This window comes from Anabaena sp. WFMT (genome assembly GCF_051781005.1).
GTDB lineage: Bacteria > Cyanobacteriota > Cyanobacteriia > Cyanobacteriales > Nostocaceae > Anabaena.
Genome location: NZ_JBPWOA010000016.1, coordinates 1 through 57,671 on the forward strand (window position 1 = coordinate 1; position 57,671 = coordinate 57,671).

The 57,671-nt window shown below is 39.7% G+C and carries 52 protein-coding genes and 2 pseudogenes; 20 read left to right on the forward strand and 34 right to left on the reverse strand.

Annotation, left to right across the window (positions count from 1 at the left end; translation table 11 throughout):
* Window positions 1-5: 5 nt before the first annotated feature.
* Both ACSQ6I_RS07595 and ACSQ6I_RS07600 read right to left on the reverse strand, forming a co-directional pair.
* Window positions 6-436: pseudogene (locus tag ACSQ6I_RS07595) on the reverse strand (DUF29 family protein).
* A 99-nt stretch (window positions 437-535) separates the two neighbouring features.
* On the reverse strand, window positions 536-922 hold the full coding sequence (locus ACSQ6I_RS07600) for a hypothetical protein (RefSeq protein ID WP_438889746.1): 387 nt from the start codon (window positions 920-922) through the stop codon (window positions 536-538).
* Window positions 923-1,145: 223 nt separating this feature from the next.
* Here ACSQ6I_RS07600 and htpG point away from each other — a divergent pair, with 223 nt between their 5' ends.
* Complete coding sequence (htpG, locus tag ACSQ6I_RS07605) at window positions 1,146-3,116, forward strand: molecular chaperone HtpG (protein WP_438889747.1); 1,971 nt, start codon at window positions 1,146-1,148, stop codon at window positions 3,114-3,116.
* A gap of 112 nt (window positions 3,117-3,228) precedes the next feature.
* On the opposite strand, the gene ACSQ6I_RS07610 is transcribed toward htpG, so the two are convergent.
* Window positions 3,229-4,083 (reverse strand): M48 family metallopeptidase, encoded by an 855-nt coding sequence (locus ACSQ6I_RS07610; protein WP_438889748.1) that lies wholly within the window; start codon window positions 4,081-4,083, stop codon window positions 3,229-3,231.
* A 299-nt stretch (window positions 4,084-4,382) separates the two neighbouring features.
* Here ACSQ6I_RS07610 and ACSQ6I_RS07615 point away from each other — a divergent pair, with 299 nt between their 5' ends.
* Entirely contained in the window at window positions 4,383-4,916 is a 534-nt protein-coding gene (locus ACSQ6I_RS07615; RefSeq protein WP_438889750.1) for a DUF4330 domain-containing protein, read from the forward strand.
* A gap of 127 nt (window positions 4,917-5,043) precedes the next feature.
* On the opposite strand, the gene ACSQ6I_RS07620 is transcribed toward ACSQ6I_RS07615, so the two are convergent.
* Window positions 5,044-5,940, reverse strand: a complete 897-nt coding sequence (locus tag ACSQ6I_RS07620; protein ID WP_438889751.1) for an alpha/beta fold hydrolase — start codon at window positions 5,938-5,940, stop codon at window positions 5,044-5,046.
* Between the two features lie 512 nt (window positions 5,941-6,452).
* Between ACSQ6I_RS07620 and ACSQ6I_RS07625 the strand changes: the two genes are divergently transcribed.
* Both ACSQ6I_RS07625 and ACSQ6I_RS07630 read left to right on the forward strand, forming a co-directional pair.
* The gene (locus tag ACSQ6I_RS07625) at window positions 6,453-7,064 is read left to right on the forward strand and encodes a hypothetical protein (RefSeq protein ID WP_438889752.1); all 612 of its coding nucleotides are present in this window, start codon (window positions 6,453-6,455) and stop codon (window positions 7,062-7,064) included.
* A gap of 272 nt (window positions 7,065-7,336) precedes the next feature.
* The gene (locus ACSQ6I_RS07630; RefSeq protein WP_438889753.1) at window positions 7,337-8,092 is read left to right on the forward strand and encodes an armadillo-type fold-containing protein; all 756 of its coding nucleotides are present in this window, start codon (window positions 7,337-7,339) and stop codon (window positions 8,090-8,092) included.
* A gap of 484 nt (window positions 8,093-8,576) precedes the next feature.
* Here the strand turns inward: ACSQ6I_RS07630 and ftsE are convergent, their stop codons facing one another.
* From ftsE to ACSQ6I_RS07650, 4 genes and pseudogenes are all read right to left on the reverse strand, one after another.
* A complete protein-coding gene (gene ftsE / locus ACSQ6I_RS07635; RefSeq protein ID WP_438889754.1) occupies window positions 8,577-9,323 on the reverse strand; it encodes a cell division ATP-binding protein FtsE in 747 nt (248 codons plus the stop codon).
* A gap of 47 nt (window positions 9,324-9,370) precedes the next feature.
* Window positions 9,371-10,135: a WecB/TagA/CpsF family glycosyltransferase gene (locus tag ACSQ6I_RS07640; RefSeq protein ID WP_438889755.1), complete on the reverse strand. Its 765-nt coding sequence runs from the start codon at window positions 10,133-10,135 to the stop codon at window positions 9,371-9,373.
* 459 nt (window positions 10,136-10,594) lie between these two features.
* Window positions 10,595-10,969 (reverse strand): DUF2237 family protein, encoded by a 375-nt coding sequence (locus ACSQ6I_RS07645; RefSeq protein ID WP_438889756.1) that lies wholly within the window; start codon window positions 10,967-10,969, stop codon window positions 10,595-10,597.
* 30 nt (window positions 10,970-10,999) lie between these two features.
* Window positions 11,000-13,131 (reverse strand): annotated as a pseudogene (locus ACSQ6I_RS07650) (ATP-binding protein).
* Window positions 13,132-13,875: 744 nt separating this feature from the next.
* Between ACSQ6I_RS07650 and ACSQ6I_RS07655 the strand changes: the two are divergent.
* The 4 genes from ACSQ6I_RS07655 to ACSQ6I_RS07670 all read left to right on the forward strand — a co-directional run bounded on the left by ACSQ6I_RS07655 (window position 13,876) and on the right by ACSQ6I_RS07670 (window position 17,376).
* Complete coding sequence (locus ACSQ6I_RS07655) at window positions 13,876-14,595, forward strand: response regulator (protein WP_438889757.1); 720 nt, start codon at window positions 13,876-13,878, stop codon at window positions 14,593-14,595.
* A gap of 50 nt (window positions 14,596-14,645) precedes the next feature.
* Window positions 14,646-16,319, forward strand: coding sequence for a SpoIIE family protein phosphatase (locus ACSQ6I_RS07660; protein ID WP_438889976.1), 1,674 nt, complete (start codon window positions 14,646-14,648; stop codon window positions 16,317-16,319).
* Between the two features lie 3 nt (window positions 16,320-16,322).
* The gene (locus tag ACSQ6I_RS07665) at window positions 16,323-16,742 is read left to right on the forward strand and encodes an ATP-binding protein (protein WP_438889758.1); all 420 of its coding nucleotides are present in this window, start codon (window positions 16,323-16,325) and stop codon (window positions 16,740-16,742) included.
* A gap of 169 nt (window positions 16,743-16,911) precedes the next feature.
* Entirely contained in the window at window positions 16,912-17,376 is a 465-nt protein-coding gene (locus ACSQ6I_RS07670) for a hypothetical protein (RefSeq protein WP_438889759.1), read from the forward strand.
* 7 nt (window positions 17,377-17,383) lie between these two features.
* Here the strand turns inward: ACSQ6I_RS07670 and ACSQ6I_RS07675 are convergent, their stop codons facing one another.
* Complete coding sequence (locus ACSQ6I_RS07675) at window positions 17,384-17,800, reverse strand: nuclear transport factor 2 family protein (protein ID WP_438889760.1); 417 nt, start codon at window positions 17,798-17,800, stop codon at window positions 17,384-17,386.
* 158 nt (window positions 17,801-17,958) lie between these two features.
* Window positions 17,959-18,480: an orange carotenoid protein N-terminal domain-containing protein gene (locus ACSQ6I_RS07680; protein WP_438889762.1), complete on the reverse strand. Its 522-nt coding sequence runs from the start codon at window positions 18,478-18,480 to the stop codon at window positions 17,959-17,961.
* 294 nt (window positions 18,481-18,774) lie between these two features.
* On the opposite strand from ACSQ6I_RS07680, the gene queG reads away from it, so the two are divergent.
* Together queG and ACSQ6I_RS07690 are read left to right on the forward strand one after the other, a co-directional pair.
* The gene (queG, locus tag ACSQ6I_RS07685; protein ID WP_438889763.1) at window positions 18,775-19,746 is read left to right on the forward strand and encodes a tRNA epoxyqueuosine(34) reductase QueG; all 972 of its coding nucleotides are present in this window, start codon (window positions 18,775-18,777) and stop codon (window positions 19,744-19,746) included.
* Complete coding sequence (locus ACSQ6I_RS07690) at window positions 19,721-20,356, forward strand: HAD-IA family hydrolase (protein WP_438889764.1); 636 nt, start codon at window positions 19,721-19,723, stop codon at window positions 20,354-20,356. Before queG ends, ACSQ6I_RS07690 begins: the two co-directional genes overlap by 26 nt.
* 65 nt (window positions 20,357-20,421) lie before the next feature.
* Here the strand turns inward: ACSQ6I_RS07690 and ACSQ6I_RS07695 are convergent, their stop codons facing one another.
* On the reverse strand, window positions 20,422-20,799 hold the full coding sequence (locus tag ACSQ6I_RS07695; RefSeq protein WP_438889765.1) for a hypothetical protein: 378 nt from the start codon (window positions 20,797-20,799) through the stop codon (window positions 20,422-20,424).
* Between the two features lie 335 nt (window positions 20,800-21,134).
* Here ACSQ6I_RS07695 and ACSQ6I_RS07700 point away from each other — a divergent pair, with 335 nt between their 5' ends.
* Entirely contained in the window at window positions 21,135-21,668 is a 534-nt protein-coding gene (locus ACSQ6I_RS07700) for an orange carotenoid protein N-terminal domain-containing protein (RefSeq protein WP_438889767.1), read from the forward strand.
* A gap of 110 nt (window positions 21,669-21,778) precedes the next feature.
* On the opposite strand, the gene arfB is transcribed toward ACSQ6I_RS07700, so the two are convergent.
* From arfB to ACSQ6I_RS07725, 5 genes are all read right to left on the reverse strand, one after another.
* Complete coding sequence (gene arfB, locus ACSQ6I_RS07705; RefSeq protein WP_438889769.1) at window positions 21,779-22,192, reverse strand: alternative ribosome rescue aminoacyl-tRNA hydrolase ArfB; 414 nt, start codon at window positions 22,190-22,192, stop codon at window positions 21,779-21,781.
* Between the two features lie 39 nt (window positions 22,193-22,231).
* Window positions 22,232-22,999 carry an ABC transporter ATP-binding protein gene (locus ACSQ6I_RS07710; RefSeq protein WP_438889771.1) on the reverse strand — a complete coding sequence of 256 codons (768 nt, stop codon included), beginning with the start codon at window positions 22,997-22,999 and terminating at the stop codon, window positions 22,232-22,234.
* A gap of 62 nt (window positions 23,000-23,061) precedes the next feature.
* A complete protein-coding gene (locus ACSQ6I_RS07715; protein ID WP_438889773.1) occupies window positions 23,062-24,279 on the reverse strand; it encodes an ABC transporter permease in 1,218 nt (405 codons plus the stop codon).
* Window positions 24,276-25,748, reverse strand: coding sequence for an efflux RND transporter periplasmic adaptor subunit (locus ACSQ6I_RS07720; protein WP_438889775.1), 1,473 nt, complete (start codon window positions 25,746-25,748; stop codon window positions 24,276-24,278). The genes ACSQ6I_RS07715 and ACSQ6I_RS07720 overlap by 4 nt, the downstream gene beginning before the upstream one ends.
* A gap of 282 nt (window positions 25,749-26,030) precedes the next feature.
* A complete protein-coding gene (locus ACSQ6I_RS07725) occupies window positions 26,031-26,618 on the reverse strand; it encodes a TetR/AcrR family transcriptional regulator (protein ID WP_438889776.1) in 588 nt (195 codons plus the stop codon).
* Between the two features lie 670 nt (window positions 26,619-27,288).
* On the opposite strand from ACSQ6I_RS07725, the gene ACSQ6I_RS07730 reads away from it, so the two are divergent.
* Window positions 27,289-28,302, forward strand: a complete 1,014-nt coding sequence (locus ACSQ6I_RS07730) for an IS701 family transposase (RefSeq protein WP_438889777.1) — start codon at window positions 27,289-27,291, stop codon at window positions 28,300-28,302.
* 23 nt (window positions 28,303-28,325) lie between these two features.
* Here the strand turns inward: ACSQ6I_RS07730 and ACSQ6I_RS07735 are convergent, their stop codons facing one another.
* From ACSQ6I_RS07735 to ACSQ6I_RS07760, 6 genes are all read right to left on the reverse strand, one after another.
* Window positions 28,326-28,640: an HNH endonuclease gene (locus ACSQ6I_RS07735; protein ID WP_438889778.1), complete on the reverse strand. Its 315-nt coding sequence runs from the start codon at window positions 28,638-28,640 to the stop codon at window positions 28,326-28,328.
* Window positions 28,637-28,999 carry a hypothetical protein gene (locus tag ACSQ6I_RS07740; protein ID WP_438889779.1) on the reverse strand — a complete coding sequence of 121 codons (363 nt, stop codon included), beginning with the start codon at window positions 28,997-28,999 and terminating at the stop codon, window positions 28,637-28,639. Before ACSQ6I_RS07740 ends, ACSQ6I_RS07735 begins: the two co-directional genes overlap by 4 nt.
* Window positions 29,000-29,081: 82 nt before the next feature.
* Window positions 29,082-30,434 (reverse strand): TolC family protein, encoded by a 1,353-nt coding sequence (locus ACSQ6I_RS07745; RefSeq protein ID WP_438889780.1) that lies wholly within the window; start codon window positions 30,432-30,434, stop codon window positions 29,082-29,084.
* A 12-nt stretch (window positions 30,435-30,446) separates the two neighbouring features.
* Complete coding sequence (locus ACSQ6I_RS07750; protein ID WP_438889781.1) at window positions 30,447-31,118, reverse strand: ABC transporter ATP-binding protein; 672 nt, start codon at window positions 31,116-31,118, stop codon at window positions 30,447-30,449.
* Window positions 31,119-31,220: 102 nt separating this feature from the next.
* A complete protein-coding gene (locus tag ACSQ6I_RS07755) occupies window positions 31,221-32,498 on the reverse strand; it encodes an ABC transporter permease (protein WP_438889782.1) in 1,278 nt (425 codons plus the stop codon).
* 90 nt (window positions 32,499-32,588) lie between these two features.
* Window positions 32,589-34,154, reverse strand: a complete 1,566-nt coding sequence (locus ACSQ6I_RS07760) for an efflux RND transporter periplasmic adaptor subunit (protein ID WP_438889783.1) — start codon at window positions 34,152-34,154, stop codon at window positions 32,589-32,591.
* A gap of 727 nt (window positions 34,155-34,881) precedes the next feature.
* Here ACSQ6I_RS07760 and ACSQ6I_RS07765 point away from each other — a divergent pair.
* Complete coding sequence (locus ACSQ6I_RS07765) at window positions 34,882-35,763, forward strand: tetratricopeptide repeat protein (RefSeq protein ID WP_438889784.1); 882 nt, start codon at window positions 34,882-34,884, stop codon at window positions 35,761-35,763.
* Window positions 35,764-36,260: 497 nt separating this feature from the next.
* Here the strand turns inward: ACSQ6I_RS07765 and ACSQ6I_RS07770 are convergent, their stop codons facing one another.
* Window positions 36,261-36,665 carry a response regulator gene (locus ACSQ6I_RS07770; RefSeq protein ID WP_438889785.1) on the reverse strand — a complete coding sequence of 135 codons (405 nt, stop codon included), beginning with the start codon at window positions 36,663-36,665 and terminating at the stop codon, window positions 36,261-36,263.
* Between the two features lie 238 nt (window positions 36,666-36,903).
* On the opposite strand from ACSQ6I_RS07770, the gene gyrA reads away from it, so the two are divergent.
* Entirely contained in the window at window positions 36,904-39,423 is a 2,520-nt protein-coding gene (gene gyrA / locus ACSQ6I_RS07775) for a DNA gyrase subunit A (protein ID WP_438889786.1), read from the forward strand.
* A 232-nt stretch (window positions 39,424-39,655) separates the two neighbouring features.
* A complete protein-coding gene (locus ACSQ6I_RS07780; RefSeq protein WP_323309843.1) occupies window positions 39,656-39,835 on the forward strand; it encodes a chlorophyll a/b-binding protein in 180 nt (59 codons plus the stop codon).
* Between the two features lie 121 nt (window positions 39,836-39,956).
* Here ACSQ6I_RS07780 and rpoD read toward each other — a convergent pair whose 3' ends face one another.
* Both rpoD and gyrB read right to left on the reverse strand, forming a co-directional pair.
* Window positions 39,957-41,135 carry an RNA polymerase sigma factor RpoD gene (rpoD, locus tag ACSQ6I_RS07785; protein WP_015214789.1) on the reverse strand — a complete coding sequence of 393 codons (1,179 nt, stop codon included), beginning with the start codon at window positions 41,133-41,135 and terminating at the stop codon, window positions 39,957-39,959.
* Between the two features lie 1,373 nt (window positions 41,136-42,508).
* On the reverse strand, window positions 42,509-44,449 hold the full coding sequence (gyrB, locus tag ACSQ6I_RS07790) for a DNA topoisomerase (ATP-hydrolyzing) subunit B (RefSeq protein ID WP_438889787.1): 1,941 nt from the start codon (window positions 44,447-44,449) through the stop codon (window positions 42,509-42,511).
* A 177-nt stretch (window positions 44,450-44,626) separates the two neighbouring features.
* Here gyrB and miaA point away from each other — a divergent pair, with 177 nt between their 5' ends.
* Window positions 44,627-45,517 carry a tRNA (adenosine(37)-N6)-dimethylallyltransferase MiaA gene (gene miaA, locus ACSQ6I_RS07795; protein WP_438889788.1) on the forward strand — a complete coding sequence of 297 codons (891 nt, stop codon included), beginning with the start codon at window positions 44,627-44,629 and terminating at the stop codon, window positions 45,515-45,517.
* Between the two features lie 359 nt (window positions 45,518-45,876).
* Here the strand turns inward: miaA and ACSQ6I_RS07800 are convergent, their stop codons facing one another.
* Together ACSQ6I_RS07800 and ACSQ6I_RS07805 are read right to left on the reverse strand one after the other, a co-directional pair.
* Window positions 45,877-46,278 carry a helix-turn-helix domain-containing protein gene (locus ACSQ6I_RS07800; protein WP_438889789.1) on the reverse strand — a complete coding sequence of 134 codons (402 nt, stop codon included), beginning with the start codon at window positions 46,276-46,278 and terminating at the stop codon, window positions 45,877-45,879.
* Window positions 46,262-46,561 (reverse strand): type II toxin-antitoxin system HigB family toxin, encoded by a 300-nt coding sequence (locus tag ACSQ6I_RS07805; protein ID WP_438889790.1) that lies wholly within the window; start codon window positions 46,559-46,561, stop codon window positions 46,262-46,264. Before ACSQ6I_RS07805 ends, ACSQ6I_RS07800 begins: the two co-directional genes overlap by 17 nt.
* 821 nt (window positions 46,562-47,382) lie before the next feature.
* Between ACSQ6I_RS07805 and ACSQ6I_RS07810 the strand changes: the two genes are divergently transcribed.
* Entirely contained in the window at window positions 47,383-48,006 is a 624-nt protein-coding gene (locus tag ACSQ6I_RS07810; RefSeq protein WP_438889791.1) for a TMEM165/GDT1 family protein, read from the forward strand.
* Between the two features lie 61 nt (window positions 48,007-48,067).
* Here the strand turns inward: ACSQ6I_RS07810 and ACSQ6I_RS07815 are convergent, their stop codons facing one another.
* On the reverse strand, window positions 48,068-48,961 hold the full coding sequence (locus ACSQ6I_RS07815; protein ID WP_438889792.1) for a tetratricopeptide repeat protein: 894 nt from the start codon (window positions 48,959-48,961) through the stop codon (window positions 48,068-48,070).
* 379 nt (window positions 48,962-49,340) lie between these two features.
* On the opposite strand from ACSQ6I_RS07815, the gene ACSQ6I_RS07820 reads away from it, so the two are divergent.
* Window positions 49,341-50,378 carry a hypothetical protein gene (locus ACSQ6I_RS07820; RefSeq protein ID WP_438889793.1) on the forward strand — a complete coding sequence of 346 codons (1,038 nt, stop codon included), beginning with the start codon at window positions 49,341-49,343 and terminating at the stop codon, window positions 50,376-50,378.
* 89 nt (window positions 50,379-50,467) lie between these two features.
* On the opposite strand, the gene ACSQ6I_RS07825 is transcribed toward ACSQ6I_RS07820, so the two are convergent.
* The 3 genes from ACSQ6I_RS07825 to ACSQ6I_RS07835 all read right to left on the reverse strand — a co-directional run bounded on the left by ACSQ6I_RS07825 (window position 50,468) and on the right by ACSQ6I_RS07835 (window position 54,187).
* Entirely contained in the window at window positions 50,468-51,637 is a 1,170-nt protein-coding gene (locus ACSQ6I_RS07825; protein WP_438889794.1) for a homocysteine biosynthesis protein, read from the reverse strand.
* Between the two features lie 131 nt (window positions 51,638-51,768).
* Window positions 51,769-53,301 carry an NAD(P)H-hydrate dehydratase gene (locus ACSQ6I_RS07830; protein WP_438889795.1) on the reverse strand — a complete coding sequence of 511 codons (1,533 nt, stop codon included), beginning with the start codon at window positions 53,299-53,301 and terminating at the stop codon, window positions 51,769-51,771.
* Between the two features lie 76 nt (window positions 53,302-53,377).
* Window positions 53,378-54,187, reverse strand: coding sequence for a hypothetical protein (locus tag ACSQ6I_RS07835; RefSeq protein WP_438889796.1), 810 nt, complete (start codon window positions 54,185-54,187; stop codon window positions 53,378-53,380).
* A gap of 272 nt (window positions 54,188-54,459) precedes the next feature.
* Here ACSQ6I_RS07835 and mnmA point away from each other — a divergent pair, with 272 nt between their 5' ends.
* Both mnmA and ACSQ6I_RS07845 read left to right on the forward strand, forming a co-directional pair.
* Window positions 54,460-55,512, forward strand: coding sequence for a tRNA 2-thiouridine(34) synthase MnmA (gene mnmA, locus ACSQ6I_RS07840; protein WP_438889797.1), 1,053 nt, complete (start codon window positions 54,460-54,462; stop codon window positions 55,510-55,512).
* A 148-nt stretch (window positions 55,513-55,660) separates the two neighbouring features.
* Complete coding sequence (locus ACSQ6I_RS07845) at window positions 55,661-56,263, forward strand: Uma2 family endonuclease (RefSeq protein WP_438889798.1); 603 nt, start codon at window positions 55,661-55,663, stop codon at window positions 56,261-56,263.
* Between the two features lie 82 nt (window positions 56,264-56,345).
* Here the strand turns inward: ACSQ6I_RS07845 and ACSQ6I_RS07850 are convergent, their stop codons facing one another.
* From ACSQ6I_RS07850 to ACSQ6I_RS07860, 3 genes are read right to left on the reverse strand one after another with little or no spacing between them, the layout of a single operon-like run.
* Window positions 56,346-56,768 carry a hypothetical protein gene (locus tag ACSQ6I_RS07850; protein WP_438889799.1) on the reverse strand — a complete coding sequence of 141 codons (423 nt, stop codon included), beginning with the start codon at window positions 56,766-56,768 and terminating at the stop codon, window positions 56,346-56,348.
* Window positions 56,761-57,207 carry a Panacea domain-containing protein gene (locus ACSQ6I_RS07855; RefSeq protein ID WP_438889800.1) on the reverse strand — a complete coding sequence of 149 codons (447 nt, stop codon included), beginning with the start codon at window positions 57,205-57,207 and terminating at the stop codon, window positions 56,761-56,763. The genes ACSQ6I_RS07850 and ACSQ6I_RS07855 overlap by 8 nt, the downstream gene beginning before the upstream one ends.
* Before the next feature lie 2 nt (window positions 57,208-57,209).
* Entirely contained in the window at window positions 57,210-57,455 is a 246-nt protein-coding gene (locus tag ACSQ6I_RS07860; protein WP_438889801.1) for a hypothetical protein, read from the reverse strand.
* Between the last annotated feature and the right edge of the window lie 216 nt (window positions 57,456-57,671).

A 57,671-nucleotide genomic window follows, 5' to 3' on the forward strand; every position in this document is an offset into this window, starting at 1 on the left:
CTGGTCTATATGGTATTTTCTAAGATTAAAGCAATAGCCTGTTCTAATATCATTTCTTTATCTACCATTGCTGCTAATTCTTCTGTTTGGTATCTTCCCTCAAATGCTTCTTTTGCTGCACCATTCAATGACAATTCATAGGCATCTTCTAGGGTTTCTCGCAATTCTTCAGTTGTAAAGTACATTCCCCTGATTTACGACGTTTGTTTGTGCGTTGAATTTCTTTCACTGCATTAGCGATAGACAAATCCCATGATCTAGTTGTACGTTTTTCCGCTGCTTGCTTAATTAGATGGAGAAGAATAATTTTGCCAAAACTAAAAATTTTATTCAGCTTATCATCTTTGCTCATTTCGGTCATCTCTTCAACTAGCAGCAACGCACCAGGAATATTGCCATTAATCAGTAATTGTTGAAGTTCTAGTAATTCTTCCATAACTCAAACCTCCTGAATTAAATCGCTCAAATTGATTATAAAATTAAAAACAATCAGTCTGAGAATTAGGGTTTAGCATTGCTAAACTCCTACTGTGCCTCACATGGTGATGTTGTTATTTTGAGTACCACCTGTACCAGCTTGTGAAATGTTAATCTGTTTACCAATAATGTTAATTGTGCCACCTGCTTTCACTGTTTGATACTTGTCCGCAAATGTGGCATTTTCTTCTACATCAGCAGTAGTCACCAACTCGGCAAAAATCGGATCATCAGGAATTTGTTTGAGGACTTCTGGAGTGAGATTTAATGCTTCTGGATTACCTGCTGCTAATGCTGTGGCTGTTTCTGGGGAATGGTTGCGGATTTTAGCCAGTGCTTCACCAACCTTTTTTGTTAAACTCTCACTAAATGTCTCACCAGATTTTTCTAAGGCTTTGGTTAAAAATATAGTAGCAATGGCAACTGCTAAAGTTGTAGGTTCCATAGAGTTATTACTAATCGAATATCCTTATTTCAACATAATTACTTAAAACCAGCAACTACATTTGCTACAAGTTGTCACTTAAAATTTCTTCCCAGTCACCATTCCCGGTGATGGTAGTGTAATCCGAATCATTATTAAGAGGTATTCCTTACCTCCAAAAAGACATATATCGTCGAAAATTGATTGTCAGAATGATATCTGCAAGTAAAACAGACGGATAACTATGCTAGAACAAGGCACTATCAGTATACATACTGAGAATATTTTCCCAATTATCAAGAAGTCGCTATATTCAGATCATCAAATCTTCTTGCGGGAACTCGTATCCAACGCAGTAGATGCTATCCAAAAATTAAAAATGGTAGCCCGCGCTGGGGAGTATAGTGGCGAAATTGGCGAAGACGAAATTGCGATCGCTATTGACAAAGATAACAAAACTCTCTCCATCAGCGATACTGGTATCGGTATGACGGCTGAGGAAGTAAAAAAATACATTAACCAAGTCGCTTTCTCCAGTGCGGAAGAATTTATCCACAAGTATGAAGGTAAATCAGATCAACCGATTATCGGTCACTTTGGTTTAGGTTTCTATTCTTCCTTCATGGTGGCAAAAAAAGTAGAAATTGATACTCTCTCTTACAAAGAAGGTTCTCAAGCGGTTCACTGGACTTGTGACGGTTCTCCAGCCTTTACCTTATCAGAGTCAAACCGCACCACTCGCGGGACTACGATTACCCTCACTCTCGAAGGTGAAGAAGAGGAATTTTTAGAAGCAGCCAGAATTAGAAATCTGGTGAAAACTTACTGCGACTTCATGCCAGTTCCCATTAAATTGGAAGGTGAAGTATTAAATAAACAAAAAGCAGCTTGGCGAGAATCTCCCAGTAATTTGACGGATGAAGATTATCTAGAATTTTATCGCTATCTCTATCCTTTCCAAGAAGAACCTCTGTTATGGGTGCATTTGAATACTGATTATCCGTTTATGATGAACGGGATTATGTATTTCCCCAAAATGCGTCCTGATGTGGATGTGACGAAGGGACAAATCAAGTTATTCTGCAATCAAGTGTTTGTTAGTGATAACTGTGAAGAGATTATTCCCCAGTTTTTGATGCCCATGCGGGGTGTAATTGATAGCACTGACATACCTTTGAACGTTTCTCGTAGTGCCTTGCAGGGCGATCGCACTGTGAAGAGAATCGGTGACTACATAGCCAAGAAAGTAGGCGATCGTCTCAAAGAACTATACCGCGATAACCGCGAACAATACATCAGTGCTTGGAAAGACTTAGGAACCTTCGTTAAATTTGGCGTTCTCAACGACGATAAATTTAAAAAACAAGTCGAAGACATCCTCATCTTCCGCAGCACCGCCACATTAGAAACCAAAACTGCCGAATCCCCCACAGTTGAAGTACAATCTTCAGAAAGTGATGTGTGGCAAGATGTCAACCCATCTAACACTAACAGCAGCACACCTTACACCACCATCAAAGAATATCTAGAACGCAACAAAGAACGCAACGAAAACCGCGTTTTTTACAGCACCGATGAAGCGAGTCAAGCCACATACATCGCACTACACAAAAATCAAGGTTTAGAAGTCCTATTTATGGACTCCTTTATTGATACCCACTTTATTAACTTCCTAGAAAGAGAATATCAAGATGTCAAATTTACACGGGTAGATTCTGACTTAGATAATACTTTGTTGGATAATAAAGATGGGGAAATAGTTGATCCCACCACTAACAAAACTAAGAGTGAGTCAATCAAAGAATTATTTGAGAAAGCACTCAATAAACCCAAACTTAATATCCGCACCGAAGCTTTAAAATCAGATAATCCTCAAGGAACACCACCCGCAATGGTGTTGTTACCAGAAATTCTCCGTCGTATGCGAGAAATGACCGCAATGATGCAACAGCAAAATGCTGATTTTCCTGAAGATCATATTTTGTTAGTAAATACTGCACATCCCTTGATTCAAAACCTGACACATCTCAGCCAAGGTAGTATTATTCAAGGTGATGGTGAGTCACCTACAGATCAATTGGTGAAAATGATTTGTCAACACGTTTATGATTTAGCGTTGATGTCTCAAAAAGGCTTTGACGCTGAAGGAATGAAATCCTTTGTTGAACGTTCAAATGACGTACTCACCAAACTAACCGAACAAGCGAGTAAGTAGAAAATATCCCAATTTGGTAGAGACGTTATATGGAATGTCTCTATTGATGCCAAGGAATAATGGTGGGTTACGCTACGCTAACCCACCCTACAATTTTTCACTACTTTATTTTTTATCGTAAAAAAGCTCGGATATTAGCCTTATAAGCTGTACTGTCCAAGCCATAATTTCCACCGCTCGGTCGGGTATTAATTTGATTTTGGAGAGCCTTAACGCGATCGCTTGCTCCAGGGTGTGTACTCAAAAATGTGGGAACCGAACTTCTTCCCTGTAGCTTTTTCATAAACGAAACCATCGCTAACTGAGAATAACCAGCCCGCGTTAAACTTGCTAGTCCTCTTTTATCAGCATCATATTCATCTTGACGACTACGAGGACGATTGAGAGCTAAATCGACACCTATACCTACTGCTTGACTGCGACTTAAGCCGGTTGCTGTAGCCACACCACTAGCGATCGCTCTTTGTCGCATCTGCTTAACTAGGTGTTGACCCTCAATATGACCCATTTCATGACCGATAACACTAGCTAGTTCTGCTTCATTGTCCGCAGTTTCTAGCAACCCTGTATTCACATAAACGAAACCACCCACAGTGGCGAAAGCATTCACCGCTTTATCCTCAACCACTTGAAAAGTATAAGGGATATTAGGGCGATCGCTATTAGCTGCTAAACGTCTACCAATCTGCTCTACATAGCTATTAAGCTGTTGATTACGAGAAATTCTGACTTCTTGGCGCAATTGATCATTCATCTGCTTACCAAGCTCAACTTCCTGACGAGCAGACATATTAGACAACTGAAATACTTGCACACCTTGCAATAACAGCGGTAAAAAATCGAAAGCTTTGCTTGGTAGAGGTGTACTCAAGCACAGGCTCAAAGCAACACTTAAGGAAATCAACGGGTAAAACCAAGGTCTTCTCCCTAAACGGTATTTTACCAAAAATCCATTCCAGTTAATCATAATCCTGTGAAAATAGAGTTGTGTGAGAACTTAAAATAGAGGACGTATTTACAGACAGCTAAGTTGCATTCTCAACTCAATATCCCTAATCTAAACAACCGTATAGACATCAGCATAGCAAGCCGGAAAACTCTCAAAGTCTAAGCTATGATTAAGAATCAGAAGTTCTCAAGTGCTTTCTTAGTCAGCTTTCTACTCCCACTGCTCGGAACTGTCTCAGTCATGATAGACTGTCGCATGACTTCACTGTCCAGCCGCTTTGATTTATTACTTCACTTTTTAATCGCAAAAAACTTGTTATGCCTATTTTAGATTCCAAAGGTCGCTTATTCGGCAAAATCAACTTACTCGATTTAGGTGCTGGGCTGGTAATATTACTAGTTATAATTGGCATCTTTATATATCCCGGAACTTCCGGTTCTGTAGCTCAAGTCGGTACAAAAACACTACCTATTGAAGTAGATTTAGTAATTCGTGGTTTAAATGTCCGTGAGCCTGAGCAGTTATTTAAGCAAGGATTTAACAAGGGTGGTAAAACCAATGTGATTATTCGTAATCAACCCTACGGTGAAATTGGCATTAAATCCATTCAAGAACTACCAAGAACAATCACTGTTCCCCAACCAGATGGTTCTGTTAAAGAATTGCCAGATCCAAGAGCCAATAATTTTAGTAGAGATTTTCTTTTGACCTTAGAAGGTAAAGCTCAAGTTACCGATGGTGGTCCAGTATTAGGTAATAGTAAAGTTAAAATTGGGATGCCTTTTGAATTAGAAGGTTTTAATTACAACTTTAATGCTTCCGTTATTGATATTCGCTTAAATGATAAATAGCATTTTGGTAATGGGTAATTGGTAATTGGTAATTGGTAATTGGTAATTGGTAAATAAATTTCTTTTTCTGCTTCCCAATCCCCAATCCCCAATCCCCAATCCCCAATCCCCAATCCCCAGTCCCCAATCACCCATTCAGCAAAGTTAAAAATTTACGAATTAATCCTATCGTCACCGCAGGTAATTCTAATTGCGGTGTTAACCCTACATTTTCTAAAGGTTGAAAATACCGGATAGCTTGGGGATTGATTTCTGCAAAGCGACGACCAATTTCTGGTCCTGTAAATTGTGATTTTTGTCCCCAAATAATAGCAGTGGGAGTTTTTAGCTGTTGAATGTAAAGAGACAAATCAAAGCACAAGTCTCCACGCACAAAAGATAGTGCTGCATATTCAGCATTTGGTTGTTGTGCAGATTGTAAATAAGCGTCCACAATCTCTTGATAAACTCGATTACTTTCGGCAAATTGTCTTTGCTCTAAAAAGCTGCGAATACCTGCATCTGTGGCAATTCCAGTACTATACAGCAAACGGTCAACCACAGGAACGCTGACTAATTGGGCAAAAAAGCTGCGGGAGTAATCTTGTCCAAAATCTGAAAGTCCAGAGGGTGTGACCAAAATTAACGACTTAAATAGATCAGGATGAGCGATCGCTACTCGAATTATAAACGCTGCCGTCAGAGAAGAAGCGATCGCTCTCACTGGCCCCGTACAGGTCTGTTCAATCAACTCCTGAATCGTCGTCAAATAATCCTCAATTTTGTAACTGCGTTGCGGATGCTCAGAACGACCCCAACCAATTAAATCTGGTGCAATCACCCGATATTCAGTCGCAAAAGCAGGAAACACCTTCGACCACTCATAAGCAGAAGACCCACCACCAAAACCATGCAGAAATAGCAAAGTTTCCCTGTCAGATTTTTCACTTTTATCCTGCCAAGGTGATCCAGTTGCTGTATAGTACACCATCCTACCTAGTGAGGTATTTATGGAGTATTGCTCAAAACCTAGTGGTTCTAACATAAGTATTACGTGTTTATTTTTGTATCTAATGAACATTCACAGCACTAAGATAACTCCAAAGTGCTAACTGATTTTGGCAAACGCCCCACTCCTATTTATTATCAGCCAACTCAGAACACCATAACTTCTGACTATCGTTAGATTAAGCAAATGTAAAATCCGACAATGGCTTATAAAGATTTAGTATTGTTTTTTTGATAATTTTACAAACAATTATGCTAAAACCACTATGCAATAACGCTTTTTGATGGTGTTTAGCATGACAACTAAATCAATACCTACGTGAATTTTCATGGTAATCTATCGGATAAATCACAGATAGTTGCAAAACTCAACTACATTACTTTCAGTAGTACTGAGTAATGAGTACTGAGTAACCTCATATCACGAAACAGGGGGATGGTTACTAATCTGGTCGAAGTTATTGAAGTATTGACTTTGATTGTGTATGTAGAAATAAGAACTTTTTTATTGACGTGATTAATTTCTAGATAATGGTAAAGCGGGGTGTCATGTTAAATCAAGCTACTCTTCAATCAGACCAAATACAAACAATTGAAAACATTGAAAACACACAATTTCAACCTAGTCGATGTGGTGTAAAAAATGAAATTGTAACTTTAGTTTGGCAGGATATAGTCGAAGAAGAGCAAGATGAAGATATCTATGCTGAAAAGGTAACTCTACCTAAATGTATGCGTTTGGATTTGGATGAGTTAAATTTTTTTGAAATAATAGATAATCAATTTAAGCAACACGGCCTCATTTTTCACAATTCCTTAGCCATACATCCATCAAATCCAGCATTTCCCAGCCAATCAGGTCTGAAAGTTTTAATGGGATCTCCCAAAAGCGGATTTTTAGAAGTTAATTTCTTAAATCCTGTAAACTGGGTTAGTGCTTTAGTTACTAGCTCACAGAGATTAGTCCTAGAGGCATACGACCAGAATGATATATTGCTCACCAAATCAGTTCTACCCACGGCTAATCTGATCAATTCCGGCTCTGAAATTCCCCCAAATACTATGCTCTCCGTAATAGCAAATGACATCAAGAAAGTTAAATTCTGCTCCTTTGATGGTAACTTCACCCTGGATGAATTTAGGTTTTGTTTTTCAACCTGACTGAAGAGCTACTAATTTTTAAAATGTCTCTTTGTCGGGACTGCTATCGGCAAGTACGGCAATGTTTGGGCTGAATAATGGTATATTAATAACTATCGTTCTAACACACTCTACAAATTGGAGATAATTAATTTTTTTTGTATTCCCTTAATCAGGTCACAAGCAAAAACTTCTGATTTGCACACATTAATCAAATATAATTCTTGTGGGGGTTTTGTCTAGGACGTAAATTACCCAAATTAAGTAATTTTATAATCAAGAAGGTAAAAACTGTGGCACAGGCTTCGTCTTTTTGGCGGCAATTAATAAATCAGCTTCCAGAAATCAAGACAGGAAGCCAAAAGCAACGAAATTTAAAACGTTTCTCTGAACCTGGAAGCATACTGGGGTTCTTGACAATCATCGTTGCTATGCTGTTTTGGAACTGGAAACTACTGTTAGCACTTGTATCTGGTATTGCGGTAATGAGTTTGGTTTACTCAATACCGAAATGGAACTGGCAACTAAGTTGGTTAGAAATACGCAGGTTTTTAAACACTGCCAATAGTCGGTTAGCTTTAGCAGTCGCTAGTGGTGGTATTGCTACTGTCATTACTTACATGACTGCGGTAATCTGGGTTGATTCTCCAAGTCATTGGATAGCTGCTAGTGTTATTGTTCAAGGTGTTGGGACACTACTAACTCTAATTTTGTTAGTGTGGCAAATCTTCAGCCTTCAAGGCAATCAAGAAGAAGAATATCTTGATCAGTTGTTGAATAACTTAACGGAATCTAACTCATTGAAGCGTTTAATTGCTGTGCATCAACTAACTAAATTCATCAATCGTAAACAGGTTGATGCTTCTATCAAGCAAGATGTTGTCAAATGCTTACGACTTCTATTAAGTAAAGAAGAAGAACCAGAAATTCAAGAAGCAGCTTTGAATAGTTTACAAACTTTGGATGGATTACAAGTTCTACTACCTAGTAGTGCTAAATCTCTTGCACCTGTATCTACAAAAGTTAAACAAGAGGTAATTCATAATTAGGGTTTGTTGATAGCGTGGCGTATGACTTCTACGTCGTCACGCAAGCTATAGCCATATAAGTACCAAGACAGAATTAATGACATATTGGTTATTGACTAATTCTTTACCAGTCAAGGATTTCAGCCCCAATTTTTGTGTAATTAATTTTGTCCAATTACTTAAACCTAAAACCTTAATAAATCAATATTTTCAAGACTATTCCAGGTTGATAATGTGCAAGAAATAAGCGCTGATACGATGAAAACTCAAGCACTTTTTTCGGTTCTAGATGATTCTATCTTCTTCCTTCTTCTTCTTTCTGACTCCTGACTCCTGACTCCTGACTCCTGACTCCTGACTCCTGACTACTGACTCCTGACTACTGACTCCTGACTACTGACTCCTGACTACTGACTCCTGACTACTGACTCCTGACTACTGACTCCTGACTACTGACTCCTGACTACTGACTCCTGATTCCTGACTCCTAACTCCTGACTCCTGACTACTTTCTAAACAGTCTGCCATTTTTGACCTGTACCACTGGATGATTACACCGTCTGACCAGTTGTTCATCATGGGTAGTCACAATTACTGTTGCCCCAAAGGTATTTAACTTCTGAAGAATCTTGATAACTTGCCAGGAATTATCAGGATCAAGGTTTCCAGTTGGTTCATCTGCCAGCAACAATGGTGGAGTAGCAATAATTGCGCGGGCAATACTTACGCGCTGTTGTTCTCCCCCAGAAAGTTGATCAGGAAAGCGGTCAGCTTTAGACAATAAACCTACTAATTTTAAAGTAGGTTCTAAACGCCGTTGAATTTCTTTACGAGTATAGCCTTGAGCTTGCAGCACAAAAATTATATTCTCTGAAACTGTGCGCTGAGGAATTAATTTGTAGTCTTGAAAGACAATTCCAATCCGACGACGGAAGAATGATAAGCGATCGCCCTGCAAGTTGGCTACATTCAAATCATCAACGATTACCTCGCCCTGTGTGGGTAATTCCTGACCATAAAGCAGTTTCAGAAAAGTCGATTTACCAGAGCCACTAGGGCCTGTAATAAACAAAAATTCTCCCTTTTTGATATTTATACTCACATCCAGCAGGGCATGATAGCCGTTGGCATAAGTCTTGGAAACAGAGCGCAATTCCACCATTGTCTCAGCTTGACTAGCCTGCCGTTGAATGTCTTTTCCTTCCCTGTCAACAGACGCATCCGTCTTTTCTGGAGTTTTTAATATTGACATCCCTCACTCTGCCTCATACAGTTATCAGCTTCTATTCCGATCACCAATTAACACTCAGCACCATTAACATTTTTGACAATCAACCGATAAACACAGGCTTTCAGTACAAACTCAGGCAAAGCCAACATTCGTCGCCAACGCCAAGGTTCTTGATACAAACGATAGAGCCATTCTAAATTGTTATTTGCCAACCAACGGGGAGCGCGAGTTTTTGTTCCTGACCAGATATCGAAACTACCACCAACTCCTATCCAAATGGCTTGGGGACACCAATGACGGTTTTTGGCAATCCATAATTCTTGACGTGGCACTCCCAAGCCAACAAAAATAACTTGTGGCTCCAATTGAGTTAAAGTTTGCTGTAATATTTCTTCTTCTTCTGGTGAATGATAGCCGGAGTGAGTCCCTACTATATTCAAACCTGGAACTTGCTGCTGCCAAAACTCTGCTGCTGTTGCAGCTACCCCTGGCGCTCCTCCATAGAAAAACACCTTAGGAGCTGTTTTTAGCTGGCCAAGTTCTTGTAAAAGGTTTTCTGATAATTCAATTCCTGGACAGCGTTGTACTTCTTGCCTTAACAAACATTGTAAATAGAGAACAACTCCTGCTCCATCTGGAATCACTAGATCAGCATTTTGAATTACCCCTGCTAGGGATAAATTTCGCTCTGCCTGCATAGTCATTTCTGCATTGAGCGTTACCACATGAGTCCCTCTGCCTTGTTCTAGGCATTCTAGCAACCAGTTGGGATAATTTTTCATTACATGAACTGGTAAACCCAATACTGAAAACTTTAGAGGCGATTTATACATAGTCTATTCTTAATTAGACCCACACCAAATTATTATTGAAGCTTAGTCTATCAAATTTTTTCCCAGGTGGATTATATATATCAGCTTACTTTTAGCCCATCTCTGGGTTGACTATTCACAGGAATTAGAAAATCTACTTTGATGAGACAGTACTGATAATAAATTTGACGATAATTTTGATATTTCTATTACCTCCAATACCTGAAACAGGCGTTGCTGAATTGAAATATGAAATTGGGAAATTTAACCTTTGCAACCTTGATTCTTTGCGCCTACTCTTTGCTACGCAACGCTACCGCGAACGAGATCGCGAAGCGCGATTGCGCCTTTGCGTGAGATATATTTATATCTTCATTTAGCAATGCCCTGAAACAGAATATCGCAGGTAAAAGAAGTATAAAATTTAAGAACTAAAGCCATATACGAACTTTCAAGCCTTTTGCCTGCTGTAAATAACAACTAATGACCAATGTTGAGGGCGTATTTTTGCAAATCTTCTAAATTACAGACTTCTAAAGCTCTAGCATGGGTGGCTTCTAAAACTACAGGTGGTGCAACGCCAGCTGCTAGGGCTTCTTGCCAACGTGCGGCACATAAGCACCAGCGATCGCCTGCCTTCAATCCAGGAAAGTTAAAATGAGGAACAGGTGTACTTAAGTCATTGCCCTGTGATTTGGTGAATGCGAGAAATTCCGTTGTGACTTGGGCGCAAACAACGTGCATCCCAAAATCCTGGCTTCCTGTACTACAAAAGCCGTCTCGATAATAGCCAGTAATTGGAGAATTACAGCAAACTTCTAAGGTTGTGCCTAGTACATTTTGCGCTTCTGCCATAAAAATCTCTCTTTCAAAAAAAAACAACTGTTAACTCTGCGATAAATTCATGACTTGTGCGATCGCTTTCACTAAATCTTCCCGCACTATCGGCTTTGGCAGATGCAACTGAAATCCTGCGGCTATAGCTTGGCGTTGATCATATTCTCCAGCATAAGCGGTTAAGGCGATAGCTGGCATTTTTCCGCCTTGTTCAGCCCTCCAACTTCTCACTTGACGTATCAGCATATAGCCATCTATTTCTGGCATACTAACATCACTAATTAACACATCTACCTGTGATTGTGATAGCACTTCTATTGCTTGCAATCCTGAAGATACCGCCATCACTTCAGCCCCATCTTGTTCTAAAACAAACGCCACAAAATCGAGAGAATCAACATCATCATCAACAACTAAAACCTTTATACCATTCAGCGACAAAGAGTTTAAAGTTAAAATAGAAGAATTATTATGTTCATCCATCATCCTGGAACTATCATCTTTAATCAACGGCAATCTGACAGTAAATTTTGCCCCCTGACCTATACCTGGGCTTTCTGCAGAAACAATCCCACCATGCATTTCCACTATATTCCGCACAATTGCCAGACCTAAACCTAATCCACCAAATTTTCTAGTAGAACTGCTATCTGCTTGCCGGAAGTAATCAAATACATAGGGCAAAAACTCATAACTAATTCCCTTACCTGTATCACTAACAGTAATTTGAGCATAGTCATCAACCCGCCCTAATTGCACTTCTACCATTCCTCCCCGGTCTGTAAATTTAACAGCATTAGAAAGCAAATTCCAAGTAACTTGTTGCAAGCGAGTAGGATCACCTATCACTTTTCCAATATTCTCTGGCAATACTGTTTTTATCTGAATAGATTTAGTGTCTGCGGCTAAACGGATTGTCTCTATAGTTGACAAAATTGTAGATTCTAAGTTAACTTTTGCCGTATTTAGCACCAGTTTACCCTGTAAAATTCTAGAAACATCAAGTAAATCTTCAATCAGTTGAACCTGTAATTTGGCATTGCGCTCAATAGTTGCTAAGGCTTGAGATATCTTGATCTCGTCTAATTTATGGGTTTGTAACAACTGTGACCAGCCTAAAATTGAATTCAGAGGCGTGCGTAACTCATGGGAGAGTACAGCTAAAAATTCATCTTTAATTCGATTAGCTGTTTCGGCTTGTGTGCGTGCTGCTTGTTCTAACTCTAGTAAATGGGCGCGTTCTTGTTGTATTTCTTTATGTTCATGAATATCTGTACAAGTCCCAAACCACTTAACTACAGAACCTTGCTCATCTTTAAGTGGTAATCCCCTTGATAATTGCCAACGATAACAACTATCAGCAGCACGTTTGAAGCGATACTCATTTTCATATTTGATGCCACTTTCGACAGCATTTAACCAGACTTGATAAGAACTTTCCACATCATCTGGATGTAATGCTTTCAACCAACCACAACCCAATGATTCCTCAAATGTTAATCCTGTGTATTCGCTCCAATTTTGATTAAAATAATCACACTCTCCTTTAGCATTACTTGTCCAAACAAGTTGGGGTATTGCTTCCACCAAATAACGGTAGCGTTCCTCACTTTGTCTTAAAATTTCGAGAATGCGTTGACGTTCAGTTATTTCTTGTTGTAATCGCTCGTTAGTGTTAGTAATCTCTTGAGTGCGGAGAGTGACCAACTCTTCCAAGTGATTTTGATATTTTCTGAGTTCTTGATCTATGCGTAACCGATCAGATATTTCTGTTTGCAGATTTTGATTCATTTGTTTTAATAGAGTTGGGCTGGGAAGAGCTAGCGCTTGGGGAACTAAAGGTATAAGTTCTACTGCTGTAATTACAGATATGAGCGCAGTCCCAGCTTTAACTAAACCTGATAACCAGTAAGTTGGATACCATAGAGTCCAAATTTCTAGTAAGTGCGTAGTGCCGCAAGCAATAATAAAGGCGCTAAACAACAGAAATATCCAAGAAAATGGCAGATCTTTACGCTTATTAACAAAGTAAAATAATGTAATAGGAATTGAGTAATAAGCTAGGGCAGTCAGTGCATCAGATACTAAATGTAGGAAAACTAAATCAGTTTTCCAAAGATAGCAATGCCCATGTGGTATGAACGGATCTGCATTAAAAAAATATTCCATAATTCTGGCATTGTTTCTAATAGGTATATTTGATTTGGATTAATTACTAAATACAGCAGAATTCAGGATTTTTCGTGAGCATACTATGGCTAACGCCACGCTACGCTCACAGAAGCTTTATTTATCTGTAATATTCTGTCTATAGCAGTCCTATTTGATTTTTGAAAATATAAAAATGTATATCTCCGATTTCTTCAAAATTTTTCTGGGTATTGTAGTTGATAAATAATTGAGGATTGCTATAGCAGTCTAGTTCGATTTGTGATAATTTGCATTGAATCAATCAAAACAAAATCTATACAAAGTTAGATTTTTGTAAGAGTGATATCCCTACGTAATTCTTCTTAAAAGAAGATATTACAACATAAAGTGTATTCTGTTGAACTGATTCCTGCTTGTACCTATAGATTATTGATCATAAGATAAATTTCTGGAAATTGCGGCGATCAAGTTGAAACAAATATATCCATAATCTTTTTTAAAGTCTCTGAATCTCTAGAAAGCACAAAATTTCAGTCTTTTACATTAATTTGATCAATTACTGCCAAAATACAGTTACCAATTCTACTGAATTTACACGTTCGGGATGATCTCGGTAAACAAAGACCTGTCAGAGCGTGTTCGTCATGGCAAAAATTACCGTTACACTACGGTGAGAGAGGTTAAAAAAATGTGGAAATAATTATAAATTAAGATTCTCATGCCTTTTGGGCGTGATAAGTGTAAAACTGAGTGTTAACGGACGGAAGTTGACTATGAGTAAAATTCGGATCGCGCTAATTGAAGATCATGATCTCACTCGTGTGGGTATTCGGACAGCACTAATGCAAAAGGAAGAGATTGAAGTTGTAGGGGAAGCTGCAAATGCGGCTGAGGGGCTAAAAATGTTAAAAAAACTACAACCAGATATTGCGATTGTTGATATTGGTTTACCCGATAAGGATGGTATTGAGCTAACAAGAGAGTTCAAAGCGGTTGCTGACAGTGAAGAGTTAGACACAAAAGTGTTAATTTTGACCCTACGAGATAACAAAGAGGCAGTATTGGCAGCTTTTGCGGCGGGAGCAGACTCCTACTGCATGAAGGATATCAAGTTCGATAATTTACTCGAAGCAGTGCGAGTAACTTACAATGGCAATGCTTGGATTGATCCAGCGATCGCTCGAATAGTATTGCAACAAGCACAACAAAGTCCACAGAGACTGACATCCATATCCTCTGATACCAAATTTTCTGTCAATTCTTCAGAATCATCAGAAACTCAGCAGTCTATTGAAGCTTACTCCCTCACAGAAAGGGAATTGGAAGTATTACAATTAATAGTCGAAGGCTGTAGCAATGCAATCATTGCGGAGAGACTTTACATCACAATTGGAACAGTAAAAACTCACGTTCGCAATATTCTTAATAAGCTATGTGCTGATGACCGTACCCAAGCAGCAGTACGTGCCTTGCGTTCTGGAATCGTGGGCTAATTAGTGCAAGAAGGCAGTCTTGGTGGAGGGAAGATAGCTTGTTGGATAAGATAACCGAGAAAGATCAAGAAAAACTCAAGCTCATGGTGGTAGATGACGAGCCAGATAATTTGGACTTACTCTACCGCACTTTTTGGCGAAAATTTAAAGTATATAAAGCAAATAATGCCCATGATGCTTTGGCAATCTTAGATCAAGTAGGGGAGATGGCCGTGATTATCTCTGATCAAAGAATGCCAGATATGAACGGCACAGAATTGTTCAGTCGCACAGTGGAACGCTTTCCCGATACAATTCGGATTTTGTTGACCGGTTTTACTGATGTCGAAGATTTAGTCGATGCAATTAATTCTGGTCAGGTATTTAAATACATCACTAAACCTTGGAAGCCTGAACAGCTAAAGGCATTAGTCGAGCAAGGCTGTGATACATATAAATTAGTAAAAAAGCGGACAAAAGAACTACGTCATGCTCTAAGACGAGAATCTTTATTTAACGCCGTCACCACAGCAATTCGCCAATCGTTTGACTATGACAGTATCTTACAAAAAATTGTCTGTACTATTGGCAAAACTTTTTCTGCTACTAGTTGTGTCCTCAGACTAGTAGAGGACGATCGCCTAACACAAAACCAGTTTTCCTATCAAGATTCCAAAGACCCAGATTTCAGTCTACCCTTCAACCCTATCCCCTTAATTGAAGAAGTTCTCCAAACTCAACACTATCAAATAATTCAAGATACACATCATGACAATCCTTATCACTGTGTAGTTGTACCATTTACCTATCAACAGCACTTACTAGCTGTGATGACTCTCTATCAATGGGGCAGTGAGCATCCTTGGCCAGAGGAAGACATCCAACTCCTGACAGGTGTGGCAGAACAAGCAGCTTTAGCTCTCTCCCAAGCCAAACTCTACCAAAGCCTGCAAGAAAAACAACAGCAAATCCACCTGGAATTGGAAGTAGCTCGCCAAATTCAAAATAATCTGCTCCGTCAAACTTTACCTGATCTTGACGGTCTCAAGGTACAAGCCTGCTGTTACCCAGCACGGGAAGTAGGAGGTGATTTTTTTGAAGTGTTTGTTCATCCTAAAGGTGAATTGTGGTTAGCAGTTGGTGATGTTTCTGGTAAAGGTGTTCCAGCGGCTCTATTTATGGCTAGTGCTATTTCCTTATTGCGTCGGGAATTATCCCAAGAATCACCAGCCGAGCCGAATGTTGTCATGCAGAATCTTAACTATGCTTTATCTGATGACTTAATCAGTAACAATTACTTTATTACCCTTGTCATTGCATCTTACACCCCGACTACTAAGGAACTTGTCTATGCTAATGCCGGCCATATTTATCCTCTATTGTGGTCAAAGTCAGAAAATTTGGTGACTCAACCGAATTACCTCAAAATCCGCAGTGTCCCCTTGGGTATCCTCCCAAAGTGGCAAGCACAGTCTGAGCGATTGAAGCTTGCGTCTGGAGACACATTATTGTTAGCTAGTGATGGTATTACGGAAGCTAAAGTATCAAGATATTCAAAATTGCCTGAAAATACAGATGGTAGCAGTCGATCTATTCAGCCTACCATGCTAAATCAGGAAGGTCTTTGGCAACTAATCCAAGAACAACCTCAACCACTGTCTCTCAAACATTTACTAACTCGTATTCAAGCAGATAACCATGTGCAAGAAGATGACCAAACTATCCTCTCTCTGGAGGTTATGTAAGTAATGAAAAGTGAGCTTCACGTACCAAGTGACTTGATTTTTGTAAATATCGTTGAAGCTTGGTTGCTAGGATGCTTGAAAATCCATCTAGGAGAATCAGTGGATTGGTCAGCACAATCGAGTCGTTTGCGCTTGGCGTTGGTTGAAGCATATACTAACGCTGTACGTCATGCTCACAAAGATCAGCCGAATTTGCCAATTTTGCTGCGTTTGGAACTCAAAGAACGCAAATTGTTGCTGGAAATTTGGGATTACGGCCAAGGCTTTGATATGTCTGCCTATTTTCCTCCTGATCCGTCGGAAAAAAAAGAAGGTGGTTATGGGTGGCTGATTATGAATCGTCTCATGGATAAGGTCGAGTATCGGTTGCAGATTAATGGTGCTAACTGTCTGAAGCTAGAAGCTACTTTGCCCAAAGATTGAAGTAATTCATTAAGAAATATTAATTAAGCTATAACTTTTGCTAAATTTATTTGATTTATTAGTTGTTTTTATCAAATACTGTAATGTAAGGCTGCTTTTCTCAGTCTTGAATCCTGTTTGGGTACTAAAGACTCTAAATTGATACCTACTTTACTAAAATTTCAATTTTATGAAACCCTTATTTTGCTTGTCGCCTCGTTATCGTCTTGATGATGAATCACCCTGGTTAGAAGGAATTGATCCCAGCCGTCATTACTGGATTGCAGTAAATGGAGAAAAGAAGGTGACTTTAGCTCTTCCTGGGTTAATAGTTTCTTCTTTTGATGAGTTCAAAGAAGTGATCCGCAAATTCCGCTCTCTAAAACCTGGAGAAATAATGAGTTTGGCAAGAATTTCCAGCCGTTGTATGATTCGTTGTATAGCTGCTAACTGCTATGCTCTAGAAGCTAGAGTAAATGATGCTCCTGTGTGGCATCTTTTTGATCAAGAAACTTTAGATAGCTTGTTAATGACAGCGCATCCAGATTGGCAATGTTCTCCCTCAGACGTTGAGCTAGGTAGAAGATTGTTACTCCGTTCTTTGGAAAGAAGTGTGACTACTCAAAGTCAGAGTAGATTAAAGTCTGAAAAATGATTTTTTGTTAATTCTCTGGTGGACGCAAAGCAATTAATTCTTGCCTAGAGGCTAAAAGTTTGATTCTGGCATCCAAAATGTGCTTTTGGTGATTAAGGATAAATATCCAGAGGGTATTAACACTACACCAAGAAGTTTGTACTTTTCCTGTCACTTGAATTTGGATTTGATTATTTACCAAATTCTCAGTAGTTCCTTGGTGGGGTTTGGCTTTGATGTCTTGCGCTTCTTGATGTAGATAGGTAGCGATCGCATCTCGTCCTACAATAGCAGACTCTAATGGTGGGTGCATCACACCATCTTCGGCAAATAACCCAGCAGTCGCTGTAAAGTCTCCAGCATTTAAAGTTGTGAAATAACGCAAAATAATCGGTTCTGTAATTCCTGAAATCTGAAGTTCTCTTATAAATTCACTAGCTGTCATAAATTTATCTCATTTGGTGATTGGTAATTGGTAAATTGTTATGAATCACTATCTAAAAAAAGTTGTCCCAAGCAATTACCTGGGAACAACAATAAAAAACATTGAGGTTGGAAAGATATCGAAAGCTGATTATCTTCAGATGACTAAATTCGTAATATTTAGTCAGCTAAAGGATCAACACCCATGTCAGAAACTACTTTCCGTAGCACTGTAATTTGTTGACCGAAATCTAAATCTTTGAGTGTTTCTAAAACTTGTGCGCCATCACGAGATAGCTGATAACCTGCTGGTACAGGAATAACAGAGCCTTTCGCCATTAATTCTGATAACTCGTACCAGAAAGCCAACTTTGTGTTAACACTGAAAATTCCGTAAGCACGAGAAACTTGAGTATTTGCTTGAGCAGCCAAGTCCCGCATTACTTGTAACTGCTCTGGGTGAGACATTTGCTTAATTTGACTCAAAAGACCTTCTGCCATTTGTAACCGTGCTGCACCTGTAGCTGCTGGGGTGATGGAGCGACCCATTTCTGTGTAGGCATACCATAGTACAGCTAGTTGTTCATCCACGCTGAGGGCTTTGAAGACAGCAGTAGTTGAAGCGACAGCATCACCAGCTTGGGTGCTGTAGTTGAAAGCCTGAGAGAGGCGGGTTGAAGCTGAATCAGAAGTGAATGTCATATTTTTACCACAGTCTATATAACTAAGTGGTCGTCATGAACTGCGTACACCGAATAACGAATGAAAAATGGATTTGGTATTTTTTACTAGGCACTTTTTCAAGTGATTTTGTTAATCGGTGGGAGGTTTGCATCACTCTGGGTTGCTTGACCTCTTGCTAACTATTCTGCATTATTTCTTAATAATTTGACAACAATGTTTACAAATGGTATGGATAGTAAGATCAAATGAATATATTCACGAAATAGTGTACAATCGCCATGCAATCGACTGGCAAAACTTGCAATCATAAAAATGAATCAGTCTCCACTCACCAGCAGCATGGTAAAAGAGAAAGCCAGGGAGTTGGGTTTTCATAAAGTTGGGATTGCATCGGTAGATGGGATAGATGCCATAGTGATGCAACGGTTGCAGGCATGGATGGAATTGGGTTATCACGCTGATATGCAATGGATGGCTAATCCTAAACGTGAGGATGTTCGTTTAGTAATGCCAGAAGTGCGATCGCTTGTTTGTGTGGCGCTAAATTATTACACACCAGACCAACGTCCAGAAGGTGAAGAATATGGAAAAATTTCCCGTTATGGCTGGGGACGGGACTATCATAAAATTCTGCACAAAAAGCTCAAACAACTAGCTACCGGGCTAGAATCATGGAGTGAAGGTGTAAAAGCCAGATATTATGCAGATACAGGCCCAGTGCAAGATAAAGTTTGGGCGCAAAAAGCTGGTATTGGTTGGATTGCCAAGAATGGTAATGTGATCACGAGAGACTATGGATCTTGGGTTTTTTTGGGAGAAATATTAACTAATATAGAACTAGAGAGCGATCGCCCAGCTACAGAACATTGTGGAACTTGTACCCGATGTTTACAGGCTTGTCCTACTGGGGCAATTACCGAGCCATTTGTAGTAGATGCCAATCGTTGTATAGCCTATCATACCATTGAAAACCGCGCCGATAACTTGCCAGACATACTCACACCTCACTTACATGGCTGGGTTGCCGGTTGCGATATTTGTCAAGATGTATGTCCTTGGAATCAGCGTTTTGCTCAGGAAACAGATGTAACAGATTTTCAACCTTATCCTGGGAATTTAGCACCCAAGCTGGTAGAATTAGCGCAAATCTCAGATGAGGAGTGGGATAAACAATTTCCAGCATCAGCCTTACGACGGATTAAACCAGAAATGTTACGACGGAACGCTCGTGCTAATCTTGATGCATCTAGGCTAAAGAATGACCCAGAAAGTAATAATATTTGACTTTGATGGAACGATTGCGGATACAGTAGATGCTCTTGTAACTATTGCCAATCGTTTAGCTTTAGAGTTTGGTTATATACAAATTACCCCCGATGAACTTGCTCTTTTGAGGAATTTAACTTCTAGAGAAATTATTAGATATTCAGGTATTTCCGTCTTAAAGATTCCTTTTTTGCTTAAAAAAGTTAAAGGTGAATTAAAAAACAAAATTAAAGAATTTCACCCCATACCCGGAATTCCCGAAGCCTTAATAGAACTCAAAAATGAAGGATATCAACTTGGAGTTATTACTTCTAATTCTCAAGAAAATGTAACTGAGTTCCTCAAATGCAATGATTTAGATTATCTGTTTGAATTTATCCATTCAGGAGTAACGATTTTTGGAAAAACCACAATAATTAATAATGTCTTAAGGCAGAGGCAAATTAAAGCGCAATCAGTTATTTACGTGGGTGATGAAACTAGAGATATTGAAGCTTCAAAAAAAGCAAATATCAAAGTGATTGCAGTCACCTGGGGGTTTAATTCAGCAGAAGCACTAGCCAAGGAACATCCAAATTTTTTAATTGATCATCCAGGTGAATTATTAGAAGTGATCAAAAATTGTTAAAAGCCCAACCTAATAAAGATTGAGCATTGGCAAAAAATTAAGTTTTTGATGTTAAATAATTGGAATTACTTCTGAGGGGCTTTACCCTTTTGCAAAGCTTGTTGTACTAACTCATCACTAACACTAGTGATACCCTCAGTCTTAGAAGCACCTATTTCCTTACTCATCTCTATATAATCATCAGGATTACCTGTTGACTGCGCTTCAGTTTTTGTCTCTTCTGGTTCAGGGATTTCATATTTAGGTGCAGTAGCAGCTTCAGCAGCAGTTTTGCCTTCACCTGTGCGGTCAATTTCACTGACACTGAACTGCTGTGCAGCTGCATAATCAGCTTCAAAATCTACTTTTGGTGCTTTTTCATCACCACTAACTATATTTTCAGCAGCTAATTGTGCATCATGAGTAGTCGCTTCATTCGGGCTAGGGTTCACTTTATCAGGCATAATTAAAACCTTAATTAATATCTACATTACTGGTGCAATTTTATCAAAATATTTTACTAAATTCTTGTTCCTTAAGAGAGAGTGTACTCTCTATAACAGGATAGATAAAAACTAAATTAGCTAATTAATAAATATCCTTCTTTTGGTGGTAGAACATAATTCTAAAAATCTGATAATCCTATAAGTCCAGGACTCACGCACTGAAACGGAAAACTGTCATTCTGAGCGCAGCGAAGAATCTCTCCAGAAGTTGAAACGCCTATTTTACCGTTCTCAACTTGGCTGAGTGCGTAAGTCCTAAAGTCTTAACTGTTAAATTACTCTGAGGATTAATTATGACCGCTAGTTACAATAAAACTATTTCTCATCAAGCTCAGAGCCAGGAAACTCAAAATTTAGTAGAAGATTTTAATGCCTTAGATACCGATGCCAAATTAGCTTGGCTATATTTTGTTTATGAAAAAATGGGTGATACCATTACTCCTGCTGCTCCCTCAGCCGCAGAACCAGAATTAGCTCCCATGTTGGTAGGAGACTATTTGCAATTATCAGATGATGAACAACTAGAAATTATGCGGGATATAGTTAACTGTAAGGATACAGCTTATTCTCGTTCTTATGGAGCATTAAAAGAAAATAACCAGTTGTTCATTTGGTATGTTTGGGCAGAAGCTATGGGGGATACTGTAGTGGGAATGCCAGATAATTATGAGTCAACTGAAGCAATTAATGATTTACTTGCTCAAACTGAAGAAATAGATTTTGAAGGGCAAATTTCTGTTTTGCGGACAATTGCTGGTCAGATGGGTTATAGCGATGTCAAGCCGATTGCGACACAAGCAGAAACAGGTAAAACAGCCAGTTTATAATTCAATCAAAATTCTGAATTTTGATTTGGGAATTAACAAGTTGTAAGTTAATTTAACTCAAATGGGGTGAGGTGAGAAAGTATCACTTCACCTTAGATATATTGGCTTGCTCATTCTGTAATTTTACCTCGTAGAGCTTTAATTTCACCGCGTTTGGTTTTGCTGTCAATGCGTTTATTTTTAGCGCTGCGTGAGGGTTTTGTGGGCTTGCGTTTTGGGGAGATGACAGTAACGCTTCTGATTAAAGTTTGGAGACGTTTGAGTGCGTCTTCTTTATTCTGTTCTTGAGTACGATGTTGCTGGGCTTTGATGACAATTATCCCATCTTTGGTGATGCGCTGATCTCCCAAATTGAGCAACCGTTCTTTGTAAAGCGGTGATAGAGAGGAGGCGTTAATGTCAAAGCGCAAATGAATGGCTGTAGCAACTTTATTGACATTTTGACCGCCTGATCCTTGAGAACGAATTGCACTAATGCTGATGTCGGTGAGAGGGATGATAGTTTTGTTGGTGATTTGCAGCATAGTCTTTTTTAAAGATAGTTTGGTAGAATTTTTGGCGTATTATCCAGACACTACAAGCTGATTCAATTCTGCTGGTGTAATGTGAGAATGGACGACTTCACCATCACGAAACCAAACAATACGCTTGGTTTGACGAGCAACTTCTGGTTCGTGAGTCACCATGACTACTGTAATCCCACTGCTATTAAGTTCACCAAAAATATCTAAAACTTCTTGAGTTGTGCGGGAATCAAGTGCGCCGGTGGGTTCGTCAGCAAGGAGAACAACGGGACGGTTGACAATGGCACGAGCGATCGCTACTCTTTGTTGTTGTCCCCCTGATAATTGGGTAGGTTTGTTATTGAGACGTTTTTCTAAACCTACTTTTATCAATGCTTCAGTTGCCCGTTCTTTTCTTTCCCCTGGCTTAATACCAGCATACACCATTGGCAGCATGACATTTTCCATTGCTGTCAATTGATTTAATAAATGGAATTGTTGAAATACAAACCCTAGCTTTTTATTGCGAATATGCGCCAATTCTGTATCACCGATTTGGGCTACATCAAGATTGTCTAAATAATAATGTCCAGAACTAGGACGATCTAAACAACCAATAATGTTCATGGCTGTAGATTTTCCCGAACCAGAGGGACCCATAATTGCACAATATTCACCTTCTTCTATAACTAAGTTGATATCATTTAGTGCTTTTACTTCTGTTTCCCCACTACCATATATTTTGAAAATATCCTCAAGGCGAATAATTCCTGATTTTGGTACTGAATTAGGAATGTTTGAATCAGTTAAAGTCAGAGTATTTGCCACTGAATTTGATTCCTTTTTTAAAATTACGAATTACGAATTACGAATTACGAATTATGAATTATTTACGCGCTTCTTAATGCTACAATTGGGTCAAGTTGAGCAGCACGACGGGCAGGAACTACGCCAAAAAATAAACCAATTCCACCAGATATACCAACTGCCATTGTAATGGAAACGATGGAAATACTCGCTTCTAAAGGAGTTAAAATTGATACTAAAATTATGCCACCAACTCCAACTGTAGTCCCCACTAAACCGCCAATTACAGAAACAATTACTGCTTCAATAATGAATTGAAGTAAAATGTCCTGCTCGGTAGCACCAATTGCTTTTCTTAAGCCAATTTCTTGGGTGCGTTCGGTGACAGAAACGAGCATAATATTCATAATACCAATGCCGCCAACAAATAAAGAAATTCCAGCGATCGCAGCGAGCATGGTTGTCAAAGCACCGGAAATTTGACCGACTGTTTGCAAAGCATCTTTTTGGGTACGGATTGTAAAGTCATCTTCACCGACGAGTTTGTGGCGTTGTCGTAGTAAATTGGTAATTTGAAACTCTGCTGCATCCACACTATCGGCATCTTTAGCTGAAGTGACAATGTAAGTTACTTCTAGTCCATAGGGAGAAGTTCTTCCCACTAGCCGATTTGCTGATGTGAGAATCGGGACTAATGCTGACTCATCGTAATCTACACCCAAATTTGAACCTTTGTCTGTTAGTACCCCAATTACTTGAAAGCTGGCATTTTTAATTCTAATTTGCTGACTAATAGGATTAGTATTTCCAAAAAGTTTGTCTTTCAATTTTGCACCTAGCACCACAACTTGATTGCTGCGCTTCATATCTATGTCGGTGAAAAACCTTCCTGTCGCTACTTCAAAATCCCGCACTTTCAAAAAGCTGGGAGTTGTCCCAATAATATTGACATCGGTATTTCTGTTTTTATAAGTCACCACCTGTCTACTATTCAATTCCGCTGTGGTAGCTGCTACTGTAGGTACTTGAGTTGCGATCGCATTAGCATCTTCTAAAACTAGCGTTCTGGTAACATTTCTAGCCACCCGTTGAGTTTCCTCGTTACCGGGAATCACAAATAAAACGTTTGGCCCCAAGGAATTTAATTGATTAGCTACAAACTTTTGTCCTCCTTCCCCAATCCCAATCATCGCAATTACTGAACCATTACCAATCACAATACCCAACATAGTCAGGGCGCTACGCAACTTATTAGAGAGTAAGGTTTTACCCGCCATTTGCACGCTTTCTAGGAAGTTCATGATTTTTTCTCTGCTTTGGCTTTTTCAATTTTGTAGTCTTTGGGTGGGTTCACAAATATCAAATCACCCTTGTTTACTCCCTCTAAAACCTGAGTTTCGTCTTTGATTTGCGCTCCAATTGTGATTTCTCGAAACTGGGGTTTATTATCCGTATCTGGTATCAGCACGCCAGTTTTGCCATTTTCGGTGAGAATTGCTACAGTTGGTAGGGTTAAAGCATCGTTAATGCGATCGCCCAAAAACGTCACATCTACATTCAAGCCAGAACGCAATTTATCTGCACCACTATCAATCACCACCCGCACCTGAAAAGATGTCACACCTTGTTCCACCACCGCTTCAGGAGCAATCAGACGGACACGGCCTTTAAATACTTGATCTGGATAAGCATCAGCAACAATTTCTACCTGCTGTCCTTGCTTAATTCTACCAATATCAGCTTCTGGAACCTGAGCTAAAACTTCCAAACCCGTCGCTAAAGCCACAATTGAACTAGAAGTTGCTGAGGTACTTGTAGAAGCCGAAGTTGTTGGTGTCACAAAAGCGCCTATATTGGCGTATTTTTGAGTCACAATCCCCGCAAAAGGAGCGCGAATAATGGTATCTTCCAACTGTACTTGCTGCTGTCTTAACTGAGCTACAGCCGACGCTACAGAGGCTTTAAGTCTGGCAATTTCTTCGGGACGGTTGCCATTTTCCAGCTTTCGCAGTGCTTCCCGTTCTTGAGCAACTACGGCTTCTTGACTTTTGATATCTTCATCACGGTTCCCCACTTTTTGTAGTGATAATCGGCGTTGAGCTTCTTCTAAACTGGCTTTTGCTCTTTTATCTTCACTGATATATTGTTCTAGGGAATCTTGGGAAATAGCCCCTTCTTTTGCTAACCCTTGATAACGTCTTACCCTAGATTGGGTTAGTTCTACCTGCGCTTTAGCTGAATCTACAGCGGCTTTAGCTTGATCAATTTCCTGAGAACGATTCCCCGCCCGAATGATAGCTAACTGGGATACTGCTTGGGCTACACGCGCTTTAGCTTGGGCAATTTCTTCAGGACGACTCCCCGCTTGACTTTCCGCTAATTGTGCTTTGGTTTGCTCTAAATTGGCTTGAAATTGAAGAATTCGCATTTTAATTTCGGAGTTATCCATACGAGCAATAATTTGCCCTTTTTGGACTGTTTCTCCCTGTTCAATATCCAAATCGGTGATAATTCCCGGATTTTTGGGACTAATATTCACGCTTTGTACTGGTTGCACTTTCCCACTAGCAGTAATCCGCACTGTGACACTTTTTGCTGCAACTGGAACAGTGAGTTTAGTAATGTCTTGTTTACGGTTTTCTGGATTCGCTATTTTTAAGGCTGTAGTTGTACCAACTATCAAAATACCAGATGCCATTAACCCCATTAACCAGCGAAATGGGTACTTAATTTTTTTGCCAATTAGCGGAATTTCTATGTGAGTGGTCATATGATTTTGCGGTAATTACTAAAATTTAAAGTTGTTAATTTTTTGAAGTCAGAAATGAAGAATTCGGTTTATATAAACCATCAGTAAAATCTATGCTTTGGAGATTATTAGTTTTGCTTTTATACTAGCAATTAAATATAGGATGAGCCATTACCTGATTGGGTGAAATTTGCTAGTTTTTGGAGATAGATATAATTACTAATTAGCAAGGAATAACAATAAAATGTAAGTAATTACTTATTAATTTGCCAAGAAAGCTTTAGTTAAGTTGTGCAATTAATCTTAAATAGGTGCAATTCCTTGCCAAACAATATCTACGAGATTTTCAACGAATGTTGTTTCATCTGTTTTTATAACTTCTCCAGGGTGCATTTGTTCTAAGAAAACATAGTTCATTAGCGATCCTAGCAATATCATAGCAATAGTCTGAGGATCGCTCTGACGCAGCCGTCCTTGTTCTATTTCTTGTGCTAGAAATTTAGTGAATACTTTGACCTCACGGATAGGTTTCGATTTAATTATATGTGCCGTTTCTGGAAGTAGATTACCACGCGATCGCAACATCATTAATCGTGGCATTACTTGACGATGAAATTCTAAAGTTTGCAGACACAGATGAATGAGGTTTTGTTTGAGATTTCCTTTCCCAGATAAAGAATCCAATTCTTGCACCCAAGGGGGTCTTTCAGGAATTCCCATTGAAGCAAAGAAAAGTTCTTCTTTGGTTGAGAAGCGTTTAAAAATCGACGCTTCCGAAATTCCTGCTTTTTGAGCAATTTCTAAAGTTGAAGCCCCAAATCCTTGTTGAAGAAAGATTTCACGGGCTGCATCTAAAATTTGCTCATTAGTTATTTTGGGTGTGCGTGCCATAAATAAGTGTGTATTCACTTATTAATTTACTAGTTATTGATGGTGATGTCAAGAAGAAGATTTACTCAGCACTTATTTCTCGTTCCCATACAGAGTATGGGAATGAATGCTAGAAGGCTCTGCCTTCCAATTGACAGTAGAGTCAGAGCCTCTGTGATAGCATTCCCAGTCTCTGACTGGGAACGAGATAATGTATTTAACTGTAGTTTCAGATTTATGGAAACAAGCCTAAGCGAATCCATAATTGCCTTGCTATTACTTGTGATTGACTATTTAGTTCTAAAGTTTTTACAGTTACTCGTCCGATAGGCGTTATACCCATAATTAAACCAGTTTCAGAATTAACCAGGACTTACGCAACTGGCACAATGGGTGAGGGGTGAGCGAGAGGCCAAATAGATAATAGAAAACGGTAAAACCCTTTCCTGCTCGAACTTTCAATCATACTCCTGCTCAAGGAAGCCATGATTGATGATATTTTATACGTATAATTCAGGCAAGTGGCACAATTGGTGTGGATGCGGTGAAATCGCACCCCCGATATTAACCTTAGTTACCAATACTTAAAATGCAACTTTCACGATAAAGATCATAAGTAACAAAAATATGATTACCCTTGCTTGAGCGAGATAATAATAGGTATCATTTAAGTATTATTTGGTGATTTTATATGAAATTCACGAAACTAGATTATTGTCAATACCTACTAAGTAGTCAAATTAACTATACGATTACTAATTTAGCGGAACACTTGGAAAATATTAGTCATGATAAAATCAATTATTATTTAAGAAAAGAAAAATTAACACCCCGTCTACTTTGGGATAATGTGAAAAATTTAATTGTCCCGGATGAAGATGCTTATATTATCTTTGATGATACAGTGATAGATAAAAGATTTTCCGAACAAATAGAAATAGTCCGAAGACAATATAGTGGAAATGAGCATGGGATTGTGAGAGGGATAGGAATAGTTAGTTGTATATATGTAAATCCTAAAACTCAAAAATTTTGGGTAATTGATTATCGAATTTTTGATCCTGAGAATGATGGTTTAACGAAAATAGACCATGTTAAACATATGCTGCAAGGTCTTGTATATCAAAAGCTTCTACCATTTGAAACTGTTTTAATGGATACGTGGTATGCAGTAAATAATTTAATGCTTTATATTGATAGTCTAAATAAAATTTATTATTGTCCTTTGAAAACTAATCGTTTAGTGGATGATACTTTTGGTCAACAAAAATATAAGAATATTGAATCATTAGAATGGAGTAATGAAGATTTAGAATGTGGTAAAATCATAAAAATTAAAGCGTTTCCTGCTGAGAAAAAAGTGAACCTATTCCGGGTTACTATCTCTACCGATAGAACGGATTATGTCGCAACTAATGATTTATCTCAAAGTTCTACGGATGTTGCACAAAAGGTGTGTAAAATTCGTTGGAAAATAGAGGAGTTTCACAGAGAAATCAAACAATTAACTGGCATTGAATCATGTCAATGTCGCAAAGCCCGCCTTCAAAGAAATCATATTGCTTGTGCTATGTTGGTTTGGCTGAGATTGAAAAATTTAGCCTATCAAACAGGCCAAACTATTTATAAAATCAAACACAATTTACTATCTAATTATCTAATTCAGCAATTAAAACGTCCAGATGTTCATATGTCTTTGATTTGATTTAAATTTTCATGTGACTTCCCTCAGCCACGCTCGTATTTTGTGCCAGTTGCGTAAGTCCTGTTAACTTGAAAATGCTCTTCCCATTGTTGTTCTCTAGGATTAAAAAGACGAACTTCAGCATTAGATTCGGGATCTATTTCACTAATACGAGTTCCTTTACGCAGATTACAGGAACGGCAAGCAAGGGCTAAATTTATTTCAACATTAGCACCTCCTCTACAAGTAGGAACTATATGTTCAACCTCAAAGGGAAAATTGAATACTAATTCGGGTGCATGACAATATTCACAGCGATGAATGGCGCGATCTGCTACCAGATTATAAAATGGGTTCATTGACTAGACTGTTGTGCTAAAGATGCTGTTCTGGCTGTAGCAGCTTTGAGTTCAGCATTGACAAGATTATCTAACTCCATTTGTATTTCTGGGGCAAGTATCTCTTCTTTATCTCGTGCTGTCCTCCACATACTCATTAACTCAGATAACCGTTGTTGTTGATCGCTAGTAAAAAATTGGTCAGGATGAAAGTTATCAATAATTAATATTGCACGAAATTCAACTTCACCTAACAGACTAGTCAAAGCATCTAAAGCTTGACCGGCAGTTTTGCCAACAGACTGCTTATCACCAGCAATGGCACGGTAAGACTTTTCACCACTGGAATTTGATATAGGCAAAATAGCAACTGTTGTCATAATGCTTATTAGGGGTATCTGCTGTTTATTAATTATAAGCTTTACTGAAAACAGGCGATCGCTAGAACTCGGTACTCAATACTCATTTCTGATTACTGGATCTTTGTAAATTAGCCAAAGCGCGGTTGTAATTTAAAATAGCTGTGATTCGATTACCTTCAGCTATGGTGAGGTCATTTTCAGCAGAAATCACTTCAGTTTGAGTACCAACACCAGCTTGAAATCTGAGTCTAGCTATACTTAAAGCTTCTTTGGCTTGATTTATAGCCACGCTAGAAGTTTGCACATTATCCAAATTGGACTGTAACTGCAAATAATATTGTTCAACATCAAAGCGAATTTGGTTGCGCTGGCTAGAAAATTGAGTTTCTGCGATCGCAATATTAGCTTTTGACTGAGCCGCTCGCGCTCTTGCTGCACCCCCATCAAACAAATTTAGACTTGCTTGCAATCCCAAGGAATAGCCATCACTAACGCTAACACTGTCGTTATAACGATCTAATAAACTGTAGCTGGCATTTAAACTAATTTGTGGACCTAGTTGTGAAAGTGCCTGTCGTCGCTGTTGCTCACTAATATTGCGTTGTGCCAAAACTTGTTGTAATTCTGGACGGTTTTGAAAAGCTTGGATAATACTTTCTTCTAATGGCTGTTGCCAAAGACCAGCTAATTCTACAGGATCTGCTGCACTGATATTAATTGACTGTGGCAAACTTAATCGAGTTGCTAATCGACGACGAGCAACTTGTTGTTGTGAAATAGAATTCGTGAGATTTTGGAGAGAATTTGCTAAATTCACTTGAGTTTGTAAAACATCAAATCTTGTACCCACTCCAGCCTGTTGTCGAGCTTCAGCATCTCGCAAACTAGCCTGGGAATTTTCTACAGATGACTGATTAATTCGGACTTGTTCATCTGCTTGTTGCAAATCATAATATTCAGTTGTGACATTTAACCGAATTTCTAATAATCGGTTTTCTACATCTAATTCATCTATTCTTAATTGTTCCTCAGCCGCTCGAATACTAGCTTCCCGATTGCCGGAGGTATAAAGGTTATAATTTATTTGTGCTTGACTATTGAAAGAAGTGCTAGGTGAAGATGAATTGTTAAGAAACCCATCACCGCTATTCGTTACACGACCATTAACATCAATATTAGGAAACACAGCTGATTGAGCTTCTCGTAATGCAGAACGGCTGCGTTCTAATTCTAATTTTACTACCTGTAAGTCGTTATTATTACGTTGTGCTAATTCTAAAGCTTGTATTAAGGTAATTGGCACATTTTCCTGAATTTTAACTTCCTCTGGACGGGTGGGAAATAGTAAAGGATTGGGATTAGAGTTAGGGATAGGTAGAGTTTCTGCACTTGCAAAATTTGGTATGAGAGCGATAAATATTCCAATCCAGGTAGAATGCACTTTAAATAACATAATATTTCAGAATTAACTAACAATTAAACCATCTTGAACTCGGATAATTCTTTGCGTTTGAGCAGCGATATCTGGTTCGTGAGTAACAATCACAATTGTAATTCCTTGCTGATTAAGTTCTGTGAGCAAATTCATCACCTCATAGGAAGTCTCAGTATCTAAAGCTCCTGTGGGTTCATCTGCTAGAACTAAAGCAGGTTTGTTAACCAAAGCGCGTGCGATCGCAACTCGTTGTTGTTGACCTCCTGAAAGTTGACTGGGACGGTTGGCAATGCGATCGCCTAATCCCACCTTTTCTAGAGCGGCCAAAGCCCTTTGGCGGCGTTTTTGCTTAGGTAAATTGGCGTAAACCATTGGTAACATCACATTTTCTAAAGCTGTTGAACGTGCCAAAAGGTTAAACTGTTGGAACACAAAACCTATTCTTTGGTTGCGAATATATGCCAATTCATCATCATCAAAAGTAGTTAGATTTCTACCTTCAAAAATATAATTTCCTCCAGTGGGACGATCTAAACATCCTAAAATATTCATAAGTGTTGATTTGCCCGAACCTGACGCACCCATAATAGAGACATATTCACCTTCTTCAATAGACAACTCAATTCCTTTAAGTATAGGAACATCAACTTCTCCTAAATGGTAGGTTTTGGTAATAGATTCAAGCCAAATCATCGTAGTCATAATAGTAGTAATTAAAAATTATATCTCTCAAAATCTTCCTCTCTGAGCCTCTGCGTCTCTGCGTGAAATAAATATTTTCACTTAGCAACGCCGAATCTTTATTTAATCGCTTCTTAAAGCATTAATTGGATCTAATTTAGCAGCATTTCGTGCGGGAATTACACCAGCGACTAAGCCAACACTAAGTGAGAGTGCAAACCCGACGATGATTGATAAAAAAGAAATTACAAATGGAAATTTAAAAGTAGTTGCTGCTGCAAAAGCGATGATAATTCCACCGCCAATACCGATACTGCCACCAGCAATGGAAATGACAATGGCTTCAGCTAAAAATTGATTAAGGATGGCTGAATTAGTTGCTCCAACTGCTTTTCTAATGCCAATTTCTCGCGTTCGTTCGACAACAGAAACTAACATAATATTAGCAATACCAATTCCACCCACAACTAAAGAAATTCCTGCGATCGCTACTATCATGACTGTAAATAAACCCACAACACTAGTGAAGGTATTAACGATATCAGCTTGATTGGTGAGTCGGAAATCATCGGCTTGCGGTGGATAGATATTATGACGCAGACGTAAAAGATTGGTAACTTGAAATTGTGCAGCTTCTAACTGTTCTTGATTAGCAGATTTGACTAAAATTCCATTGACAGAAACGCCTACTAAAGCATTGTTACCAACTAGTCTTTTTGACATACTAGTCAGAGGGATGAAAATTTGGTCATCTCGGTCTGTTGGACCCTGAGAACCTTTAGGTTCCATCACCCCAATCACTTCATAAGCCTCTCCCTGAATCCGAATTCTTTCACCGATGACATTACTACTTTGAGTAAACAATGTTCTTTGGACTGTCGGTCCAATAATGGCAAACTGTGCAGCAATATCTAGTTCTTCTTGGGTAAAATATCTCCCCTGTTGGGGGCGGGTATTTCTGACTTCTGGGTAGTTTAAATCTGTACCTATAACTGTTGTTGAGGTATTCTGTCCCTCATAAACAACTTGTACATTCCGCTGTAGATAAGCAGAAACAAGTTCAGCTGATGGTGCTTGTGTGGCGATCGCTTTAGCATCTTCCCAAGTCAACGTGCTGCTAGAACCTACTCCTTGTCGCACATTCCCGCTTCTGGCCGCACCAGCTAAAATTTGTAGCACATCTGTACCCAAGGCTTGAATCTGTTGCTCAACACTCTTTTGCACCCCCTGACCAACAGAGGTAATGGCAATAACTGAAGAAATCCCAATAATTACCCCCAGCATTGTTAATCCTGTGCGTAATTTGTTACTCCACAGCGTCTCTACCGCCATGAACAATATTTCTAGCAATGGAACTGTGCGGGTGTTCTTAGCTTTGTTTGCATAATAAGCTTTAGCCATAACCGAGTAGTGAGTACTGAGTAGTGAGTATTGAATTGAAAAACCATCCAACAGGAGTGGGTTTCTTTAGAGATTAGCTGCTAACTGCTGCTAAGAACCACCGCGACGACCGCCACCTCGTCCACCACCGCCACCGCCTTCACCGCCTCCTAAACCAGGAAATACTCCTCCTCGTGGTGTTGATTGTGGTCGTGACCCTGGTGGGAAACTGAGCAGTACTCTCTCGTCTCCTGTCAATCCAGACTTGACTTCAGTAAAGTTATTCACAGTCACACCAGTCTCAATGCGAGTGAAAGCAGGTTTGCCATCCTCCCCTGCTACATACACACCTGTTGCACGTTGTTGGCGCACTACCGAAGCTGTTGGCACTACCAGGACATCTTCCAATTTACCGACTTGAAAATCAGCTGCCACATTCATCCCCGAACGCAGCAGCCTTTCAGGGTCTGAAAGTGCTACTCTGACTTCAAAACTGGTAACATTTTGCTCAACTATAGCTTGGGCTGCAATTTGACTAACTTTACCTATAAAGGTTTTTCCTGGGTAAGCATCTGCCTTAATTGTGACTTCTTGACCAATGCGGATTTTGGAAATATTCGTTTCAGCTAAATTGGAGACAACTTCATTCGTAGAAGCTAGAGACAAGATAGAAGAAGAAGTAGCAGAAGATACGGCACTACTAGCAGTTGTGGGAGTCACAAAAGCGCCAGGATCAGCATACTTTTTCGTTACCACCCCATCAAAGGGAGCGCGAATTATAGTGTCATTAATTTGGGCTTGGACGTTTTGTAAGGAGCCACGGGCAGACATCATTTGGGCTTGCGCTTGGTCAATATCTTCCCGGCGCGTTCCTGCTTTGAGAAGTGATAAAGATTGCTGTCTCTGTTGGACTACAGCCCGTGCTTGTTGAATATCTTCTGGACGCGATCCTGCTTTTTGCAATGCTAGTGCTTGTTGGGCTTCATTCACCTGAGCCTGGGCGCTATCACGATCTGCTAATTTTTGGTTAACAGTTTGCAGGGAAATTCCTCCTGAATTGAAAAGTTGCTGATTCCGTCGGAAATCATCTTCTGCTTTACTGAAATTAGCTTGGGCGCTTTTTAAGCGTGCCTCCGCTTGGGCAATATCTTGGGAACGATTACCTGCTTCTACCTTTCGCAAATTTGCCAAGGACTCTTCCAGTTGTGCCTGTGATTGAGCAATATCTTGGGGACGATTACCTGCAATCAATTTTTGTAGATTAGCCTCAGCTTGTGCTATTTGTCCTCTAGCAGAGGTGAGTTGCCCTTGCAGGTTGGAATCATCCATGTAAGCCACAATCTGGCCTGTTTCGACCAAATCTCCTTCTTTCACCAATAGTTTTTTCAGGATGCCTGAGTTTTTAGGGCTGAGGTTGATTGATCTTTCAGGCTTCACCGTTCCATTTGCGGCAACTGTGATTGATAAACTCCGCCTTTGTACAGGCCGGGTGACTACACGACGTTGTGCTTGTTGACTGGGAAGAACTATGAGTTGGAGATAAGCTAGGTAGCTAACTCCACCCATCAGTCCAAGGACGATTACCCAAGGCAACCAATGATTTCCACCTTTTTTTTTCTGCTTGACTTCGGGTACTGATAGAGATGAATCTACAGAGTTTGATGTATCAATTGCCATTTTCACTTTATGTATAAAAGAAACGGCTACTATGCTGGTTCTGAATGGCTGGAACTCTAGCCTGGTAGCACTTTACTGAGAAAGTATCCACTTTATTTTCAGGTTGCTATTTTTTTATGAATTTTTGCTTTGTGCTATGCCTGCGGCGCAACTTTTACTGTTTAACAAACTCATCTTATGTAAGTAATTATCGAACAAGTAGCCCATATATCCTATATGACCAAAGTCACTAGTAAGGGCAAAGTTATGGATGACCAAAGTCACCAAAACAGTACCGAGTATTGAGTAACGAGTACTGAGTATTGAGTATTGAGTAATTGGATAACTACCTTTGGTCAGCATTTTCGCATTTTTCCAACCACTCAAATCTGGCTCTTGCGTTCTTTTTATGGTGATTGAGGATTGATTATAACAAAACCCTTACGGGGCAAGGATTATAAACAATTATGCCCATATTTTCAATGAAATGCCCACACAATAAAGCTTTCAATGGTTTTGAACCAGGTTTTCCATAAAAAGAACCGAAGAACCTGAAATCTTTTGATCTCTTAAACTTTGCTCATTTCATTAACCACTAAAATCTCAAAATTGAGAACATAATCACTCAGTACTCGGTACTCAATACTCGGTACTCAATACTGTTTCGGTAAAATTTACCTTTTTTCTAGAGCAGATATCGTTTAAGCTATTTGAGAGATTCTTTGATTTGTGGTTTAGAGGCGGTAGTGTGCCAAAACACATTCGTTTGATTTTTCTTTTGTTTGTCTGTAGTTTGTGGAGTATGCCAAAAGCAGTTCACGCACAGGCACTAATACCTCATACAGTACAACTTGATACAACTAAGTTGGAGACCCAGGGTTTGAGTTTGGCTCAAGAAGCAGCTCAATTAGCACAGTTTCAGCAAATTGATTTGGCTTTGCCACGAGCGAGGTTAGCTACTCAATTAGCTCCTGGAAATGATAAAGTATGGTTGCTCTTAGGTGGTTTGCATTTGCAAACTAAAGAGTTTGATGCAGCGATCGCGGCGTTACAAAAAGCTCAAACGCTTAATCCCAAAAATGCGGATATTCTCTTTGCTTTGGGTTCAGCTAATTTTCAGAAACAAAATTATCAAGCATCTGTTGTCAATTACCAAACAGGTTTGCAGTTAAAACCCAATGATCCAGAAGGTTTGTTCGATTTGGGTAATGCTTACTATATGTTAGGTCGTTTACCCGATGCGATCGCTCAATTCAATCAAGCTGTCTCTCAAGATAAAAAATTCTGGCCGGCAATTAACAACATCGGCTTAATCAAATACGAACAAGGTGATGTTCAAGGGGCAATTAAACAATGGCAAGAAGCTGTTGCTATTGATAAGCAAGCCGCAGAACCTTTATTAGCTTTAGCTGTAGCATTTTATAATAAAGGTGATACTCAACAGGGAGTATCTATGGGAGAAGCAGCAATCCGCATAGATCAACGTTATGCTGATTTAGATTTTCTCAAGCAAAATCTCTGGGGTACGCGTCTGCTGCTAGATACGAAAAAATTCTTAGAATTACCCCAGATGCAATCAGCCCTAGAACCCCAAGAAACACCAGCAACCGAACAACAACCTGGACAGTAGGAGGTAGGGGGCAGGGGGCAGGGGGCAGGGAGCAGGGAGCAGGGAGCAGAAAAAGTCGTTTTGATTCTGTGAAATTAGATAATTTATTTTGTGGAGTTATCTAAAGACTCTCTCCATCTCCCTATCTCTGACCTTCCTTCAGAATCAATAAATAATAATTCAGGTTAATAGTTGCTGACCTTTACCCATTTATAGTACATATATTCTATATAAGTGCGGCAGTTGCCAGGTAGCAATAAACAGAAAACCGATGCCTTCTGGTGCGATACCAAAAAGGCCTAGTCTGTCGGCAGGACTTACGGCGATAGCTGCGATCCTTCTCTAGGGGAGGCTTCGCCAACGGCGAATGCAGCTATCACAACATCTGGAGACTAACAGACTTTCACGCCTGTTAAGATTTCCCTGTCCCTTGCTCACTGTTTCCTGCTATGTGAAAGTAGCCCAAAATCAAATTATTTAATTTATGGGTAAACCTTGATAACTTCAGCCATCAATTCTCAAGCCTCTGTTTTGGGTAGAAGTGCCATGATCTGATCAACAAACTGTTGATGGTCAACAACAGGTTTAGAAATATAGCCATCAGCACCGCTTTGTTTGAGAAAGTTTTCGCGATCGCCTTCCATGGCGTGTGCTGTCACTAAAATTACAGGTAAATTAGTCGTTTTTGGATCGGCTTTTAACATTTGCGTAATTTTGATACCATCAACAGACTTACCTTGATACATACTACGTGATAGAGAAACATCCATTAAAATCAAATCAGCTTCTCCAGCTTGGGCAATTTTCATTACTTCTTCCACATCTTCCGTGTGTTTTACACCCAAACCACCACGTTTGGTCAAAATCTTGGAAAAAACTCGAGCATTAATCAAATCATCTTCGACAATTAAAACAGTTTTCATGAGAATTTAACTTATAAGGGTAAGAGGTTTGACCACTTGATCAAAACAGTGGTCTACCACCTTTTTAATAATCAATGTGTATCCCCAACATCAAGGATAATACTACTGCTTTTTATCCTATGAGGATCAAGCCAGTGTTAAAAATCCTATTTCATCCGTTATGCTGTGGTTTCTGTGGTTTCTACAGTGTTAAGTTTCAGTGACTTTTGTGTAGTTAAAATTCAGGGAAAAGAGCTTCATGGCAAAACAGTTAAACCTGCTCTCAACAGGACAGGTCATCACAACAGCCCTGCACACCGAGATGCAACGGTCTTACCTAGAATATGCCATGAGTGTGATAGTCGGGCGAGCGTTACCGGATGTGCGTGATGGCTTAAAGCCAGTGCATCGGCGAATTTTGTATGCGATGCACGAACTCGGTTTAACACCAGATAGACCTTACCGGAAATGCGCCCGTGTAGTTGGAGATGTACTAGGTAAGTACCATCCCCACGGTGATCAAGCGGTTTACGATGCCTTAGTGAGGTTAGTGCAGGATTTTTCCAGCCGCTATCCCTTACTGGGAGGGCATGGTAATTTTGGAAGCGTCGATAATGACCCACCCGCAGCGATGCGTTATACAGAAACGCGCCTGGCATCCATTGGTCATGAGGGAATGCTGACGGAAATTGGCGAAGAAACTGTAGATTTTATTGGCAACTTCGATAATTCTCAGCAAGAACCCACTGTATTACCTGCTCAGTTACCGTTTTTATTGCTCAATGGTTGTTCAGGTATTGCGGTGGGAATGGCGACGAATATCCCACCTCACAACTTAGGGGAAATAGTTGATGGGTTGATAGCTTTAATTGACAACCCAGATTTGACAGATGAAAAGTTATTTGACATCATTCCCGGCCCAGATTTTCCTACTGGTGGAGAAATTGTTGGTAATTCAGGAATTAGAGAAGCATACACCGCAGGTAAAGGTGGGATTTTGCTGCGTGGTGTGGCCACATTAGAGGAAATTCCGGCTACTAGGGGCAGTAAGCGGCGGACGGCAATTATTATTACAGAATTGCCTTATCAGGTAAATAAGGCAGGCTGGATCGAGAAAGTAGCAGATTTGGTCAATCAAGGACGCTTACACGGGATTTCTGATTTGCGGGATGAGAGCGATCGCGAAGGAATGCGAGTAGTAATTGAACTCAAACGCGATACCAACCCCCAAGAAGTTCTTCAGCACTTGTATCACCAAACCGCCTTACAAACCACCTTTGGGGCGATTCTGTTAGCGATCGTGGATGGACAACCACGCCAGTTAAGCTTGCGCCAAATGTTGCAGGAATTTTTGAGTTTCCGAGAACATACCCTTAACCGTCGCTACAGTTATGAGTTAAGCAAAGCCGAAAACCGGATCAATCTGGTCGCAGGTTTACGTAAAGCTCTGTCTAACCTAGATGAGGTGATTGCCATTTTACGGCAAGCTGCTGATGGTAGTACAGCCAAAATGAACCTTTGTAGCCGTCTGGATTTGAGCGAAGTCCAAGCTGATGCCATTCTGGCCATGCCATTACGCCGTCTCACCAGTTTAGAACAGCAAAATTTGCAACAGGAATTTGACCAACTCAACGAGCAAATTACCTCATTGCGAAAATTACTTGACGATAGACGGGAATTACTGAAAGTCCTGAAAAAAGATTTGCGAAGTCTCAAACGCAAATACAGCGATTCCCGACGTACCAAGTTAATATTCACCAGCGAAATAGCCGTTAAACCAGATCAAGGCATTAGCCAACAATTGACCACAGAAGAGGAAAATCCAAAATCCAAAATCCAAAATCCAAAATCGGAACAGCCGGCAGAACCAGCAATTCTAGAATTTACCCAGCGGGGTTATGTGCGTCGTCTTTCCCCAACAGGTAAAAAACCGAAAACAGAAAACGGTTTGCATGAACACGATTTTATTATTCAAACCGAGTCCACTGATACTGAGAAAGATTTATTGATTCTCAATACTGGGGGCAAAGTCTACCCGGTGAAGGTGGGAGAAATTCCTGCCACAACTGGACGTTCTCCACGGGGAACTCCATTAATCACTATGCTCACCAGTACGGCCCAAGGCAACCTAGAGGGTGTTGTTAGCCGCTTTGTATTACCAGAAACACCCGACACTACTCAAATCGTTCTTTTGACTAAACAAGGGCGAATTAAGCGTCTGTCTATGGAAGAATTCATCAATCTAGGTCGGCGCGGAATTACGATTTTGAAACTCAAAGATGATGATGAATTGTCTTTTACCCAATTCACTACTACAGGCCAACATCTGATTTTAGCTAGTTCAGGTGGTCGCTTATTACGATTTGCGGTTAATGATGAACAATTACCTGTAATGGGTCGTGCAGCTATGGGTTTACAAGCATTTCGCCTGGTAAAAAATCAGCAAATGGTTGGTTGTGTCACTGTTAGCAAAGATGACCATTTATTCCTGGTTACTCAGGAAGGATACGCCAAGCGAATGCCTGCAAGTAACTTAAGGGCTGCTAATCGTGGCGATTTGGGTATCCAAATGCTGAAATTCCACAACAAAACAGACAACCTAGCTGGTATGGTACGCGCTACCCCAGGTGTAGAAGTGGCGCTAGTTACCAATAAAGAGCGAGTGGTGCGAATTCCTATAGACACAGTACCAATCTTAGATAGAGATGCTAAAGGTGAGAGTGTCTTGCAACTTAACCGTGACGAGAAAATTATTACTCTTGTTGAAGTGGGGCTATAAAAAACTAAAACGCATCTAATTTGCAGATCGTAATTTCATACAACCCTTGTGGGGTAGGTATTTTGCCTGCCCAGCTTGATGTTTGAGTTAATTGGCTGATTTATGAGATTTGTAAACTTAAATTTATAAATCTCTATCAAAACATAAAGTAACCTTGCATTATTGAAAATATTTGTTATATTAGTTTACATAAGGCAATAAAGCTTAGTAAATCCAGCTTGGAGTGCGAACCATGACTAACGCAACAAAAACTATTACTTCTATACCTGAAGACCGCAACGGTTGGCGCTGGGGATTTACCCCACAAGCAGAAATTTGGAATGGTCGCTTGGCAATGATTGGCTTTTTATCAGCCGCTTTAATTGAACTTTTCTCTGGTCAAGGTTTTCTGCACTTTTGGGGTATTCTGTAAGCCTTGAGATTCAAAATTATTTGTAAAATTAAAAAACCTGGTAGTTAATTAAAACTACCAGGCTATTTATTTTTTGCGTTCTTGGTTATTTGTCTTCAGTCAAAAAGCCAATGACTAAGGACTACCGAATATATTCTTTGAGAACGCTGTTACGGTTGGGATGACGTAACTTGCGGAGTGCCTTCGCTTCAATTTGGCGAATTCGTTCGCGGGTAACGTTGAAAATCTGGCCGATTTCTTCCAGGGTTTTCATCCGTCCGTCATCCAAGCCGTAACGGAGTCTCAAAACATCGCGTTCACGGGGGCTGAGACTGTCGAGGACTTTTTCTAAGTCTTCACGTAGAAGATTTTTAGAAACTTGATCTTCTGGTGTTTCTCCGTCAGATTCAATAAAGTCTCCTAGTCGAGAGTCTTCTTCTTTCCCAATAGGCGTTTCTAAAGAAATTGGTAACTGGGCTGATTTGGCGATAAACCGCAGTTTCTCGATGGTCATTTCCATGCGAGTTGCAATTTCTTCTTCGGTGGGTTTGCGACCCATTTCTTGAGATAGTAGCTTGGTTGTTTTCTTGATCCGTGATATGGTTTCGTAGAGATGAACCGGTAGACGGATAGTTCGAGATTGATCAGCGATCGCTCTAGTAATTGCCTGACGAATCCACCATGTAGCGTAGGTAGAAAACTTATAACCTTTTTCGTGGTCGAACTTTTCTGCTGCGCGAATCAAACCAAGACTACCTTCCTGAATCAAGTCTTGGAAAGACAAGCCACGATTCATGTACTTTTTGGCGATTGAGACGACAAGGCGCAAGTTTGATTGCACCATTTTGTCTTTAGCCCTGCGACCAACGTGTAGTCGATAACGGAAAGTTGGTAGAGGTAATTCTACGGCTTCAGCCCATTCTTTAAATTGCGGTTCACGCTCTAGCTGATCTTGTAAGCGATCGCGCACTCTTTCCAATTCTAGGAGATCCGCGATTTTCCGTGCTAGTTCAATTTCTTCGTCTGCTCGTAATAGACGAATACGACCGATCTCTTGCAGGTAAAGGCGAATCGAATCTTCGGTGTAGTGCTTTTTCTTAGCTGTGGGTGTCCGACGACGCGATTTAGCGGCTTTTCCAGACTTTGCGTCGTCCTCATCAGACTGAGGCTCTAAAAAATCATCAATTTCGCCGTCATCGGTAATGAGTAAGTCCTCTTCTTCATCCTCTATCAATAAGAGTTCTTCTTCGATCTCAGGCGGATTTATCATTTCTAGGTCAGGCCGATATATGCTATCGAGTACGTTGTTAGCCTGGTTCATGCCGCGTTCCTCATGCTCCTTGCAGAATCAATTACTCAAGATGTGGTTACTGCTCTTTTCATCGAGCTAATTGCTTACCAAAAATAGGTTTTGAGTGATTTTCCTATATTTCCGGTAGTATTGCCTCTTTGGGAGGCGGAGTTTTTACTTTCAGTAGCAACTATCACTTTTAGGTGATTGGCTTTTCGGAAAGTAAAATTTATCGCTGTCGCCGTTGTACACAACTTCGGTTTGACTGGTCTAAAACCAGAGGCACCTTAATCAAGAGATTAACCACTTCAGACATACATAGATATGACTGCTGGCAGATTCACCTGTCAAGACTGTTCCGATTGTAGCCTGTTTCACAGAAATTGCACTCTTTTTGTGTATTAATCATGAACTCATTGGGCAAGGTGAAGCCACTTTTATCAAAAAGACATTAAAAACGGTAGTCACACCATTAAATCTTGTCTAAAACTTTTTGGTTTTGCAGTGGCATTCTCATTAGATTAAAAGGTAGGCACTCTTGCTCCTGGGAGATTCTAGATTTTAAGCACAACAATAGTTTTGTGGCAACAGGATGTTACATATGAACTCAAATTAGTAGTATTAATGCACCCATGTTGACAAGTCGTTCATAAATTACTTTTTTGAGAGAGCGAAGCTGGACTGATATCGTATTCCTGAAATGGTGGTGTTTGTTGCCAAACACTGAACCTTATATGCTATGCCAATAACCTGGACTAAGGAGTTAAGGTTGTGGCAGAATAAGCCGATTGAGAGATGAATTTAGATTTTACTCATTTCGGTCTTATTAACACATTAGCGCAATGCTGAGATTTCAGCCCTATGCAACTTGACAAACTGTTCTTATTGTATACAAAGATATTTTAATCAGTCGAGAAATAATTTGTCATCGAAAATACTAGATCATCTGTCTGACTTGAAAATGGGGGTATGGCTTACGCCATGCGGCGCTATCAGGAGTACTACTTGTTAATAGCTTTATGCCCAGAGTAGTGCCTTCTGCGGAGGATCGCCGCTAAATATTTAAGAAAGGGGAATAGGAAATTATGCTGTTATTCCTGCAACTCCTAATAAATCCTTTTTTTTCAGGCGCTATTGGTGTATGCAGTTGATGACCGATCGCGTATGAAAAAGCTCATCAAAGACAGGCAAGACATTATTTTTTACCATAACCTTAATATGACGATATTGGCAAATAAATATGTGTTTGGTTAGTAGTTGTCCGCTTTTGCGAAGAATTAAGTGGAAATTATAGAGAGGATTTTCGGCTTGACCTCTGTATTATAAAAACTGTCAAAAATTAATGGGCAATAGGTTTGCACCTATTACCCATGACAAATGTTCAAGCTGATCTGGATTGTCAGTTAGATATCTAAATCGGTGAGGTTAAGTTTAGAACCATAGGTTTCAATGAATTCTCGTCGTGGTGCGACCCTATCACCCATTAAAATGGTGAAGATGCGATCTGCTTCTGCTGCGTCTTCAATTTCAACTTGCTTGAGAGTGCGACTTTCTGGGTTCATAGTGGTTTCCCATAGTTGTTGGGGCATCATTTCCCCCAGACCTTTGAACCGTTGGATGTTATAGTTGGCGTTGGCTGGGAAGGTGGCGATATGCTGTTGTAATTCGCGATCGCTATAACAATATCTTGGCTCACTACGTCCCCGTTCTAATTTATACAGTGGGGGACAGGCAATGTAGATGAAACCATTTTCAATCAGCGCCCGTTGATACCGATAAAAGAAAGTTAACAACAATGTCCGGATGTGCGCTCCATCTACGTCAGCATCGGTCATTATGACTATGCGGTGGTAACGCAGTTGGGAAGCGTCGAATTCATCACCTTTCACGCCTAAACCCAAGGCTGTAATTAGGGCTTGAATTTCGTTATTTTTATAAATTTTGGCATCGTCGGTTTTTTCAATGTTAAGAATCTTACCACGTAGGGGCAGGATTGCTTGGGTACGGCGATCGCGTCCTTGTTTGGCGCTTCCACCCGCTGAATCGCCTTCCACGATGTAAATTTCCGATTCTGAAGGGTCACGACTACTGCAATCTGCTAATTTACCAGGTAGTGGTGAAGATTCTAGCACCGATTTCCGCCGTACCAACTCCCGTGCATGACGGGCTGCTTCTGCGGCTTTAAATGCTTGAATAGCTTTATCTAAAATAGAATCAGCAATACCGGGGTGAAATTCTAAATACTCTGTCAGGACTTCTCCCACAAAAGAATCGACAATACCGCGAACTTCGGTGTTACCAAGTTTAGTTTTGGTTTGTCCTTCAAATTCGGGATCTGGGACTTTAACAGAAATGACTGCGGTTAAACCTTCGCGGACGTGTTCACCACTGAGATTAGATTCATGTTCTTTAATTTTATTCCGTTTGCGAGCGATCGCATTTAACGTCCGAGTTAGAACTGCTTTTAAACCTTCTAAGTGCGTACCACCATCAATAGTGCGAATATTATTAGCAAAACCTAGAACATTATCTGTGTAAGCATCAGTACACCACTGTAACGAAACTTCCACTTGAACATTATTACGTTCCCCTTGTACATAAATAATTTCTTCATGTAAGGGCTGCTTTTCCCGGTTCATGTAGGCGATATACTCTTTAATACCACCCTTGTATTCGTAAACCTCTATCTTTGGTGTATCGCTTTTAAGGAGTTCGAGACGATGATCGGTGAAAATTATTTTCACACCAGCATTCAAATACGCCAACTCGCGCAAGCGACCTGATAAAGTAATGTAATCGAATTCAATGCTGGTAGTAAAGATTTGCGTATCTGGCTTGAAAGTGATCGAAGTTCCAGTTCTGGCTTCTTTGTAAGGCTTTGCTACCAATTCCGTAACGGCGAAACTCCGTTCATATCGCTGGGTATGTACCTTGTGATCACGCCAAACCGTAACTTCCACAAATTCAGACAGGGCGTTAACAACCGAAATCCCAACCCCGTGTAAACCTCCAGAAACTTTATAGCCACCACCGCCAAACTTACCTCCAGCGTGGAGTACAGTTAATACTGTTTCTAAAGCCGATTTCCCGGTTTTTGGGTGAATATCGACGGGAATACCCCGACCATCATCTGTTACAGTCACGGAACCATCAGCGTTGATATCTACCTCAACATGGGTGCAGTGACCTGCTAAAGCTTCGTCAACAGAGTTGTCCACCACCTCGTAAACTAAATGATGGAGTCCTCGCGGACCTGTAGTACCGATGTACATCCCTGGTCGTTTGCGGACGGCTTCCAGACCTTCCAGAACTTGAATCTGATCGGCACTGTAACTGCTCGTCATGAAAATTCTCCTGATACTTGGGGTTGAACTTGCCTAAAGGCCAAAAAAGTCAAATCACCCCAAAATTATAACACAAAAGCCTTGCTGCCGTCTGTAGCGCAATTTAATGAGAAGTTTATATAAGGATAGCAACCCTTTATCAATTAAAAATCTAAAAATAAAAATAATCACTGAATAATGACTAAACTAATTGTAATTTGTGGCGCTACCGCAACGGGTAAATCTGGTTTGGCTTTAAGTTTAGCTCGGCGGTTGGTTTCAGTGATTCTGAGTGCCGATTCCCGTCAAGTATACCGTGAGTTTGACATTGGTACAGCAAAACCGACTGTAGAGGAACAGAAGTTAGTACCACATTATCTGGTTGATATCTGTGAACCAACTCAAACAATGACATTAGCAGATTATCAGGAACAAGCACAAAATTTAATTGCTAATTTGGGTGTTTCCCCATTGTTGCTGGTTGGTGGAACTGGATTATATATACGTTCTATTGTCCAGGGGATGAAAATTCCCAGAGTAGCACCACAACCAGAATTGCGATCGCAATTAGAATCACTTGGCCAATATCAACTTTACCCGATGTTGCAACAAGTTGATGCGATCGCAGCCCAAAAAATTCACGCTAACGACTTGGTGCGGACTTTGAGAGCGCTAGAAGTATATTACGTTACAGGAATTCCTATTTCTGAACAACAAGGGGAAAATCCACCCAAATATCCGATTTTACAAATTTGTTTAGATTGTGATGCGGAACGTTTAGATATCAGAATTCGCAAACGTACTGAACAAATGATCGCAGATGGTTTAGTTGCTGAAGTTGAATATTTATCTCAAAAATATGGTGCTGATTTATCTTTATTGAATACTTTAGGATATCAAGAAATCAAGCAATATTTAGCTGGGGAAATTTCTTTAGATGAAGCCAAAGAATTAATTATTTTACATACAAGACAATTTGCAAAACGCCAACGTACTTGGTTTAGACAATCTCCTAATATGGAATCTGTTGATGCGGATAATCCTGATTTATTAGAGCAGGTTTGGCAAAGAATAAATGAATTTGTCTGAATCAGGATATCCAGGATTTGAGGATTTACAGGATGTGTTTTTTGTCTGAATTAGGATATCTAGGATTTAGGGATTTGCAAGATATTCTTTTTGTCTGAATCAGGATTTATAGGATTTAAGGATTTACAAGATGTGCTTTTTGTCTGAATCAGGATTTTCAATAATAAAGTATTGGTCTTATTAAATAATCCATCAATAAAAATATTGTAAATCTTTAATATCTTGGGATTATTGAATAGTCCACCAATAGAAATCCTGAAAATCCTGAAATCCTGGATATCCTGATTCAGACAAATCATATATTGGTATTCTCAAATAATCCACCAATAAAAATCCTGTAAATCCTTAAAAACCAAATTTCAAATAAACAAACTAGGAGAAACCTTAAAATATTCTCCCAATGCTTTAGCTTGCGCTTTACTAATGGAACGTTTACCATTTACAACTTCAGAAACCACACCGCTGCTAGAACCAAGAATACGTACTAAATCAGCTTGACGAATTCCGCTAGATTCCATGATATGTTGTAATATTTCATGAGGTGTAGATTCATCCATTGGATAATTTTCTTCCTCATAATCTTCAATTAGTCTGACAATCAATTTGTGTAAAACTCGCTCCTCTGGAGTGCGATTTTTTTTAAAAGTTAGAAATTCTGCAACTTTTAAAAGACGTTCATACTCTGCCTCTGTTTCAATTACTTGAGGAGCGATTTCTGCTAACAATTGACTATAAGCATTATTGTCAAAAGTAAGAGTCATTTTTCCATTTGTCTTTACTATACTCGGCGTGGGTTAGCAAGTATTTGTAGTATACTGTTTGATCTTCATAATTAATTCCTACTATTAAACGGTAATCATTACCTTTGATATTGAAAATAGTAAAATTACTAACAGCTTCAGCATCTCGGTAAATTTTACGCACATCATCTAAATTTTGCCATTTTGCTTTCTTGACAATTACAAACCAATCATCAATTGGCTTTTTAATATTGGGATATTTAGATGCATCTTCGCGGAGGTGGCGAATAGAAATTAAGTGCATATATCTCGATTTTTTTGTTGATGTGTTGGGAATTATTCATTTCAATTGCTCCTTTGTTTTAAAACCCAGTAAGTATAGCAATTGTGCAAAACTAATCTACAAGTGAAAGTCAAAGCTTTACAAACACAATCAACTTTTGGTAGCTACATATCTAGCTAAATATATATCTAGCAAAAGTAGGTTTTGCTTGTATAACGCTTACTTTTACATTGCAAGAAAGGTTACACATTTGAAATACTCATCTGGTTTATAAGAAATATTACAATTATGTAAAAATTTCGCACCAATAAAAGTCTAGGATACACAACACATAACTAACTTTTCCGATCTACATATTTAGCTTGATATCTAGTCTTCAAAAGTAGACTTTGCTTGTATATTCCTTACTTCTACTTAGCCGATAAATTTACATTTTTGGAATACCTCTTAATCTATACTCTCAAAATGAGAGCAAAATGTCAAGAGGTAATTATTGAATTTATAGGATTTATGCAAAATCTCTCTAAAACCCTCTTACCTTCGCGCTCTTCGCGTCTTCGCGGTTCATTTCTCTTGAATTTCCCAAACCCTTGACTCCCAACCGACATAAATGTATGATTTATATCGAATAGAAGGGGAGTAGCTGCTGGCGCGAAATAAAAAGCCAGTACATTTGAATCAACATACTGGCGATGAGCCTGGTTCAGATGGCGAATAATAAAGTATTTGAAAGCGAGACCTTCACTGAGTTCACACCCAACAAGTGTGTGAGCTTCAGTGAGGTCACTAAACACTCATTAGAAGCTCCACACAGGTAAAAAATCCTACAGGAGCATGAGAGAGTGTTAACAGCATTTACGGCAGGTTTAGTTCTAATTACCATTTCCGAATTAGGTGATAAAACCTTTTTTATCGCTGTGATTTTATCAATGCAGCACTCACGACGGTTGGTGTTCGTTGGTGTAACAGCGGCTTTAGCAGCAATGACTGTTTTATCAGTGATATTTGGACAATTGCTGTCTGCTTTAACACAAGGCTCAAAAATTTATGTTCATTATGCGGAAATAGTTTTATTTATTGCCTTTGGCTTAAAACTGCTTTACGATGCTTGGAAAATGCCTGCTAAAGCTGAAGAAGAAGTCATAGAAGAAGCAAAAGAAGCAGTAGAAAATGCACATTTAGACATTCAGCAAAAAAGCATTTGGAGAATTTTATTGAAGTCTTTCGTATTGACATTTATAGCAGAGTGGGGCGATCGCACACAATTTGCCACAATAGCCCTAGCAGCCAGTAACAATCCCATTGGTGTAACAGCGGGAGCAATATTAGGACACGCAATTTGTGCAGCGATCGCAGTTATCGGTGGTAAATTAATTGCAGGTAAAATTTCTGAACGACAAATCACCTTCATTGGCGGCTTTCTGTTTATTCTCTTCGGCATCGTTGCCGCCATAGAAGGAAGTTGAAGTGATAGGAGTCAGGAGTCAGAAGAAAGATAAATACTTTCTTTCATCTTCTCCACCTCCCTCATGGACTGGGTGTGGTTTCTGGTGATGGTGTAGGAGAAACAGCCGGAGTAGGAGTCGGTATTGCAGCTGCCTTGTTAATTTCATCTTTATACTGAGCAGGTGCTAAAGCAGTAGCATCTTCAAACAAAGGTTTTGCTTCATCAACCTTACCCTGATCCTTTAGCAACATAGCCTTAGCCAACACAGGACGAAAATCCTTGGGATCTTTTTTGATTGCTTGGTCGTATACAGAAATAGCTTGAGGTTCGTTTTTCTGGAAAGCATACACACTACCCAAAAGTACCTGTACAGCAACCACATCTACACTTCCAGGCTGAATTGTATTTGCTTGAGTAGCATTAGATAAAGTTTCTTGTAGCAAGCCAATAGCCGCTTCAGGACGTTTTTCACTAATTTGCAAATTTACCATTCCTTGCAAAGCTTTGAGATCACCTGGTTTTGTTGCTAAGATTGAGCGATAACTTTGGGCGGCTCCTTCCTTATCACCGATTTGCTGCTTTGCTTGTGCCAGCAGTACCCCGTACTCTGACTGTTGTGGATTCAATTTAGCCAACTTCTCTAAAGGGTCAATTACCGCTTGAATATCAGCTGGTTTAACTTCACCTCTGCCTTTTTGACTGAGCAATTGTAGCCGTGCTTCTACAAGCCCTTTTAGTGCAGTTTGATTTTCTGGTTCCTTTTGCAAAACTAGTTCATAACCCCGAACTGCATCTGCTAATTGTGACTTTTGGTCAGATGAAGGAGAACTGGTAGGATTGCTGGTAGTATTTTGGCCTGACTGCTGGGGATCATTCAAGGCTCCAATTATGGGTAAAAGGGAAACCCCAACAAAAGCTACAACTGCTATAACTAAAACAACCTGAACTATCCACCGATTACGTGGTTGAGACACAATATTTTCCTTCTGGTGAATTTTAACGACATTAACATTTACACAAATCGCAAAGTTAAATTTTTCCAAAACTTTGCGGAATACGGTCATTTGACTGTGAATTTTATAACAAATAACTATCTACACTGCTAAAGTAAGTGATGACTTTAGGAGGAGCATTCAGAATTGTAGCTATGCTATGCTTCCGAAACTAGTGTAAAGGCGCTAAATTACACATTTAGTCTCTAAATGCCAAATTTCGCGCCTTTCTGTTCGCACAGGGCGCTCTAGAATGGCTAGATTAAAAGGAAATATACTTTTATCAGCCATACAAACGCTCTTTCCAGCTACTTTTGTAAAATCCCATAATTGGGATGTGTCTCCGCCGCAAGGAGTTTTTATGAATTCCGACCTGATGCCGTCTCCTGAATCTTCCAATTCTACCGCCTCCAAAGAGGCTCCGACTAAAATTGACGCAACTGCTAATGTTCAAACAGCAGAAGCTAGTGCGTCAAAACCTGATCATGCGCCCGTTAACTCTAGTGAAACTGATGGAAATGGGCATTTAGCCAATCGGCTACAACCAATTCCACCTCCTAGTGAGCCAATGCAGTATCGAGCAATTGGCTTAGTCCGAGGTTGTTACCATGCCAGCAGTGAACAGTTTACTCAAGGAACATTGCTAACTGCTGATGGTGTAGAACTCAATGCCGTCCTCTTAGGTCGGATTATGAGTTTAGTCAAAAATCACTTAGACCTAGAAAAAGAGCATTTGTGGGTAGTTTATCCCCGCACTCGACAAGAAAACGACTCTCTGCACATCCAAATTGTGGGGGTTTGGGAGCCAGAAAATCTGGCCAAAAATTCCTCTGAGGAAGATGGCCAAGATTTGAGTTCGCACGTCTTAGAGAGGCCAGAAAATGGTTTAGGAAAGAAATCTGTCCGCCCTACTTCTGGTAAGGGAGAAATTTCTGAACCACTCAAAGCCTCATCAGAACTTCCTGATGGTGATTTTTCCGTGCGTGGTGAAGTAGTTTTCCAATCTTTTGACGATAGGAGTTTGGTCGTCAAGATTAAACAGGCTCCACGGAAACCAACTGACAAAGCTAAGTATTTTAAGTTGAAATTACGGGGTGTGCTGACTACCAAAGCTGTGGGTAAGTTTTGGGATTTCAAAGTCAAACGAGAAGCTGATGTATTAGTAATTGACAATGCAGAAGCGATCGCTGATTTACCCAAAAAACGCAAACCACCATTCAGAAGTGGCCCTCGTGGTGGTAGTGGTGGCCCTGGTAGAAGACCATTCCCTCCCAGACGTAATGGAGAAACTCCACGTCCTATCAAGAAAACAGGCGGTGATCCCGCAGCGGTATCTAAACCTGTACCAAAACCCCCTGCTCCTAAGCCAGTCAAAAAGGCTAAACCAATTGAAGAGTAGAGTAGTACTGAGTACCGAGTACCGAGTACCGAGTTATTAGTATTGAGTGATGAGTGCTGAGTGGTAATTACACTACTCAGCACTTGTTATTAAAAGTCAGTCCAACGGTCTTGGGGTAAAAAAGCACGATCCATTGGTATGGGGGAAACTGGCTCTGTGAGGGTAAATGTGCCGGCTTCTATCCACTGTTTCAACTCTAGAGCAACTTGTCGTGAGAGAAACATACTGGCTAGAGGTGCAACTCGTACCGCTTTACCCTCAATGGTGATTTTTCCAGATTTGAGTTGAGCGTAACTCACTAAACCAAAGGTAGGACGGACGCGACGAGGGATGGAAAAATCTACTATTGGTGCTACTAAATCTTTATCTAGTACGGCGCAGTGTTCAATTACTGTTTCATTTAAAACAGGAAGTGGTACACCTACTCCCAGCATTAAAGAAGGCCCGTAACTTTTGAAGTAACAGCCCCGCACCCAACGTGCATCCATTTGTTTAGCATCACCAATTAAGGCTAAGGTTGCCGATGGGCCAATGGGTGTGTGATTAGCTAAACGTTTTTGCAAAGGGAAGTGTTGCGTACCTTCCCAAGCCACATAACCAATACCACCACCTAAGAATATTCTTGTCCCAATCCCTACCAGTTGTAAATCGGGATCATTGAGTAGGGGGGAAATTGCACCAGGGTTTGAGTAAACCGCATTCCCTAAACGTGGTTGGAGGGGACCCAAATAAGTGTGAAGTGGGCGATCGCCTCCATTGACTCCCACGATGAAATTTTGATAAAGATTGCGCGGATTAAATAAATAAAACTGATTGATAGTGTCGCGGGTAACACTGGTTTCAAATGTTGCTCTAGGGTAACAATCAGTAACTTGACCTAATGCTCTTACTTGTACGGGTTTACCTGCTATTAAATCTTCGATTACATGACCACCACCACGTTCTCGAAGTTCTTCTCCGTCAATGGTTTCCACACTACAACTAGCACCCAAGTATAAATCTACTGCGCCAAAACCAGAATATGCTGGTACTCCATCTAACCAGCAACGCCGAATTTTGATTGGTGGGTCAGTGTGTCCCAGGTTAATAATTGCACCGCTTGATTCCATTGGTTCAAAGGTGCCGGTGGTAATCACATCAACTTCTTTAGCAGCTTTGGTGACACCGATTTCTGCTACTCGTGTTTTTAATTCTTCAACCGTCCATACTACGGCGCATTTCCGGTTGATTTTTTCGTTAATTTCCGCAATCGTTCGCATTTTTAATCAAGCGGATTGACATTTTAATTATCGGCTGATATTGCAGTATATGTTTTTCTGGGATTCCTTGGAGGGCGATCGCATCGCAACCACAGTTATTCCTCCGGGTGCGTAAGTTCGGATCTCTAAAATTATGGCTGATTCCAAACAAGCAAAACTTTGATTAAATACTGCGTCAAAGTAAAAGCATCAACACCTAATTCTGTCCTTTCTGCTGCTGCTAAAATTCCCGCTTGAGAATGCCACCAAGCCGCAGTTGCTACAACATCTTCAATAGTAGTTTGTTGATTTGTGACTTGCGCCAATAGTCCACCCATTAACCCAGTCAAGACATCACCGCTACCACCACGGGCTAAAGCTGGTGTACTTTCAGAATTGATCCAAACGACACCTTGAGGATTAGATATGGCTGTTCTTGCCCCTTTCAAGAGGATTACAGCCCCAGTTTGCTCGGCTGATGTCTGCACTGCATTCACTCTGTTGGTGTAAGGAATATCGGGAAATAAGCGATGAAATTCACCTGTATGGGGTGTGAGTACGGTTGCGGCTTGACGTTGTTGTAAAGTGGGGATGGTTCCTAATTGCGCCAAGATATTTAAAGCATCAGCATCGAGAATTAAAGGAACTTCACTAGCAATTACTTGTTGTACTATCGGCATGGCATCTTTAGTTAAGCCAGGGCCGCAAGCAATTATACTAAATGAACTCAAATCGTTATTATCTGGCAATTGTAACTGAGCGATCGCACCCGTTTCCGTTTCTGGACAACCGATAATTAAAGCTTCTGGCAAATGCGAAACCAACAAAGGTTTAATAGATTCAGGTACAGCAATAGATAACATCCCTACACCAGAAGCACGCGCACCCAAACCAGTTAAAATTGCTCCCCCAGCATAACGTCTTGAACCACAAATTAATAATAAATGTCCTTCTCTATATTTGTGTGTAACTGGGGGACGGGGTAAAGGTAAAGTTGCAAGTGCCGTTTTTGCAGTGATGCGTTTTACTTTAATTACATCTCCCAAAACAGCATGGATATCTGCTAGGGGAATATCAAAATCTACTAATTCAGCTTTGCCAATATATGCTAATGCTTGGTCTTGCAACAAACCTTGTTTCCACAAACCCAAGCAAAAGGTGTGATTTGCCCGAATTGCAGTTCCTAAAACCTCACCTGTATCTGTATGTAAACCTGAAGGTAAATCAATACTAAAAATTGGCTGATTCCATTCATTAAAATGATTAATTGCAGAAGCGATAGGTTCGGTAATTTCTCTTTCTAAACCAAAACCAAATAACCCATCAACTAAAAAATCACAACTTGGTAATTCTTCAAGTTCTTGATAACAAGGAATTCCCAAAGTTTGAGCATATTGAAAATGTTGAGAAGTTAATTCTTTGAGTTTAGTAAAAGGCTGATAAATCAAAACTTGATAACCACGGAAATGTAATTCACGAGCTACAACTAAAGCATCACCACCATTATGACCAGGACCGACTAAAATTCCTACACATTGCCCTTGGGGAATAATAGCCTGTAAGCGATCGCTAATCAATCTCGCTACTTTTTCCATTAAAGCTGCCACAGGCATTCCAGCGGCAAATATCCGCCCTTCAATATCCCGCATTTGGGCAGCAGTGACGATAACTTGTTCTTTAGTCATTGGAACAGGGAATAGGGAACAGGGAACAGGAAAAGCCCTGATTTTTAATTACGAATTACGAATTACGAATTACGAATTATTTTCCATAGTAAACTCTGGTATTACCGTAACCTAAATTTCGCAGATAATTATTCCATTGTTCTGCTTCTGAGCGTTCTGCAAAAGGTCCCACAGCTATATGCGCTCCTCGTGGTTGAGTTCTCATGAAAACACTGCTATTTTTACCTATTCTCTGCTGAATTTGTTCCTTAAGGTAACGCAGATTATTATAGTTGCTGGGAACGATCGCATAGTAAAAATTAGACTGTTGTCGGTTAACACTAGGATTAGTAGTGTTAGAATTGTTTACTGTAGAAGAATAGGGGACTTCGCTACCAGAATAGTAGGAAACTGCCTCCGTGTTTGAGAAGTTAACAATACGAGCGCCATTTATACCGTTTAATTCTAGTTCTCTGACGCGCTGTTGAGCATTCAAGGGTTTGCTAAAAACACCAGCTTGAATAATATTACGCCCATTATACTGTCTAATATAAGCGCTATTCTCAATCTGACGAACTCGTTGCAATGTTTGGGAGTTGTCACCATCAACATAGACAAAATACCGCTCAAAATTTTCACCATATTGACTAATTTGTGTATTTGAGGAAGGCTGAGAGTTTGGGTTATTTTGATAAAACTCCACCGGTTCCATTGGTTGTAACTGCGGTAATGATGGCTGACTAGTGAGAATTTCGGCAAAAGGCGATGCTGTCTGTGCTATTAGAAAACCATTGTTGGGGATTTCGGCCTGTGCTGGGCTATATTGGTAAGTCAGCACCAAGCATCCACCCACTAATAAGGAAAGTATGGGTACAGGAGTAAATTGACTTGTTTTTAAAGTAGGCATATTTTTTAACTAGCGATCGCAAAATAAAAATTTCTACCAGCCATTTTAATCAAGCAATTGCCGATTCTGGAAATTTAAATATCATCAAAACCGAAGTGCTTTCCTATCAAGGCTTTTCAGGGATGTGTGCTACAATTGAACAGTCTTGCTACTCCGGTGTTGTCCTGGTCAGAAAAACCTCTACCAGTACCAGGAGTCAACTTTTGAAAAAATGTAATTTACCATTGGGCTGCAAACTTAGCAGCCACTGAACCTAAAAAGATTTTAGGATTATGAAAAAAGTCGTCGTTGGTCTTTCAGGTGGCGTTGATAGTTCTGTCGCTGCTGCTATTTTACACAATCAGGGCTATGATGTAATCGGTTTAACTCTTTGGCTCATGAAAGGCAAAGGGCAATGTTGCTCTGAAGGAATGATCGACGCGGCTCAAATTTGTGAACAATTAGGCGTTCCCCATGAAGTTGTCGATATTCGGGATGTCTTTCAAACAGAAATTGTTGATTTTCTTGTGACTGGTTACAGCGTGGGAATTACACCGTTGCCTTGTTCCCAATGTAACAAGACGGTGAAATTTGGGCCAATGGTAAAATATGCCCGTGAACAATTGGAATGCAATGCGATCGCTACCGGTCATTATGCCCAAATTCGCTACGATGAAACCACCGGGCGTTACCAATTGTTACGCGCTGTTGACCGCAACAAAGACCAATCTTACTTCCTCTATGATTTGTCTCAAGATTTACTAAGTTGCTCTATATTTCCTTTGGGTGAACTGAACAAAACCGACACCCGACGCATGGCGGCCGAATACAACTTAAAAACCGCCGATAAACCAGAAAGTCAAGATTTATGCTTAGTGGAAAGTAACGGTTCCATGCGGGCATTTTTGGATAAATATCTCGCTCCTAAACCAGGTGATATTGTTGATACTACTGGTAAAATTTTAGGTCAACATGATGGAGTGCATCATTACACAATCGGACAGCGTAAGGGTTTGGGGATTGCTGCACCGGAAGCTTTGTATGTAATCGAACTAGATGCTGTAAATAATCGTGTTGTCGTGGGCGATCGCACGAAGGGAACTGAGGCAGAATGTACAGTAAACCGAGTAAATTGGGTTTCCATTGCTAAACCAGCAACCCCAATTCGTGCAGAAGTGCAAATTCGTTATCGTTCCGCACCTGTACCCGTGACAGTAATTCCTTTAGAATGCGATCGTGTGCGTTTGGTATTTGATGAACCGCAATTCAGTATTACCCCTGGACAAGCTGCGGTTTGGTATGAAGGGGATAAGGTTTTAGGTGGGGGAATTATTGAACAGTTTTAGTTACAGCGGTTTTCAGGTAAATAAACTACATTTTTAAATCTCACGCAAAGGCGCAAAGGCGCAAAGGAAGAGAAAAGAAGAGTGTGGTAAAAATACATGAAAACTGATGTAATTCCCAAGATTGAGCTAATAGTGAGGAAAAATCATAATGGTACAATCAGCCGTAAAACTGATCACAGTTAATGAATTTATCACTCAGTATGGTGATAATGATAATTATGAACTTATTGATGGGGAATTAATGGAAATGGAACCGACAGGACCCCATGAGCAAGTATCATCTTTGATTGGGCGAAAACTGAATGTAGAAATTGATCGTAAAGACTTACCATATTTTATTCCCCATCGTTGCTTAATCAAACTATTGGGAACAGATACAGCCTTTCGTCCCGATGTCATTGTGTTAGACCAAACACAACTAGTAAATGAACCATTATGGCAACAAGAACCTGTAATTACATCAGGAAAATCAATTAAACTAATTGCAGAAGTCGTGAGTACAAATTGGCAGAACGACTACGCCCGTAAAGTTGAAGATTACGCCCTATTAGGTATATCTGAATATTGGATTGTAGATTATTTAGGCATTGGTGGTAGAGAATATATTGGCAAACCCAAGCAGCCAACAATTACAATCTGTACTTTATTAGAGGATGAGTATCAAAAGCGATTATTTCAAAATAACGATAAACTCATTTCTTCAATCTTTCCAGACTTGAAATTAACAACAAAACAAGTCTTTATAGTATGATTGCTGATTAAATTAAAAATTCACTATAGCAGTCCTATTTAAATATTTGAATTGGAAACTGACTCATGAGGCATAGAATAAATTAACTATGGTCGTAAAGAGTAAAATTTCTATCTAGCCAGATAACGTAAAATATAGTTCCATCTCTATAGCCTACCATCGGTTTCATACCAGAGAAGCGAAAAGCAATAAAATTTACATCTTCTGTAATAAAATTAGGAATCGGTGCTTTGATAGCATCTCTAGAAATTTTCTCATACCCAAGTTTATGTCTATCTTGTGACTGGATTTGGCTCCAAGTTAATTTACTAAGTCTATAAATTTTTAAAGCAAATGCAGCTTGCTCATCTTTTTCACATTTTGTTATGCAATATTCCCCTTCTAAGTAACGTAGTGAAAATATAGGGGGTTGCTGTTCCGGTGGTATTTCTTGTTTATCAAGTGGAGTTCCTAGTTTATTTCCTCTTTCTTTTTGCGGTGGGTTAAATCTTTTCTTACTACTCATTTGCATTCACAAGCTGAGTCTTAAAGTGTTTTTTGAGAGCTTGATGACTGATAATTATATTATCTTGACGTGCATCTTTCCAAGGTTCTTCTTCATGAATTAAGCTTAATAATTTCCATGCGGAAAACTGACCATAAACAGAATACACTTCATCTAGTAGTTCACGAGTTTGCTGATCATATTTTGAAAAATCAATATCTTCAGGAATAGGAATAGCATTAGAACCATAGTCTTTATATATATGATAAGCTTCAGGTACTACAGGCCCATGTGTCCAAGCTTCTATAGATTCTGAAAATAAAGGTTGATCATACAATGCTAAATGAAAACCTTGAGCATAATAAAGTAACTTTTGCAGCTTGAGATTAGACATTAAATCCCCAGCATCTTCATCTGTCTGCGCCAGAAAGTACTTAGCAACATCATGACAATTAAGCATAACTAATTCCTTTTTAGCAAGATTTTAACAATATCAGAAATTAAATCTTTAGGCTTTTCGTGTTCAGGCAGGGGAAGCATGACTTCTAAAGTAAAATTACTGTACGCAACTCGCGCAGAACGCTTTTCTCCCATTTCTTGCAAAATAGATTCAAATTCTTGCCAACTCACATCCTGAATAGTCATTACACTACCAGGTGCTAACTGCATTTGGCTAACGGGTTTCACAACGGGAGATACAGCAGCCATAATTTTCAACTGTAAATTGCCTTAGTTCCAGATTAACTTAGCTGGAGTAGCACTACAGATTAAAATACAGCTTTTTTTCCCAATCTCAACCTTTTTGACCGATTAGTAAGTGACTAAAATTTCACTAATTGGATAAAAAATCACAACTTTTAAGTATAAATACCATATTAAATAATTAATACGCAATGATATTTTGAATACAAGCACCTGTATAAA

Coding starts and splice junctions, on each gene's coding strand:
- ACSQ6I_RS07770 (WP_438889785.1), bottom strand. CDS start 36,665: ATGAAAACTGTTTTAATTGTCGAAGATGATTTGATTAATGCTCGAGTT.
- ACSQ6I_RS07620 (WP_438889751.1), bottom strand. CDS start 5,940: ATGTTAGAACCACTAGGTTTTGAGCAATACTCCATAAATACCTCACTA.
- ACSQ6I_RS07690 (WP_438889764.1), top strand. CDS start 19,721: ATGACCCAGAAAGTAATAATATTTGACTTTGATGGAACGATTGCGGAT.
- ACSQ6I_RS07835 (WP_438889796.1), bottom strand. CDS start 54,187: ATGCCTACTTTAAAAACAAGTCAATTTACTCCTGTACCCATACTTTCC.
- ACSQ6I_RS07755 (WP_438889782.1), bottom strand. CDS start 32,498: ATGGCTAAAGCTTATTATGCAAACAAAGCTAAGAACACCCGCACAGTT.
- ACSQ6I_RS07830 (WP_438889795.1), bottom strand. CDS start 53,301: ATGACTAAAGAACAAGTTATCGTCACTGCTGCCCAAATGCGGGATATT.
- ACSQ6I_RS07675 (WP_438889760.1), bottom strand. CDS start 17,800: ATGACAGCTAGTGAATTTATAAGAGAACTTCAGATTTCAGGAATTACA.
- ACSQ6I_RS07625 (WP_438889752.1), top strand. CDS start 6,453: ATGTTAAATCAAGCTACTCTTCAATCAGACCAAATACAAACAATTGAA.
- ACSQ6I_RS07600 (WP_438889746.1), bottom strand. CDS start 922: ATGGAACCTACAACTTTAGCAGTTGCCATTGCTACTATATTTTTAACC.
- rpoD (WP_015214789.1), bottom strand. CDS start 41,135: ATGAACCAGGCTAACAACGTACTCGATAGCATATATCGGCCTGACCTA.
- ACSQ6I_RS07700 (WP_438889767.1), top strand. CDS start 21,135: ATGACCGCTAGTTACAATAAAACTATTTCTCATCAAGCTCAGAGCCAG.
- queG (WP_438889763.1), top strand. CDS start 18,775: ATGAATCAGTCTCCACTCACCAGCAGCATGGTAAAAGAGAAAGCCAGG.
- ACSQ6I_RS07665 (WP_438889758.1), top strand. CDS start 16,323: ATGAAAAGTGAGCTTCACGTACCAAGTGACTTGATTTTTGTAAATATC.
- ACSQ6I_RS07715 (WP_438889773.1), bottom strand. CDS start 24,279: ATGAACTTCCTAGAAAGCGTGCAAATGGCGGGTAAAACCTTACTCTCT.
- ACSQ6I_RS07695 (WP_438889765.1), bottom strand. CDS start 20,799: ATGCCTGATAAAGTGAACCCTAGCCCGAATGAAGCGACTACTCATGAT.
- ACSQ6I_RS07805 (WP_438889790.1), bottom strand. CDS start 46,561: ATGCACTTAATTTCTATTCGCCACCTCCGCGAAGATGCATCTAAATAT.
- ACSQ6I_RS07745 (WP_438889780.1), bottom strand. CDS start 30,434: ATGTTATTTAAAGTGCATTCTACCTGGATTGGAATATTTATCGCTCTC.
- ACSQ6I_RS07610 (WP_438889748.1), bottom strand. CDS start 4,083: ATGATTAACTGGAATGGATTTTTGGTAAAATACCGTTTAGGGAGAAGA.
- ACSQ6I_RS07855 (WP_438889800.1), bottom strand. CDS start 57,207: ATGCTTAATTGTCATGATGTTGCTAAGTACTTTCTGGCGCAGACAGAT.
- ACSQ6I_RS07680 (WP_438889762.1), bottom strand. CDS start 18,480: ATGACATTCACTTCTGATTCAGCTTCAACCCGCCTCTCTCAGGCTTTC.
- miaA (WP_438889788.1), top strand. CDS start 44,627: ATGACTAAACTAATTGTAATTTGTGGCGCTACCGCAACGGGTAAATCT.
- ACSQ6I_RS07730 (WP_438889777.1), top strand. CDS start 27,289: ATGAAATTCACGAAACTAGATTATTGTCAATACCTACTAAGTAGTCAA.
- ACSQ6I_RS07740 (WP_438889779.1), bottom strand. CDS start 28,999: ATGACAACAGTTGCTATTTTGCCTATATCAAATTCCAGTGGTGAAAAG.
- ACSQ6I_RS07825 (WP_438889794.1), bottom strand. CDS start 51,637: ATGCGAACGATTGCGGAAATTAACGAAAAAATCAACCGGAAATGCGCC.
- ACSQ6I_RS07845 (WP_438889798.1), top strand. CDS start 55,661: ATGGTACAATCAGCCGTAAAACTGATCACAGTTAATGAATTTATCACT.
- gyrA (WP_438889786.1), top strand. CDS start 36,904: ATGGCAAAACAGTTAAACCTGCTCTCAACAGGACAGGTCATCACAACA.
- ACSQ6I_RS07655 (WP_438889757.1), top strand. CDS start 13,876: ATGAGTAAAATTCGGATCGCGCTAATTGAAGATCATGATCTCACTCGT.
- ACSQ6I_RS07725 (WP_438889776.1), bottom strand. CDS start 26,618: ATGGCACGCACACCCAAAATAACTAATGAGCAAATTTTAGATGCAGCC.
- mnmA (WP_438889797.1), top strand. CDS start 54,460: ATGAAAAAAGTCGTCGTTGGTCTTTCAGGTGGCGTTGATAGTTCTGTC.
- ftsE (WP_438889754.1), bottom strand. CDS start 9,323: ATGTCAATATTAAAAACTCCAGAAAAGACGGATGCGTCTGTTGACAGG.
- gyrB (WP_438889787.1), bottom strand. CDS start 44,449: ATGACGAGCAGTTACAGTGCCGATCAGATTCAAGTTCTGGAAGGTCTG.
- ACSQ6I_RS07800 (WP_438889789.1), bottom strand. CDS start 46,278: ATGACTCTTACTTTTGACAATAATGCTTATAGTCAATTGTTAGCAGAA.
- ACSQ6I_RS07860 (WP_438889801.1), bottom strand. CDS start 57,455: ATGGCTGCTGTATCTCCCGTTGTGAAACCCGTTAGCCAAATGCAGTTA.
- ACSQ6I_RS07615 (WP_438889750.1), top strand. CDS start 4,383: ATGCCTATTTTAGATTCCAAAGGTCGCTTATTCGGCAAAATCAACTTA.
- ACSQ6I_RS07750 (WP_438889781.1), bottom strand. CDS start 31,118: ATGACTACGATGATTTGGCTTGAATCTATTACCAAAACCTACCATTTA.
- ACSQ6I_RS07735 (WP_438889778.1), bottom strand. CDS start 28,640: ATGAACCCATTTTATAATCTGGTAGCAGATCGCGCCATTCATCGCTGT.
- ACSQ6I_RS07645 (WP_438889756.1), bottom strand. CDS start 10,969: ATGGCAGAAGCGCAAAATGTACTAGGCACAACCTTAGAAGTTTGCTGT.
- ACSQ6I_RS07760 (WP_438889783.1), bottom strand. CDS start 34,154: ATGGCAATTGATACATCAAACTCTGTAGATTCATCTCTATCAGTACCC.
- arfB (WP_438889769.1), bottom strand. CDS start 22,192: ATGCTGCAAATCACCAACAAAACTATCATCCCTCTCACCGACATCAGC.
- ACSQ6I_RS07780 (WP_323309843.1), top strand. CDS start 39,656: ATGACTAACGCAACAAAAACTATTACTTCTATACCTGAAGACCGCAAC.
- ACSQ6I_RS07820 (WP_438889793.1), top strand. CDS start 49,341: ATGAATTCCGACCTGATGCCGTCTCCTGAATCTTCCAATTCTACCGCC.
- ACSQ6I_RS07640 (WP_438889755.1), bottom strand. CDS start 10,135: ATGTATAAATCGCCTCTAAAGTTTTCAGTATTGGGTTTACCAGTTCAT.
- ACSQ6I_RS07670 (WP_438889759.1), top strand. CDS start 16,912: ATGAAACCCTTATTTTGCTTGTCGCCTCGTTATCGTCTTGATGATGAA.
- ACSQ6I_RS07850 (WP_438889799.1), bottom strand. CDS start 56,768: ATGAGTAGTAAGAAAAGATTTAACCCACCGCAAAAAGAAAGAGGAAAT.
- ACSQ6I_RS07720 (WP_438889775.1), bottom strand. CDS start 25,748: ATGACCACTCACATAGAAATTCCGCTAATTGGCAAAAAAATTAAGTAC.
- htpG (WP_438889747.1), top strand. CDS start 1,146: ATGCTAGAACAAGGCACTATCAGTATACATACTGAGAATATTTTCCCA.